The organism is Streptomyces sp. NPDC048182 (assembly GCF_043202555.1).
Classification (GTDB): domain Bacteria; phylum Actinomycetota; class Actinomycetes; order Streptomycetales; family Streptomycetaceae; genus Streptomyces.
Window position 1 is genome coordinate 253,054 of sequence record NZ_JBIDAQ010000004.1, and the last position, 57,671, is coordinate 310,724.

A 57,671-nucleotide genomic window follows, 5' to 3' on the forward strand; every position below is an offset into this window, starting at 1 on the left:
AGGCGGAGACGGCGAGCGAGCACTGCCTGGTGTAGACGTCCGTGACCTGGGCGGGATCGCCCTTCAGCCGCCCGTAGCTGCCCAGCAGCCGGGCGATGGACTCGTTGCGCTGGTTGGCCGCGGCCTCCGAGGCGTAGACCCGCTGGTCCAGTTCCAGTTCGCGTCCGGCGAAGCGGGACAGGCCGTGGCGGACGAAGTCCCACTGCGCCTCGGCGTCCCGGCCCGGCACCTGGGCGGTGGTGGCCAGGGCGCCGGCGTTGACCATCGGGTTCATCGGACTGCCCCGGTTCAGCTCGACGGCCAGGATCGAGTCGAAGGGCAGGCCCGTGTTGTTCACCCCCACGCTGCGGCGCACCGTGTCGTGGCCGAGCGCCTGGTCCACCAGGGCGAAGACGAACGCCTTGGACACCGACTGGATGGAGAACCGGTGCTCGGCGTCGCCGCTCCGGTACACCGTCCCGTGGACGTCGGCGGTGGCGAGGCCGAAGAGCGCGGGGTCCTCGGTGGCCAGGGCCGGGATGTAGTCGGCGACCTCGCCGGAGTCGTCCTCCCGGTACCGCTCCCACGCGGCGGCGAGCGCGGCCTCGACGTCGCCGGTGCCGGGCAGGTGCCCGGTCGACACGGCCGCGTCGACCGTGCCGGGCGGGGCGGCGTCACCGCTGTCGTGGATCACCCGCTCCCCGCTCATCGCGCGGGGCCGTCGGACACTCGACTCCTCGCCGGCCCGTGAGGCCGCCCAGATCCCGGGCCCAAGGCGACCACCCCTCTCCACGCCGCGGCTCCGCGGACGACCGACGTCACACCCGTAAGTCTCCGGGACCCGCCCACCGGAGGCACGCCGGGTTCCGGCGATGAGGTGACGCGGGCGGCACACCTCCGCCCACGCGGTCACGGCGTGGGCGGTCCGCCCCGCCCCCGCCGTCGGCGCCCCGCCCACACGCCGACGGCCAGCGTGAGGAAGATCGCGAGCGCACCGCCCAGCGCGGTCATCTCCAGTCGCTGGAGGGCGAGCTCGGTCGTCACCGGTGCCCTGCCGGAGGAGAAGAGCAGCAGGACCGTGGCGGTGAGGAAGGCGGCGTACAGAAGGTCGTCCGGCATGAGGGCGTAGGCGACGGTGAGCACAGCGGCCACCGCTGCCAGGACGAGACAGACCGGGACGGGAGCGGCGGCCGCCACGGCGACGGCGACCGCCGCGCCGGCCGCGGTGCCCAGCCCGCGCCAGAGGACGAGCGTGCGGGTCTGCCCGGCGGCGGGCACGAAGACCAGGCACAGCGTGAGGACCGCCCACGTCCCGCGGGGCAGGCCGAAGGCGTGGGTGGCCAGGACGAGCAGCACACACCCGCACGCCAGGGCGGCGGCGTGCGCCACGGCGTCCTCGTCCGGCGCGGGCTCCGGCGGTACGCGCAGGCGCACGACGGCCGCCAAGGCGATGACGACGGCCGCCCCGAGCCAGGTGGCCAGGGCCACGTGCCACCACTCACCGGGGGCGGTGACCGAGTAGAGCACGAGGTTGGAGGGGAGCAGCGCGGCCACTCCGACGCTGCGCCGGTTGAACGCCCACTGGGCGGCGCAGGCCACGACCACCGCGGCCAGCAGCCCCGGCAGGCTGACGGAGACGAGGGTGCCCGCCGCCGCGGCGGCGCCGGCCGCCAGGCCGACCCAGCACTGCTCGGCCACGGACAGGCGGCGGACAGCGACCGTCATGAAGACCATGCCGAGATAGACCGACTGGGCGGCCCCGCTCCCCGCCAGCCACCACGCGACGCCGACCGGCACGACGGCGGCAGACACAGCGGCGACCGAGGTACCGAACAGTTTCGGCGGCGGCAGGTGCCGGGACAGAGGCATGGGCGTGCGACCGCTCCTCTCACCAACACCAAAAGTGTGCGATTCAACGCTTTTGGGGTGATCCTAAGGCCACACGACCCACCGAGGAGCGTCACAGTGCCCCAGCCCTTCGCCCTCACCGGCGCCACCGTCGTCACCGGCGACACGCAAGGGACCTTGCTCCCCGGACGCACCGTGGTCGTGGGGCCCGACGGGCGGATCGAGGCCGTGGGCGCCGCCGCCGACACGCACGTCCCGCCGGGCTACCGGCAGCTGGACGTCACGGGGCACTACGTCACACCGGGACTGATCAACGCGCACGCCCATCTCTTCGCCGACGGACTGCCGCTCCCACCGCTGCTGGTCAACGAGCGGACGAGCAATCTGGTCGCCGCCGCCGGCCGGAGCGCGCTGGGCCAACTGATCTTCAGGAAGCGTGCGAAGGACAACGCGCTCACCCAGCTGCACTCCGGAGTGACGACCCTGCGCAGTGTCGGTGATGTCGCCTACGAGGTGGTGAGGGTCGCCGGGGAGATCGATCGCGGCAAGTACCACGGGCCCCGCATCCTCGCCTCCGGCCCCCTGCTCGCCGTGACCGGCGGTCACGGTGCCCCGCAGGTCGCGCTGGTCAGCGACTCCCCCTGGGACGCGCGGCGCAATACCCGCATCAACCTGCGGCGTGGCGTGAAGGCCATCAAGATCGCGGCGACCGCCGGGGTCACCGACGCCCGCGCGATCGGGTACGCGGGACGCCCGGAGATGACCGAGGAGGAGATGACCGCGATCTGCGAGGAGGCGCACACCGCGGGCATCCGGGTCGCCGCCCACGCGCAGAGCACGGCCGGCATCCTCGCGTCCCTGCGGGCGGGGGTCGACACCATCGAGCACGGCGCCCGACTCACCCCGGAGGTCGTCGAGCTGTTCCACCACAACCCCCGCTCCCTGACCGGCTCCTCCGCCCTCATCCCCACCATCCAGGCATGTCTGCCGCTGGCCAGGCTCCCGCAGAGCGCGACCAAGGCCGACGACATCGTCAGGGCCAACGCGGAGCTCGTGCTGGAAGGGATGCTGCAAGGCATCCGGGACGCGCGGGAGGGCGGCGTCACCCTCGGCATGGGGACCGACTCGGCCGTCACCTACGCCACCCACTACAACGTCTGGCGCGAACTCGACATGCTGGTGCGCTACGGCGGCCTCACCCCCGCCGAGGCCCTCGCCGCCGCCACCGGCACGAACGCGGCGATCCTCGGTCTCGACGCCGAGACCGGTTCCGTCGAGGTGGGCAGGTCCGCCGACCTCGTCGTGCTGGACGGCAACCCGCTGGACGGCTTCCGCGCCTTCGTCGACCCCGTCATGGTGATCGCCCGAGGCACGGTGATCGACCACCCGACCGTCGAGCGGCGTCCGGACCTCGACGCCCAGCTCGACTCGCTCTGAAAGAGGCGTGCGCCGAGGACGCGCACCACCCCCGGCGGTCGAAGGGGTGGACCGCCCGGCCGTCGGCGACCCATCGCTCGCAGCTCGGGGCCCGGGCCGTCCGCCGACGGCCCGGGCTCCTGCCCGCGTCCCCGTGCTCAGCTGGTCGGGAACGAGTCCGGTGTGCTGATCCGGCTCTTCATCAGCGCCCCCGACTCGGTCAGCACGGCGCTGCTGCTGTAGTCGGTGCCGCCGCACGTCCCCGGCTTGAAGGCGGCGCTGCCCTCATTGGCGTCGGAGTACGTCCAGTTGGCGTAGCTGATCTTCAGGCTGTCGAGCAGGTCCAGCCAGGCCTTGCTGCTCGCCTGGTCCACGGCACCGCCGCCGGTGTACGTCACGGTGCCGAACTCCGTGACGAACAGCGGCAGTTTGGTCGCCGCCCGGCTGACAGCCGCGCGGTACGTGTCCGTGTGGCTCGCCGCGTAGAAGTGGAACGTGTACATGATGTTGGTGGCGTTGACCGGATTGGCGACGATCTCGCTCTCGTTCGAGCCGTCCGACACCCCCAGCGAGGACCAGCCGCGCGTGCCGACCACGACCACCGCGTCCGGGTCGGCCGCCCGGATCACCGGGATGACCTGCTCGGCGTAGCTCTTGATGGTCGCCCAGCTCACGCCGTTGGGCTCGTTGGTGATCTCGTAGATCACGTTCTTCTTGGCGGCGTTGCGGGCCGCGACGGAGGCGAAGAACGTCTTGGCGCGGGCGAGGTTGTAGGTCGGGTCGCCCGGGGTGAGGGTGTGGAAGTCGATCAGCGCGTACATGCCGCGCGCGTCCGCCGCGTCGACCAGGCTGTTCACCTTGGCGGTGTACCCGGCCGGGTCGGTCTCGTAGCCGCCCTCCTGCACGTACATCGCGGTTCGCAGCAGGTCCGCCTTCCAGTCCTTGGCGAGGGCGTCGAGCGAGGCGGTGTTGTAGCAGGAGCTGAACCACTGCAGGCCGTGCGTGCTCATGCCGCGCAGCTGGATGGGGCGGTTGTACTGGTTGCACAGGTTGGTTCCGCACACGTGCAGTTGGCCGTTGACGCCGACGGGGGTGCCGGTCGCCGGCGGCGGGTCGGTGGGCGGCGGGTCCTCGCCGCCGACCGTGCCGGTGCAGGTGACACCGTTCAGGGTGAAGGCGGTGGGGGCGGGGTTGGACCCGCTGAAGGTGCCGGTGAGGCCGAGGTCGGCGCTCGCGCCGGTGGCCAGGGTGCTGTTCCAGTTGACGGCGGCGGCACTGACCGCCGTGCCGGACTGCGACCAGGTCGCGTTCCAGCCCTGGGTGACTTTCTGGCTCGTGGTGGGCCAGGTGTACTTCAGGGTCCAGTTGGACACCGGTGAGCCGAGGTTGGTGACCTTCACCCCGGCCTGGAAGCCGTCCTGCCATTGGTTGGTGACGGTGTAAGAGACCCGGCACCCGGTCGCGGCCGATGCCGTGGTGGCGGTGAGCGCGGTGAACGCGGTGAGGCCCAGGAACAGGGCGCAGGCCGTCAGTAAGGCCCAGAGGCGTTTCAAAGTGTTCCTCCTCGTCCCGAAGCGGAAGACCATGAGTGGGGGGCGTCCCCGGGGGGTGCGTCCCCGCGGGGGTGGCGCGGCAACGGCGTGTGGGAGCGCTCCCAACCCGTTGGCCCGTGACCGTACACCGGTACCGGGAGGGGCGTACAGACGTACGGCCGGACGGGGACCGGGCAGCGCGGGAGAACGGTGCTCAGCCGGCGGTGCAGGCGAGGGTCGGGGCCTGGTTGGGTCCGCGGTAGCTGCCCTGGAACCCGAAGGACGTCGTGCCCGCGGCCGGGAGGCTCCCGTTGTGGCCCGCGTTCGTCGCGGTCACCGCGGCTCCCGACTGCCTGGCCGTCGCGTTCCAGGAGTTGGTGACCTTCTGGTCGCCCGCGAACCTCCACGTCACCTTCCAGCCGGTGAGAGCGCTGGATCCCGCCTTGACGGTGACGTCGGCGGTGAAGCCGCTGCCCCAGTCGTTGGTGACGCGGTAGGCCGCGGTGCAGGCGCCGGCTCCGCCGCCGGTGCCGTGCTTGAAGTCGCCGAGTTCGTCGAGGGTGATGACGTACGGATCGGCGTAGACCCGCTTGAGGAAGTCGAGCGAGTTGGCGGCCGCGTCCTGCTCGTAGCCGGCCCAGGTCACGAAGTAGGACCAGTCGGCGCGGTAGGCGCGCAGCAGGTCCGGGTCGGGCACGGTGCCGACCTCGGAGAGGGCGGCCGGCTTGGTGTCGCCGGTCAGGGCCAGTTCCTTGTCGTACGTCAGCGCGACCGGCCCGTGGTCGCCGGCCGGCGGGTAGGAGTCGGCGGTGACCATGTCGACCACGTCGTCACCCGGGTACCAGGCGGGGTCGACCGAGTTCCACTGCCAGATCAGGTTGTGGATGCCGTCCACCTCGGTGAGCCGGTCGTGCACCAGCCGGTACAGGGCCTTGGCCGGGCCCGGGCCCTTGGCGCCCCACCAGAACCAGCCGCCCTCGGCCTCGTGCAGCGGTCGCCACAGCACCGGGATCCCGGCGTCCTGCAGGCGCCTCAGCTGGACGGCGATGGCGTCGATGTCGCGCAGCAGCAGCTTGTGGTCGGCGGACGCCGGGTCGGCCAGCGCCGCCTGGACGTCGAAGGTGGTGGCGTCGGTGTAGAAGCCGCGCCACCACTCCTTGCCGGGCTGGTCGATCAGGCCCGCGGGGGCGTTCCAGTGCCAGACGAAGGCGGTGATGCCGCCACGCCTGTCCCACGCGATGGCGTTGTCGGTGTCCGTTCCCACGGTTCCGCGTTCCACCCGGCTGGGGGAGTAGTCCATCATGTCCAGGCCCTCGACCGCCGGGGCCTTGCCGACCTTGCCCTCCAGCCACTGCTCGTGCGCGGCGTCCTGCTGGCCGCTGAGGATGTCCTTGCCGTAGTGCGCCGTCAGGTACTTCATCAGCGACTTGGCCTCCGGCGTGGCCCGCGGGTCCGTCAGCTCGCCGGTCACCTTGTGCGGGGGCCGGGCCGGTGCCGGGGTGAGCGAGATCGAGTCGATCAGGTACCAGCCCCAGTCGTTGCTGATGGTCACGGTGTTGCCGCCGGCCTTCAGCAGCACTTTGCCGACGGCGGCGTCCGACCAGGTGGTGGTGGCGGGGAGCGAGACCTCGCCGACGCCGTCGCCGTTGACCAGTACGTTCGCCTTCTTGTCGCCGTACGGGCCGGCGTAGTGGACGGACAGGCTGTACAGGCCGCCGGGGCTGTCCGGGACGGTGATCGTCAGGCTGTCGCCGGGGTCGTCGAAGCCTTCGACATAGCCGGCGCCCTGGTATCCGGAGACGGAGGTGCCGACGGACACGCCGTCGAGCGTGCCGTTCTCGGCCTGGTACACGGTGGCCGTCGGGGCGTCGGCCTGCGCGGTTCCCAGCGGGAGCGCCACGGCCGCCGGGAGGGCGAGCAGGCCGGCGGCCAGCAGTCGCAGGAGTCTGCGGGGGTGGGGGGCGTGGGGTGCCAAGGTCGTCTCCTCGGGTGTGGGGGAGGGGGACGGGCGGAGAAGTGGGAGCGCTCCCAAGGATCCGGATGTGGCCCGTGCCGTCAATGGGTGGAGCGCAAACTGCGACCGACTCCCGGCAGATGCGGCGGGTCCGGTTGACTCTCCCGTCGTGGGAGAGCGGAGGGTCGGGTCGTCGGCCGGTGAGCGGCCGGCCCGCAGGAGAAGCCCTCGGAGCAAGGAGAAACCGTGGCTGTGAAGCTGCGCGCGATCACGTTCGACTGCGCGCGAGGCCGACCCGTTCGCGGGTGCCGACCGGCATGAGGGCTGAGAGGCGGCGCGCCGGGACTCGGGCAGAGGGGAGGCGTCCGGCTCCGTGGCGTCGGAGGGCGGGTCAGGACGAGGGCGCGGCGGACCGCCCGGGGGAGCGGAGCACCAGCAGGGTGATCTCGCTGGGGGCGAAGACGCGGAAGGGCGGGCCCCAGAAGCCGGTGCCGCGGCTCGTGTAGAGGAGGGTTCGGGAGCCGTGCCGGCTCAGGCCGGCGAGGGCCGGCTGGTCGAGGCGGACCAAGTGGTGGAAGGGCCAGATCTGGCCGCCGTGGGTGTGGCCGGAGAGCTGGAGGTCGACGCCGTGGGCCGCCGCGCGGTCGACGAACGCGGGCTGGTGGGCGAGGAGGAGCACGGGGAGGCCGGGATCGGCGCCGTCGAGGGCTCCGGGGAGGTGGGCGCCGTGGCCCGCCACGCCGGAGGACTCGGCGGTGACGTCGTCGACGCCGGCGACCACCAGGGTGTCACCGCCGCGCTCGAGCAGCAGGTGGCGGTTGCGCAGCGGCTCCCAGCCCAGCTCGTCCATCAGGTCGACCCAGCCCTGGGCCTCGCTGTAGTACTCGTGGTTGCCGGTGACGTAGACCCGGGCCCGGGTCGCCCGCACGGTGCTCAGTGGAGCTGCCTGGGCGCGCCGGCGTTCGGCCGTGCCGTCCGCGATGTCACCGGTGTGGCACACCAGGTCGGCCTCCAGGGTGTTCACCGTCTCGCAGACCCGCTCCGACCAGCGGGCGCGGTCGAGCGGACCGTAGTGGGTGTCCGTGATCAGGACGACCCGGGTGCCGTCCAGGCCGGCTCCCAGCCGCGGGAGTTCGACGTCGAGCCGGCGCACGCGCGGCACGCGTCGGGCCTCGGCGTACCCCCAGGCGAGCAGCACGGCGGCCACGCCGACGACGGCCCAGGTGACGATGCGCGCCCGGCTCTGTCCGTCACCGACGCCGGCGGCGGTCAGGCCGAGCCGCAGCAGGGTGCCGAGCAGAACCGACCAGGTGAACAGCACCCAGACGCCACCCAGCAGCGTGTCGCCGACGATCGCCGCCCGGTCCTGCTGACGCCGGCCGTGGCCGCGCGCCATCGCGAGCGGCATGCCGATCAGGCCGAGGGCGAAGAGCGCGGTGCCGGTCAGGGTGACGGGGAGCGGCCAGTGCTGACCGGTGTGCAGGAGGATCCAGCACGGCACGGCCCACAGCAGTACGGGGGCGATCAGGGGGAGATGGCGCATGAGGCGTTGCACTCGGCTGCGCGGCGCCCCCTGCGCGTCACCGGCGGCGGATCGGGTGTCGCTGGTCTCGGTCACGGTTCCCCTCCTGAGGTGCTGTCCGCTCCTGAGGTTACGTCGGGCGGATCGGGCGGTGGGGACTCCGCCGTATCGCGTGCGGCAGTCGCGTGCAGGCGGCTTCCGGCCGTCGGCGACGAGGCGGCGGCGGCCCGGCGGGACCGGGGCGCGGCGGCGGTGGGGCGTGTTCCGGGGTCCGGTGATGGCCGGAGGGCACCGCTTTCTTTGCCTCGAGGTTGCCTGCCAGGCGGGGCGCATACCCGGCGCACGGGAGCGCGGTGCGCCGGGAGGGGGGAGCACGGGGTCCGGGGCAGGCGTATCTGACGGGTAGCCGGAATAGGTTGGGTAATACGGCGGCAAAAGGGATCAAAGCAGGCTTTTGCTGGCTTGATCTATGTCGTTCCTGACTGCCCGCATATGACAGTGGCTGTTTCCAAGGCTTCCGCTCAATGAACTACTGACGAGTAATGGAATGGTCGGCATCCTTGGCCGAGGTGATTCCCCTAAGGTGTGGGGCATGAGTGCGGCTGCGGGATCACATTCCGGCCGAGGGGGCACTCGAAGTGCCGGCCGTCCCGCTCGCGTAGAAACCGGAACAGGTATTCGAGAACGGGGTGGGAGCATGACCAATCCTTTCGATGACGAATCGGGTCGCTTCGTCGTGCTGGTGAATGGCGAGGGCCAGTACTCGCTTTGGCCGGCGCAGCTCGACGTCCCGGGCGGCTGGGACCGCGAGGGCGCCGAAGGGTCGCGTCAGGAGTGTCTGGAGCGCGTCGAAGCCGTCTGGACCGACATGCGTCCGGCCGGCCTCGTGGCGGCCATGAAGGCCGACTCCGGCTGACACGCGGCCGAATCGCGGGAGGTCACGCGCAGATGAGTGTTGCCTCCCGTGTCCGCCGAGCCGGTGACGATCATGCGGTGACCGCTTTTGTTCGATTGTCATCTTCGGTTGATCGGTTCATGACCAGTTCGTGATCGCGTCTGCTCGGAACTCCCCGACAGGGCGCCGCTGACGCGCCCAGTGCCCTCTCCGCCGTCTCCCCATTGGCGCCTCGAAAATCCTCAACGAAGGTGTTGTCGGCATGCCCGAAAATCGCTCCTTTCCGTCAGATGAGCCGCTCTCGGAACTGTTCGAACTGACCACGGCGCAGCAGGGCGTGTGGTACGGCCAATTGGTCGATCCGGGCAGCCAGAAATACAACATCGGAGAGTGCCTGGAGATTCGCGGCGAGCTGGACGAGAACTTATTCGCCGCCGTTCTGAACCGCGTGGTGCATCTCTGCGACAGCCTCAACACCTCGTTCGTGGTCGAGGACGGCTCCGTCCGCCAGCGCGTGACCCGTCCGGTGACCGAGCGCGACCGGCTGCACCGGGTCGACCTCACCGGCGCCGACGATCCGCTCGCGGCGGCGGAGCGGTACCTGGCCGACGACATGGCCACCGTCGACCGCCTCGAAGCGCCGACCCACCACTTCGCGCTGCTGCGGCTCGGGCCCCGGCTGCACCACTGGTACATCCGCTACCACCACATCGCGGTGGACGGCCTCGGCGGCGCCGTCGTCGCCCGTGCGGTGGCCGACCTCTACACGCGCGCGGCGCGCGGTGAGGACCTCGCGGCGGCCGAGCCGTCCACCGGCTCCCTGCGCGCCCTCGTGGCCGACGAGGCCTCCTACCGCGCCGACGGCGGGCTCGACGCGGACCGCGCCTACTGGACCGGCCGGTTCGCCGACCGCGCCATCGGCGACGGCGACGCGGGCGGCATCCCCCTCCTCCCCAGGCGCAGCGACCGGCGCACCGACCGGCGCACCGACCGCCCCGCCCAGGACGCCTCCCCGGCCCCCGCCGCCCTGCACACCGGCGAGACCCTGCCGCTCCCCGTGCTCGACGGCCTCCGGCGGCTCGCCGCCGGCAACCGCACCACCTGGAGCGCCGTCCTCGTCGCGGCGGTCGCCGCCTACGCCGCCCGGGCCACCGGACGTCGCGAGGTCTGCGTGGGCCTCGCCTCCCACGGCCGGCACGGCGCGCTGCGGCACGTGGTCGGCATGACCTCCACCGTGCTGCCCCTTCGGCTGGCCCTCGCCCCGGACCTGACCGTCGGGGACCTCGTACGGAGCGTCGCCGCCGAGATGCGCGGCGCCCTGCGCCACCGCCGCTTCTCCCGTGAGCAGCTCGCCCGCGAACTCAACCTGGCCGACGGCGCGTCCCGCCTGACCGACCTCGTCGTCAACGTCATGGGCTACGACTACGACCTGGACTTCGCGGGCAGCCCCGCCGCCTCCCGGCTGCTGTCCATCGGCCCCGTCGACGACGTCTCCCTGTTCGTCTCCGAACGGGCCGAGGGCACCGGCCCGCTGATCGGCTTCGACACCAACCCGGCGCTGTACCACCCCGACGACGTCCGGCTGCACCAGCAGGCCGTGATCGGCTTCCTCACCGCGCTGGCCGGCGCCGAGGCCGGCACCCTCGTGCGCGACCTCCCGTTCCTCGACGAGCGGGCCGCCGCGGCACTCCTCGGCCAAGGGCGCGGCACCGCGCTGCCGGCCGGAGCCACCGCGACGAACCTGCCGGAGGCGTTCGCCCAGCGCGTCCTGGCCCATCCCGACGCGCCCGCCGTGGTGGACGGCCCGGCCACGCTCTCCTACGGGGAACTGGAGCGGACGGCCGCGGACCTGACCGGCGCGCTGACCGGCTGGGGCCTCGCCGCCGAGGACGGCGTCGGCGTGCTCGTGGGCCGCTCGGCCGCCGTCGTGACGGCCTCGCTCGCCGCGGTGGGCGCCGGCACCGCGTACGTGCCGATGGACGCGGCCTGGCCGGCGGAGCGCCTCGACCGCGTCGCGTCGGTCGCCCGGGTCCGGGCGCTGGTCGTCGACGAGGAGGCGGCCGGCCGGGACTGGGTGAAGGCGGCCACCACCAGCCTTCCGGTGCTCGTGGTCGACGCCCGCGGCACCGTCCTGCGCGGCGGCCCGGAGCGTCCGGGACCGCCGGCCGGCCCGATCCGCGCGGACCGGCTCGCGTACGTCATGTTCACCTCCGGCTCCACCGGCCTGCCCAAGGGCGTCGGCGTCAGCCACGCCGACGTCCTCGCGCTGGCCGCCGACTCCGCCTGGACCGGCGGCGCCTGCGACGCGGTGCTGATGCACTCGGCGTACGTCTTCGACGCCTCCACCTTCGAGATCTGGACCCCGCTCCTCCAGGGCGGCCGGGTGGTCGTCGCCCCCGCCGGCCTGCTGGACGCGCGGCGGCTCCGGGAGGCGGTCGCCCGCGACGGCGTGACGGCCCTCTTCCTGACCACCGCGCTGTGCAACGTCATCGCCGAGGCGGACCCGGCGGCGTTCGCCGGACTGCGCGTGGTCACCGCGGGCGGCGAGGCCGCCGCCCCCGAGCTGATGCGGCGGATGGCCGAGGCGGCGCCCGGGACCGAGGTCCTGAACGTGTACGGGCCCACCGAGACCACCACCTTCGCCTCCCGCCACCCGGTACGGGCCGACGCGTACGGCGTTCCGCCCATCGGCCGCCCCCTGGACGGCACCCGCCTGTACGTGCTGGACGCGTCCCTGCGGCTCGTACCGCCCGGCGTGACGGGCGAGTTGTACGTGAGCGGCGCCGGCGTCGCCCGCGGCTACCTGGAGCGCCCCGGCCTCACCGCGACCCGCTTCGTCCCCGACCCGTACACCGCGGACGGCACCCGGATGTACCGCACCGGCGACCTGGCGCGCTGGACGGCGCACGGGGACGTCGAGTACGTGGGGCGCGGCGACGCGCAGGTCAAGCTGCGCGGCTTCCGCATCGAACCGGCCGAGATCGAGAACGCCCTGCTCGCCCGCACCGACGTCAGCGGCGCGCGCGTGCTGGTGCGCGAGGACGCGCCGGGCGACCGCCGGCTCGTCGGCTACGTCGTGCCGGCCCCCGGGGCGGACCTGAGCGGCCCCGAACTCGCCCACGGCCTCTCCCGCGTCCTGCCCTCCTACATGGTGCCCGCGGCCTTCGTGCTCCTCGACGCGTTGCCGCTGAACGCCAACGGCAAGGTGGACCGGCGCGCCCTGCCCGCGCCGCAGGTCACCACCGCCGAGGGGGCCGCCCCGCGCACCCCGCACGAGGAGGTCCTCGCCGGCCTGTTCGCCGACGTCCTCGGCGTGCCGGCGGTCGGCGTCGACGACAACTTCTTCTCCCTGGGCGGCCATTCGCTGCTCGCCACCCGCCTCGTCGCCCGCACCCGGGCCGCGACCGGCGTGGAGCTGGAACTGCGGGATCTCTTCGAGCACCCCACGGTCGCCGCCCTCGCCGCCACCCTGGACACCGCCGGGGCGGCCAGACCGGCCGTCGCCCCGGGACCCAGGCCCGACCCGCTCCCGCTCTCCTTCGCGCAGCGCCGGCTCTGGTTCCTCAACCGCGTCGAGGACTCCGGGGACACCTACAACGTGCCGCTCGTCCTCACCCTGGACGGGCCGCTGGACCCGGCGGCCCTGCGCGGCGCGCTCGCCGACGTGGTCACCCGGCACGAGAGCCTGCGGACCGTCCTCGCCGAGCGGGACGGCGTGCCCCACCAGGCCGTCCTCGACGCGCAGGCCGCGGTCGAGCTGGTCCCCCTCGCCGTCGACGCGCCCCCGGCGGGCGAACCGGCCGACGACTGGGCCGAGGCCGCCGTGCGGCGGCTCACCTCGGAGCCCTTCGACCTCACCACCGACCTCCCGGTCCGGGCCCGCCTGCTCGCCACCGGACCCGACCGGCACGTCCTGGTGCTCGTCCTCCACCACGTCGGCGCCGACGGCTGGTCGCTGGCCCCGCTCTGCCGGGACCTGGGCGCCGCCTACCGTGCCCGGACGACGGGCGGGGCACCCGACTGGCCCGAACTGCGGGCCCAGTACGCCGACTACACCCTGTGGCAGCGCGGGCTGCTCGGCGACGACGCCGATCCGGAGAGCCTGGCCGCGCGGCAGCTCGGCTTCTGGCGCGACGCCCTGCGCGGCGCCCCCGACCTGCTGGAACTGCCCGTGGACCGGCCCCGCCCCGCAGTGCCCACCCACCGGGGCGACGCGGTGCCGTTCGCGCTGCCCGCGGACGCCTACGCGCGGCTCACCGGGCTCGCCCGGGAGGCCGGCTGCACGCCGTTCATGGTCCTCCAGGCGGCCCTCGCGGTGACGCTCCGCGCGCACGGCGCGGGCACCGACGTGCCCCTGGGCACCGCGCTGGCCGGCCGCACCGACGAGGCCCTGGACGAGCTGGTCGGCTTCTTCGTCAACACCGTCGTACTGCGCACCGACCTCTCGGGCGACCCGACCTTCCGCGAACTGCTGCGCCGGGTGGCCGCCTTCGACCTCGCCGCCTTCGGCCACGCCGATCTGCCGTTCGAGCGTCTGGTGGAGGAGCTGAACCCGGACCGCTCCAGCGGCCACCACCCGCTCTTCCAGACCATGCTGGTGCTCCAGAACCAGCGGCGGGCGGAGCTGGACCTGCCGGGCGTCACGGTGCGGGACCGGTCCCGGCACACCGGGATCAGCAAGTTCGACCTGACGTTCTCGCTGGCCGAGGTGACGGAGGCCGCGGAAACCCCGGGAACCCCCCAGGCCACCCACGGCCCCCGGGACACCGAGACCGTCCGCCTCGGCGGCCACCTCGAATACGCCACCGACCTCTTCGACCGCGCCACCGCCCACGCCCTCGCCGACCGCTTCGCCCGCGTCCTCACCCTCGCCGTGGCCGACCCCGACCGCGCCGTCGGGGACCTCGACCCGCTCGCGCCGCAGGAACGCGCGGCGCTCCTGGAGCGGGGGCGCGGGGAGCGCCGCCCCCTGCCGTCCCGTACCGCGCCCGAGGCCGTGGGGGAGTGGGCCGCCCGCACCCCGGACGCGCCCGCCGTGCGCGACGCGCACACCCGCCTGACCTACGCCGAACTGCACACCAGGGCCGACACCCTCGCCCGCGTCCTGCGCGAGCACGGCGCCGGGCGCGGCACGCTGGTGGCGCTCGCCGTGCCGGCGTCGGTGGACACCGTGGTCGCGATGCTGGCCGTACTGCGTGCCGGGGCCGCCTACGTGCCCGTCGACCCCGAGTACCCGCACGCCCGCATCCGGCAGATGCTGGACGACGCGCGTCCCGTACTGCTGCTCACCGGCGCCGGCGTGCCCGCCGACCTGCCGGCGGACGGCATACCCAGGCTCGCCCTCGACGACCCGGCCCTGCGCCCCGCCGACCCCGCCGCGCCCCTCCCGGCCGCCCCGCTGCCGGACGACGCCGCCTACGTCATCTACACCTCCGGTTCGACCGGCCGCCCCAAGGGCGTGGTCGTCCCGCACGTGGCGCTCGCGAACCACATGGCCTGGATGGCCCGCCACCTGGAACTGACCCCGGACGACCGGGTCCTCGCCCGCACCTCCACCAGTTTCGACGCCTCCGTGTGGGAGCTGTGGCTGCCGCTCACCCAGGGCGCCGAGGTCTGCGTTGCGCCGCCCGGCGCCAACCGGGAGCCGCGCGAACTCCTGGCCTGGATGCGCCGGTTCGACGTCACGATCGCCCAGTTCGTGCCGTCCCACCTCGCCCTGGTCCTCACCGAGGAGCCCGTCGGCGACCCCGCGGAGGAGACGGCCACCGCACCGCCGGCCGGCCTGCGCGCCGTCCTGTGCGGCGGCGAGCCCCTCCCGCGCGCCCTCGCCGACACCGTCGCCGCCCGCTGGCACGCCGAGGCGCACAACCTGTACGGGCCGACCGAGGCGACCATCGACGCCACCGCCCACCGGGTGGCGGACGCGCACACCACCCCCGGCACGCCCGCCGAGACCGTGCCCATCGGCCGCCCCGTCGACACGATGCGCGCCTACGTCCTCGACGAGCGGCTGCGCCCCGTGCCGCCGGGCGTCACCGGAGAGCTGTACCTGTCGGGACCCAACCTCGCCCTCGGCTACCTCGACCGCCCCGGGCTCACCGCCACCCGCTTCGTCGCCGACCCGTTCGACGCCCCCGGCGCCCGCATGTACCGCACCGGCGACCTGGTGCGCTGGAACACCGGCGGACTCCTCGAGTACGTCGCCCGCGCCGACGACCAGGTCAAGCTGCGCGGCTTCCGCGTTGAACCCGGCGAGGTGGCCGCGACCCTGCTCACCCTGCCCGGCGTCACGTCCGCCGGCGCCGTGGTCCGCGAGGACGCCCCGGGCCGGCCCCGGCTCGTCGCGTACGCCGTCACCACCGCCGAGGCGCCGGGCGCCACCGCCCTGCGGGACGCGCTCGCCGAGATCCTGCCGCACCACCTGGTGCCCGAGGCCGTCGTCGTGCTCGACGCGCTGCCGCTGCTGCCCAACGGCAAGGTCGACCGCGCCGCCCTGCCCGCGCCCGACGACGCCCCGGCGCCGGTCGGCCCGAGCCCGCGCACCCTGCGGGAGGACCTGGTCGCGGGGATCTTCGCGGACGTCCTGGAGCGTCCGGCCGTCGGACCGCACGACAGCTTCTTCGACCTGGGCGGGCACTCGCTGCTCGCGATGCGCGTCGTCAGCCGGGTCCGCAGCGTGCTCGGCGCCGACCTCGCGGTGCGCACCCTCTTCGAGCACCCGACGGCCGCCGCCCTCGCCCGCGCCCTGGACCCGGCGGCACCGGACCGCCCGGCGGTGGTCCCCGCCCGGCGCCCCGACCCGCTGCCCCTGTCCTTCGCGCAGAGCCGGCTGTGGTTCCTCAACCGGCTCGACGGACCCGGCTCCCACTACAACGTGCCCCTGGTCCTGGAACTGCGCGGCACCCTGGACGCGGAGGCCCTGCGCGCCGCCCTGCTCGACGTCGTGGAGCGCCACGAGTCCCTGCGCACGGTCTTCCCCGAGCGGGACGGCGTGCCCCACCAGGTCGTGCTGCCCGCCGCCGGCGCCGCGCCCCGGCCGCCGGTCGAGAGCACCGCCCCGGCCGACCTGGAGGCGGCCGTCCTCGACGCCGTGCGCGAGCCGTTCGACGTGCTCACCGACCCGCCGCTGCGCGCCCGGCTGCTGCGCGCCGCCCCGGAGCACCACGTCCTGGTCCTGGTCCTGCACCACATCGCCGGCGACGGCTGGTCCCTGGGCCCGCTCACCCGCGACCTGGGCGACGCCTACCGGGCCCGGCTGGCCGGCACCGGCACCGACACACCGGATGCGCCGACCACCACCGCCGCACCGGATGCGCCGACCACCACCGCCGCCCCGCCGCTCCAGTACGCCGACTACACCCTCTGGCAGCACGACCTGCTGCGCGAGGACGGCGAGGTGCTGCGCCGCCAGCTCGACCACTGGCGCACCGCGCTGGCCGGCCTGCCCGAGCTGATCGAGCTGCCGGTGGACCGGCCCCGCCCGCCCGTCACCGACCCGCGCGGCGCCGTGGTCGCCTTCGACGTGCCGCCGGCCCTGCACACCGCGCTCCTGGACCTGGCCCGCGCCTCGGGCAGCACCCTCTTCATGGTGCTCCAGGCGGCCGTGGCCGCCCTGCTGCACCGGCACGGAGCGGGCGAGGACGTCCCGCTCGGCTCGCCGGTGGCCGGCCGCACGGACGAGGCCCTGGAGGACCTGGTCGGCTTCTTCGTCAACACCCTGGTGCTGCGCACCGACCTGTCCGGCGACCCGTCCTTCCGTGAACTCCTCCAGCGGGTAAGGGAGTTCGACCTCGCCGCGTACGCGCACCAGGACGTGCCGTTCGAGCGGCTCGTGGAGAGCCTCAACCCCGGCCGCGCCCGCGACCACCACCCGCTCTTCCAGACCATGCTGGTCCTGCAGAACCAGCGGGCCGTCCGCCCCGACCTGCCCGGCCTCGCCGTCGAGCACCGCCTCGTGCACAACGGCCTGAGCAAGTTCGACCTCACCTTCTCCTTCGGCGAGGACGGGCCCGAGGAAGGGGACGGGGCCGGCCTGTCCGCCGGCATCGAGTACGCCACCGCGCTCTTCGACCGCGCCACCGTCGAGGCGCTCGCCGACCGGCTGGTCCGGCTGCTCGAAGCCGTGGCCGCCGCCCCGGACCTGCGCCTGTCCGGACACGACCTGCTCACCCCGGACGAGCACCTCCGCGTCACCCGCTGGGGCACCGGCCGTGCGCTGCCCGCCGACACCGGCACCCTGCCCGAGCTGTTCGCCCGCCAGGCCCACCGCACCCCCCACGCGGTGGCCGTCGCCGACGGCGCCACCACCCTCTCCTACGGCGACCTCGACCGGATCTCCGCCGACCTGGCCGGAGTCCTCGCCGGCCTCGGCGCGGGCCCCGAGGACCGTGTCGGCGTGCTCCTGGGCCGGTCGCCCGCCGTGGTCGCCGTCTCCCTCGGCACCGTCCGCGCGGCTGCCGCCTACGTGCCGCTGGACGCGCGCTGGCCCGGCGAGCGGCTCGACCAGGTCGCCGAGGTGGCACGCCCGCGCCTCCTGGTCGTCGACGAGGACGCCGCCGCCTCGCCGTGGGTCACCGCACGCGCGGCGGCCGGCCTGCCGGTCGTCGTCGTGGACCGGTTCGGGCGGGTCCTTCGCGGCGCCCCGGACCGGCCGGCCGGCCCGGCGGCCGTGCCCTCCCCGGACGCCCTCGCCTACGTCATGTTCACCTCCGGCTCCACCGGCCTGCCCAAGGGCGTCGGCGTCGCCCACGCCGACGTCGCCGCCCTCGCGCACGACGCGGCCTGGGCGGACGGCGCCGTGGACGCGGTCCTGATGCACTCCGCGTACGTCTTCGACGCCTCCACCTTCGAGATCTGGGCCCCGCTCCTGCGGGGCGGCCGGGTCGTCGTGGCGCCGGAGGGGCTCCTGGAGGCCCGCTCCCTGGACGTCGCCGTGCACGAGCACGGGGTGACGGCGGTCTTCCTGACCACCGCCCTGTTCAACGTGATCGCCGAGACCGACCCGGGCGTCTTCGCCGGCCTGCGCGTGGTCTGCGCGGGCGGCGAACTGGCCTCCCCCGACGCCATGCAGCGGGTCGCCGCCACCGCCCCCGACACCCAGGTCCTGCACGTCTACGGGCCCACCGAGACCACCACCTTCGCCACCCGGTACCCCGTCGCCGCCGACCTCCCGCCGGGCCCGCCGCCCATCGGCCGCCCGCTGGACGGCATGCGGCTGTACGTCCTCGACCGGGCCCTCAACCCGGTCCCGCCGGGCGTCGTGGGCGAGCTGTACCTGGCGGGGCGCGGGGTGGCCCGCGGCTACACGGGCCGTCCCGGACCGACCGCCACCCGCTTCGTCCCCGACCCCTTCGCCGCCGACGGCGCCCGCATGTACCGCACCGGCGACCTGGTGCGCTGGACGCCCGACGGGCACATCGCCTACGTCACCCGCGCCGACGGCCAGGTCAAGCTGCGCGGCTACCGCGTCGAACTCGGCGAGATCGAGGGCGTGCTGGCCGGTCACCCGCAGGTGGCCGACGCCTTCGTGCTGGTCCGCGAGGACGTGCCCGGCGACCGCCGGCTCGTCGCCTACGTCGTCCCCGTCGCCGGTGAGGCCCCCGACCCCGGCGCGCTGGCCCGCGAGGTCGGCCGGGTCCTGCCCGGCTACATGGTGCCGGCCGCGATCGTCCCGCTGGCGTCCCTGCCGCTGAACCCCAACGGCAAGGTGGACCGCGCCGCCCTGCCGGTGCCCGAGCACGACGCGCCCGCCCGGGGCCGCGCGCCGCGCACCGTCCGCGAGGAGGTCGTCTGCGGGATCGTCGCCGACCTGCTCGGCCTGCGTTCCGTCGGCGCCGACGACGACTTCTTCGCCCTCGGCGGCCACTCCCTGCTCGCCACCCGCCTCGCCGCCCGGCTGCGCGCGGTGCTGGACGTGGAGATCCAGGTCAGGACCGTCTTCGAGCACCCGACGCCGGCCGAGCTGGCCGCCGTCCTGGACGGCGGGGACGCGGCCAGGGCCCGCCTGGAGCGGGCCGTCCACCGCCCCGACCCGATGCCGCTGTCGTACGCGCAGCAGCGCCTGTGGTTCCTGCACCGCTTCGAGGGCCTCAGCGCCACCTACAACGTGCCGCTGGTCCTGCGCCTGGACGGCCCGCTGGACACCGACGCGCTGACCCGCGCCCTCACCGACGTGGTCGGGCGCCACGAGAGCCTGCGCACCGTCTTCCCCGACATCGGGGGCGTGCCGAGCCAGCTGGTGCTCGACGCGGCGGGCGCCGACCTCGACCTGACGCCCCGCGACGTCGACCCGGACCTGCTGGACGCGGTGCTGAGCGCCGAGACCGCGTACGCCTTCGACGTCGCCGCCGAACGCCCGGTGCGGGCACGGATGCTGCGCCTTGGCGCCGACTCCCATGTCCTGGTGCTGCTCGTCCACCACATAGCCGGGGACGGCTGGTCCCTCGCGCCGCTCGCCCGCGACCTGGGCACCGCCTACCGCGCCCGCGCGGCGGGCGAGGAGCCGGCCTGGGGTGAACTGGCCGTCCAGTACGCCGACTACACGCTGTGGCAGCGCGAGCTGCTCGGCGACGAGGAGGACCCGGCCGGTGCGGCGGGCCGGCAGCTCGCCTTCTGGCGGGACGCCCTCGCGGACCTGCCCGACCTGCTCGACCTGCCCCTCGACCGGCCCCGTCCGCCCGTCGCCACCCACCGCGGCGACGCGTTCGCCTTCCCGGTGGACGCCGCCACGCACCAGGCCCTCGACGCCGTCGCCCGCTCCCACGGGTGCAGCCTCTTCATGGTGCTCCAGGCCGCCCTCGCGGTGCTGCTCCGCGCGCACGGCGCCGGCGACGACATCCCGCTCGGCACGCCCGTCGCCGGACGCACCGACGAGGCCCTGGACGACCTGGTCGGCTTCTTCGTCAACACCCTGGTCCTGCGCACCGACCTGTCCGGTGACCCGACCTTCGCGCAGGTCCTCGACCGGGTGAAGGAGTTCGACCTCGCGGCCTACGCCCACCAGGACGTGCCCTTCGAGCGGCTGGTGGACGCGCTGGACCCGGAGCGCGCCCAGAACCGGCACCCGCTGTTCCAGACCATGCTGACGCTCCAGAACCAGGCCGGCGCCGAGGTGGAGCTGCCGGGCCTCGCGGTGGCGGCGCAGCCCGTCCGCACCGGCATCAGCAAGTTCGACCTCACCTTCACCTTCACCGAGCGCCGGGACGACCAGGGCCGCCCCGCCGGGCTCGACGGGCACCTGGAGTTCGCCACCGACCTCTTCGCCCACCCCACCGCGCACGCCCTCGCCGCCCGCCTGGTCCGGCTCCTCGGCTCGCTCGCCGCAGCCCCGGGACAGCACGTCCACGCGGTGGACGTCCTGGCGCCGGACGAGCGGGCCGCGCTGGTCCGCGCCGGCCACGGGCCGGCCCGGCGGGTGGAGGCGCAGACCGTGCCCGAGGCGTTCCGCGCCCAGCGCGACCGCACGCCCGAGGCGGTCGCCGTGCGCGACGGCGTCCGGAACCTGACCTTCGCCGAACTCGACGCCCGCTCGGACGGCCTGGTGCGGCTGCTGCGCGGTCGCGGCGTCCGCCGCGGGGACGTGGTGGCGCTCGCCCTGCCCGGCACGGCCCACCAGGTGGTGGCGATGCTGGCGGTCGCCAAGGCCGGCGCCGCGTGGCTGCCGGTCGACCCGGAGTACCCCGCCGCCCGGCTCGGCTTCGTGATCGACGACGCCCGCCCGGTCCTCCTGGTGACCTCGGCGGAGACCCTGAAGCGGCTGCCGGACCTGCCGGTGCCCGTGCTCGCGGTCGACGGTGCGCACGACGCCGCGGAGCCCGGGCCGGCGGACGTCCGGACGGAGGCCCCCGGGCCGCTGGACGCCGCCTACGTCATCCACACCTCCGGCTCGACCGGGCGTCCCAAGGGCGTTATCGTCACCCACGCCGCGCTCACCAACCACATGGCCTGGATGGCGGACCACCTCTCCCTCACCGACGCCGACCGGGTGCTGGCCCGCACCTCGCCCAGCTTCGACGCCTCGGTGTGGGAGACCTGGCTGCCGCTGCTGCACGGCGGCGCCACCTGCCCGGTGCCGCCGGCCCTCAACCACGACCCGGCCGGCCTGCTGGCCCGGATGCGCGAGGAAGGGGTGACCGTCGCCCAGTTCGTGCCCTCGCTGCTCGCCCTGGTCCTCGGCGAGACCGAGCACGAGGAGCCGCCCGGGGCCCTGCGGGCCGTGCTGTGCGGCGGCGAGCCGCTGACCGCCGCCCTGGCCGAGCGCGCCGCCCGGGCCTGGGGCGCCGAGGCGCACAACCTGTACGGGCCGACCGAGGCCACCATCGACGCCACCGCCCACCGCCACCGGACCGCCACCGCCGACGGCACGCCCGACACCGGCACCGTGCCGCTGGGCCGCCCCGTCGACAACACCCGCGCGCACGTCCTGGACACCGGGCTCAACCCGGTCCCGCCGGGCGTCGTCGGCGAGCTGTACCTGGCCGGCGAGGGCCTGGCCCGCGGCTACCTCGGCCGCCCGGGGCTGACCGCCGCACGCTTCGTCGCCGACCCGTTCGGGCCCGCGGGGACGCGGATGTACCGCACCGGCGACCTGGTCCGCCGCGACGCCGACGGGCTCCTCACCTACGTCACCCGCGCCGACGACCAGGTCAAGCTGCACGGCCTGCGCATCGAGCCCGGCGAGATCGAGGCGGCCCTCACCGCGCTCGACGACGTCGGCGCCGCCAGTGTGCTGGTCCGCGAGGACCGGCCCGGCGAGCAGCGCCTGGTCGCCTACGTCGTCCCCGCGACCGACGGCGCCGGACTTGCGGACGACGCCGACCTGCGGTCCCGGCTGGCGTCCGCGCTGCCGCCGTACATGGTCCCCGCCGTCTTCGTGCGCCTCGACGCGCTGCCGCTGCTGCCCAACGGCAAGACGGACCGGCGCGCCCTGCCGGCCCCCGCCCGCCCCGAGGCCGATCCCGGACGCCGGGGCGGCGGGGAGCCGCGCACCGAGCGGGAGCGGGTCCTGTGCGAGGTGTTCGCGGCGGTACTGCGGGTGCCCGACGTCCGCGCCGACGACGACTTCTTCGCCCTCGGCGGCGACAGCATCCTCTCCATCCAACTGGTCAGCCGGGCCCGCGAGGCCCGCCTCGGCATCACGCCCCGGGACGTCTTCCTGCACCGCACGCCCGAGGCCGTCGCGGCGGTCGCCGGGGAACTGGACGAGCGGGTCGAGGCCCCGGCCGACGACGGTGTGGGCACCATGCCGGCCACGCCCATCGCGGCCTGGTTCCTGGAGCGGCCGGGTCCCACCGACGGCTACAACCAGTCCGCGGTGCTGCGCACCCCCGCCGGCGCCGACGAGGAGCGCCTGGCCGCCGCGCTGCAACTCCTCGTCGACCACCACGACATGCTGCGCGTCCGCGTCACCCGGACCGCCGGCGGCGACGCCGCCCTGGAGACCCTGCCGCGGGGGACCGTACGCGCCGCCCGCCGCCTCACCCGGGTCGACGTAGCCGGGCTGAGCGCCGAGGAGGTGCGCGAGGCCCTGGCCGAGGCGGGGGAGCGGGCCCGAGGCCGGCTGCGGCCCGCGCAGGGCGAGGTGTTCGAGGCGGTGTGGTGCGACGCCGGGCCTACGGCGCGCGGACGGCTGCTGCTCGTCGTGCACCACCTGGCGGTCGACGCCGTGTCCTGGCGGGTGCTCGGCGAGGACCTGGTCACCGCCTGGCGAGCCGTGTCCGACGGCGCCGCCGACCCGGGCCTGCCGCCCGTCGCCACCTCCTACCGCGCCTGGGCCCGCCTCCTCGCCACCCAGGCCCGCGAGGGCGCGCGGGCGGGCGAGCTGCGGCTGTGGGAGACGGCGGCACGGGCCTGCGACCCGCCGCTCGGCACCCGGCCGCTCGACCCCGCCGAGGACACCGCGGCCCGCACCCGCACCCTCACCACCCGCCCGGCGGCCTCCCGCACCCAGGCCCTGCTCACCACCGCCCCCGCCGCCTTCCACGCCGGCGTGGACGACGTCCTGCTCACGGCGCTCGCCCTCGCCGTCCGCTCCTGGCGCACCCGGCGCCCGGGCGACCGGCCGGGCCCCGAGGACACCGGTGTGCTGATCGACCTGGAGAGCCACGGCCGCGAGCAGATCGCCGACCACCTCGACCTGTCCCGCACGGTCGGCTGGTTCACCAGCCTCTATCCGGTCCTCCTCGACCCCGGCCCGCTCGACCCGCGCGATCCGGGGCGCTTCGACGCCGGCCTGGTGGACCGGGCCGTCAAACGCGTCAAGGAGCAGCTGCGGGCCGTCCCCGACCACGGCATCGGCCACGGCGTGCTGCGCCTCGACCCCGCGACGCGGGCCCGGCTCGACGGGGCGACCGCGCCGCAGATCGGCTTCAACTACCTGGGCCGGTACGCGGCCGGGGACCCGGCGCCCGGCGCGGGCGCCGACTGGGAGGTGCTGCTCGACGGCGGCGGCCCGGCCGCCCAGGACCCGGACATGCCGGTCCACCACGTCCTGGACATCAACGCCCACACCGAGGACCGGCCCGAGGGGCCGCGCCTGGTGACGCGCTGGACGTGGGCGCCGGGCCTGCTCGACGAGGCGGACGTGACGGCGCTGGCCGACGCCTTCGACCGGGCCCTCGTCGCCGTCGCCGAACACGCCGAGCAGCCCGACGCGGGCGGCTGGACACCGTCCGACCTTCCCCTGGTCGCGCTCGACCAGACCCAGCTCGACCGACTGCAGACCAAGTGGGGTGGCCGCAAGTGACCGGGTTCCAGCTAGAGGACGTCCTGCCGCTGACGCCGTTGCAGGCGGGCATGCTCTTCCACGCGCTGTACGACTCCGACGCCGTGGACGTCTACACCGCGCAGTTCGTCTTCACACTCGAGGGCGAGGTCGACGTGGCCGCGCTGCGCGCCGCCGTCGGCACCCTGCTGCGCCGCCACGCCAACCTGCGGGTCGGCTTCCTGCACGAGGACCTGGACCAGCCGGTGCAGGCCGTGGCCGCCGAGGTGCCGGTGCCGTTGGAGGAGCACGACCTCACGCGGGCGGACGCGGGGGAGGGCACCCCCGAGGAGCGGGTGCACGCCTTCCTCGCCGCCGACCGCACCCGCCGCTTCGACCTCGACACCCCGCCCCTGATGCGGTTCTCCCTGCTGCGCACCGGGCCCGCCCGGCACCGCCTGGTGATGACGAGCCACCACATCCTGCTCGACGGCTGGTCGATGCCGCTCCTGGTGCGCGAGCTGTTCGAGCTGTACGCGCACCGGGGCGACGACGCCACGCTGCCCCGCGTCACCCCATACCGCGCCTACCTCGCCTGGCTGGCCGGCCAGGACCGCCAGGGCGCCCTGGACACCTGGCGCACCGCCCTGGCCGGCGTCGAGGCGCCGACGCTGCTCGCCGGGCGCGGCGCGGCGGAGGCGGCCCGCGCGGGCGAGCTGCCCGAGACGCTGGTCCTCGAACTCGACGCGGCGACCAGCGAGCGGCTGCGCACCACCGCCCGCGCCCACCGGCTGACCCTCAACACCCTCGTCCAGGGCGCCTGGGGCCTGCTGCTCGCGCGGCTCACCGGCCGCGACGACGTCCTCTTCGGCACCACCGTGTCCGGGCGCCCGCCCGAGCTGCCCGGCGTGGAGTCGATGATCGGCCTGTTCATCAACACCGTGCCGGTCCGGCTGACCCTGCGCCCCGGCGAGAGCCTCGCCGAGCTGCTCACCCGGCTCCAGGACGAGCAGGGCCGGCTCCTCGGCAGCCAGTTCACGGGGCTGACCGAGATACGCGAGACCACCGGCCTGGACACCCTCTTCGACACCCTGGCCGTCTTCGAGAACTACCCGCTGGACGACGAGTCCCTGCGCACCGCCCAACAGGGGCTGCCCGGGTTGAGGGTCACCGGTGTCGAGGGCACGGACGCCGCGCACTACCCGCTCACCCTCACCATCGCCCCCGGCAGCACCCTGCGGATCACCTTCGGCTTCCGCCCCACCGCCCTGGACCGCGACGAGATCGCCCGCGCGGTCGCCCGGCTGCGCAACCTGCTGACCACGTTCGCCGACGGCCTCGACCGCCGGGCCGACGCCGTGTCCGTCCTGCTCGACGGGGAGCGCGAGACGCTGCTCGCCAAGGGCGAGGGCGCCGCGCTCCCGGCCGCCGTGGCCACCGCGAGCGTCCCGGACGCCGTCGCCCGGCACGCCGCCGCCCACCCGGACGCGGTGGCGGTCACGGGTGCGGGGGAACGGCTGACGTACGGGGAGCTGTGCGCCCTCGCCGACACGCTGGCCGGCACCCTGACCGGGCTCGGCGCCGCCCCCGAGGAGGGCGTCGGCATCCTGCTGGGCCGCTCCGCCGCCCAGGTCACCGCCTCGCTCGGCGTCCTGCGGGCCGGCGCCGCCTACGTGCCCCTCGACCCGCGCTGGCCGGCGGAGCGGCTCTCCCGGGTGGCCGGGGTCGCCGCCCCGCGCCTGCTGGTCGTCGACGCCGGCACCGCCGGCCACCCGTGGGTGCGCGGGCTCGACGCCTCGGTGCGGGTGGTGACCGTGGACGCCGCCGGCCGCGTGATCGCCGGCGCGTCCGCCGCCCCGGGCCCGCTGCCCGCCCGTACCGGCGGCGCCCGGCTCGCGTACGTCATGTTCACCTCGGGCTCCACCGGCCTGCCCAAGGCGGTCGGCGTCACCCACGCCGACATCGCCGCCCTCGCGGCCGAGCGGACCTGGGACGGGGGGACCGTCGACGCGGTGCTGATGCACTCGGCCTACGTCTTCGACGCCTCCACCTTCGAGATCTGGGTGCCGCTGCTGCGCGGCGGCCGGGTCGTGGTGGCTTCCGACGGCGTGCTCCAGCCCGCCGGGCTGCGCGAGGCCGTCGCCCGCGACGGCGTGACCGCCGCGTTCCTCACCACCGCCCTGTTCAACGTGTTCGCCGAGACCGACCCCGGCGCCCTCGGCCTGCTCCGCCTCGCCGCCGCCGGCGGGGAGGCCGCCGCCCCGGGCGTCCTCCAGCGGCTCGCCGCCGACCACCCCGGCACCCGCGTCCACAACGTCTACGGCCCCACCGAGGCGACCACCTTCGCCCTCCTGCACCACGTCGCCCCCGCCGACACCCCCGGCGGCGCGCCGCCCATCGGAAGGCCGCTGGACGGGACGCGCGCCCTCGTCCTGGACGCCTCGCTGCGGCCCGTGCCGGACGGCGCCGAGGGCGAGCTGTACCTGGCCGGCCCGGGCGTGGCCCGCGGCTACCTCGGGCAACCCGGCCTCACGGCCTGCCGGTTCGTCGCCGACCCGACCGGCCCGGCCGGCGCGCGCATGTACCGCACCGGTGACCTCGTGCGCCGCGTCCCGGAGGGGCAGCTCGTCTACGCGGGCCGCGCCGACCAGCAGATCAAGCTGCGCGGCCACCGCATCGAGCCCGGCGAGATCGAGGCCGCGCTCCTCGCCCACCCGTCGGTGCGGGCCGCCTGCGTCGTCGTGCGCGAGGACCTGCCCGGCGACCGCGCCCTGACCGCGTACGTCGTCCCGGCCCCCGGCCGCGCCCCCGACCCGGCCGCCCTCGCCGCCCACCTGGGCACCCGGCTGCCCGCCTACCTGGTGCCCTCGGTCGTACAGCCCCTCGACGCGCTGCCGCTGACGCCCAACGGCAAGCTGGACCGGGCCGCCCTGCCCGCGCCCGCCGCCTCGGCCACCACCGGCCGGGCCCCGCGCGGCGCCCGCGAGGAGATCCTCGCCGGGCTCTTCGCCGACGTGCTCGGCGTGGAGCGGGTCACCGCCGACGACAACTTCTTCGCCCTCGGCGGCCACTCGCTCCTCGCCACCCTCCTGGTGGGCCGGATCCGCACCGCCCTGGACGCCGAGGCCAAGATCCGCACCCTCTTCGAGCACCCCACCGTCGCCTCGCTCGCCGCAGCCCTGGAGGACGCCGGCCGCCCGGACCGCCCCGCCCTGGCCGCACGGCCGCTGCCCGAGGCGCTTCCCCTGTCGTACGCCCAGCGGCGGCTGTGGTTCCTGCACCGCCTCGACGGCCCATCCGCCACCTACAACATCCCCTTCGCCGTACGCCTGGACGGCCGCCTCGACGTGGACGCCCTGCGCCGCGCCCTGCACGACGTCGTCGCCCGCCACGCCTCCCTGCGCACCGTCTTCCCGGCACCCGAGGGCGGCGCGCCGGTGCAGCGCGTCCTCGCCGCCGGGGACGTACGGCTGCCGCTCGTCCCCGAACCCGTGGACGCGGACAAGTGCGCGGACCGGGTCGGCGCGGCGGTGGCCGAGCCCATCGACGTGGAGCACGAACTCCCGCTGCGGGCCACCCTGTTGCGGCTGGCGGACGACTCCCACGTCCTGGTCCTCGTCATCCACCACATCGCCGCCGACGGCTCCTCCCTCGCCCCCCTCGTCCGCGACCTGGGCACCGCCTACCGCGACCGGCTCGGGGGAGCGGCCCCGGCGTGGACCCCGCCACCCGTCACCTACGCCGACTACACGCTCTGGCAGCGCGATCTCCTCGGCGACGAGGCGGACCCCGACAGCCCGGTCTCCCGGCAACTCGCCTTCTGGCGGGGCGCCCTGGCCGGACTGCCCGAACTGGTGGAGCTGCCCTGGGACCGCCCGCGTCCCCCCGCGCCCCGGCACGAGGGCGCCACCCACCACTTCGCCGTGGACGACGCCACGGCCCGGGGGATCGCCGCACTCGCCCGTACGAGCGGATGCAGCGTCTTCATGGTGCTCCAGGCCGCCCTGGCCCTCCTGCTCTCCCGGCACGGCGCCGGCGAGGACGTCCCGCTCGGCACGGCGGTGGCCGGACGCACCGACGAGGCGGCCACCGACCTGGTCGGCTTCTTCGTCAACACCCTCGTGCTGCGCACCGACCTGAGCGGCGACCCGACCTTCGGCGAACTCCTGCACCGGGTCAAGGAGTACGACCTGGCCGCCTACGCGCACCAGGACGTCCCCTTCGAGCGGCTCGTGGAACTGCTCAACCCGGCCCGCGCCCCGCACCATCCGCTGTTCCAGACGATGCTGGTGCTCCAGAACCACGCCTCCGCCGCCCCCGTCGGTCTCCCCGGCATCGACGTCCACCCGCTGCCGGTCGACCTCGGCGTCAGCAAGTTCGACCTGTCCTTCACCTTCGTGGAGACCGGCGACGAGGGTACGTCCGGCGGCCTGCGGGCCTCCGTCGACTACGCCACCGAGTTGTTCGACGCCGGCACGGTGCGCGGCCTCGCCGACCGGCTGCTGCGACTGCTGCGCGCGGTCACCGAGGACCCGACGCTGCCCCTGCACGCCTACGACGCGCTCGGCGACGCCGAACACGCCCGGCTCGCGGAGTGGGGCACCGGCCCGGTGCGCGACGTGCCGCCGGAGACCTTCCCCGGCCTCTTCGCGCACCGGGTGCGGCAGGCCCCCGACGCCCCGGCGATCCGCGACGCGCACACCACCCTGACCTACCGCGAGCTGGACACCCGCGCCGAGGCCCTCGCCCGGCGGCTCGCCGCGCGGGGCGTCGGCCCGGAGGACCGCGTCGCCGTGGCCCTGCCGCGCGACCACGGCCTGGTGGTGGCGCTCCTCGCCGTCCTCAAGGCCGGTGCCGCCTATCTCCCGCTCGACACGGACTACCCGGCCGCCCGCCTCGCGTACATGCTCCAGGACGCGGCCCCCCGCCTGCTGCTCACCACCGCCGATCTGCACGGCGGCCTGCCGCCCACGGACGTCCCGCACCTCGACCCGGCGGACGACGCGCCCCCTTCCGCGGACACCCCCGCGCCCCTCCGGGACCCGGACCCGGCGCACCCGGCGTACGTCATCTACACCTCGGGCTCCACCGGCCGCCCCAAGGGCGTGGTCGTCACCCACCGCGGCGTCGGCGCGATGGCCGCCACCCAGCGGGAGCGGCTGCGCCTCACGCCGGACAGCCGGGTGCTGCACCTGGCGTCGGTCAGCTTCGACGCCGCCTTCTGGGAGCTGTGCATGGGCCTGCTTTCCGGGGCCTGTCTGGAGATCGACGCCCGCGAGGCCCTGCTGCCCGGCCCCGCCCTCGCCGAGCGTGTCCGCGACCACGGCGTCACCCACCTCACGCTCCCGCCGGCCGCGCTCGCGGTGCTGCCGCCGGACTCCCTGCCCGCCGGGACCACGATCGTCCTGGCCGGCGAAGCCTGCCCGCCCGCCCTCGCCCGCGCCTGGTCGCGTGGGCGGCACCTCGTCAACGCGTACGGCCCCACCGAGACCACCGTCTGCGCCACCATGAGCGGCTTCCAGCACGCGGACGGCCCGCTCGCCCCGGACCGCACGGTGTCGATCGGCGTGCCCGTGGACGGCACCCGGGTCCGCGTCCTCGACGGCTGCCTCGCCCCGGTGCCGCCCGGTGTGGTCGGCGACCTGTACGTGTCCGGCGAGGGCCTCGCCCGGGGCTACCACGACCGGCCCGGGCTCACCGCGACCCGGTTCGTGGCCGACCCCTTCGACCGGGCGGGCGGGCGCATGTACCGCACCGGCGACCTGGCCCGGTGGAACCACGACGGGCAGCTCGAGTACGTCGGCCGGGTGGACGACCAGGTCAAGCTGCGCGGCTTCCGCGTAGAGCTGGGCGAGGTCGAGGCGGCGCTCACCGCGCTGCCAGGCGTCGCCGCGGCCTGCGCCGTCGTCCGCGAGGACCGGCCCGGCGACCGCCGCCTGGTCGCGTACACCGTGCCCGCCGAGGGAGCCGCGGGCCCGGACGGCACGGAGGTGCGGGCCCGTCTCGCCGCCCTCCTGCCGGACCACATGGTGCCCTCCGCGCACGTGCGGCTCGCCGCCCTGCCCGTCACGCCCAACGGCAAGACCGACCGCCGGGCCCTGCCCGCGCCGGAGGACCCCCGGGCCGGCGGGCGCGGGCCGCGCACGGCCCGGGAGCGGGTGCTGTGCGAGGTGTTCGCCGAGACGCTCGGGGTGCCCGAGGTGGGCGCCACGGACGACTTCTTCGCGCTGGGCGGGCACTCCCTGCTCGCGGTGACGCTGGCCCAGCGGATCGAGGAGCGGTGCGGCCGGCGCCCCTCGCTGCGGGCCCTGTTCGCCGCCCCGACCGTCGAGGGCGTCGACCGCCTGCTGGGCGGCGCGGCGGGCGCCGGCGGCGGGGCGGTGGACTGGGCGGCCGAGGTGCGGCTCGCGGAGGACATCACCGGCGCGCGGCGGACGCGGGCGACGGTGCCGCCGTCCCGCACGGCGGCCGGCGCCCCCTCCCGCCCCGCGCCGAGGCCCTTCCTGACCGGAGCCTCCGGCTTCCTCGGCGCGTTCCTGCTGCGCGACCTGATCGAGACGACCGGCGGCCCGGTCGACTGCCTGGTCCGCGCCGGGGACGAGACGGAGGGCGCCCACCGCCTGCGCGAGAACCTGCGGCGCTACGGCCTGTGGCACGACCGGTACCAGGACCTGATCCACCCCGTGCCCGGCGACCTCGCCGCCCCGGGGCTCGGCCTGGCGCCGGAGGTGCGGGCCGCGCTGGTGCGCCGGCTCGGCCCGGTGCTGCACAATGGGGCGCGGGTCAACTTCGCGGCCGGCTACGCCGACCTGCGCGCCGCCAACGTCGCCGGCACCGAGGAGCTGCTGCGGCTGCTGGCCGACTCGGACTCGCCGGGCCTGCACCACGTGTCGACCACCGGCGTCCACGCCCCGGCGGACGGCCCGGTGACGATCACCGAGACGACACCGGCCGGGCCGCCCGACGCGCTGCCCGACGGCTACGCGCAGAGCAAGTGGGTGGCGGAGGGCCTGGTCGGCCTCGCGCGCGAGCGGGGCCTGCCGGTCACCGTCTACCGGCCGGGCCGCATCAGCGGCGACACCGGCACCGGTGCCTGCCAGGACCGCGACCTGCTGTGGCAGCTCATCAAGGGCTGCCTGCAGACCGGTGCGGTGCCCGACCTGCCGCCCGGGTCGACCGGGTGGGTGCCCGTGGACTACGTCAGCGCGGCGGTGGTGGCGCTCGCGTCCGCTGAGCGCGACGGCACGGAGACGTTCCAGCTGACCCATCCGGACCCGCCCGGCCTGGACCGGGTCCTCGCCGCCGCCGAGTCCCTGGGGTATCCGCTGCGCCGGGTCCCCGCCGAGCGCTGGCGGTCCCTCGTCGTGGCCCAGCACGACAACGCCGCCCAGCTGTTCCTGGGCGAGGACGGCCACCAGGGCGAGGAGGCGCGGGGAGCGACGGACGGGCGCCGCTTCGACTCGCGCCGCACGGCCGAGGCAGTGGCGGCGCTGGGCGTGCGTCCCGCGGCGCTGACCGAGGACGTCCTCGTGCGCTACCTCGCCTGGTTCCGGGACACCGGCTTCCTGCCCGCTCCGCGCGGTGACGCCACCGACCCGTTGAGTGAGGCCGCCGCTTCCGCAGGGTGACGGGGCACGGCCGCCGGGTGACCGGTCCTGTGAGGGCGCGCACAGGGCCCACGTCACATAGGGCCGGGGTTAGTAGACGTCCGGCGGCCGACGCGCGCCCCGGCGCCCGGGCGGCGCCGGCCGTCGCGCGACGTGCCTGCTAAGGGGCGTAGTAGGTCACACACTTGTCGCGGCGGCCAGGCGTTCCGCAGGGTGTTGGACGTACCGGGGAGCCGAGCGCCGGACCGGACGGGAAGAGCTCGTCCGCAATCCAGACACCGGCCCTGATGACGCGAAGCCGCGTCGAGCGCGGACACCGCGTCGCCGACCCCCCAGTCGGCCTCCCCATGACGTCCCGAATGGAGAGGTACACCCATGCACGCCATCACCCGTCGCCTCAGTATCCGCAAGTCCGCCGTGGCTTCTCTCGCCGCCGCGGGCGCCGCAGCCGTCACCCTGACCCTCGCCCCGAGCCCGGCGCACGCCGCCGAGCCGGCCAAGGCCTCCACCGCGCAGACCCAGGCCCAGACCGACAAGATCGAGGCCATCGTCAAGGCCGGCGAGAAGAAGTACGGCGACAACCTGGACGGCTGGATCCGCACCGCCCTGGACGTCATGCACGCCAAGAAGATCCCGGGCAGCTACGACAGCCTGCACCGCAACATCATCCGCGAGTCGGCCGGCAACCCGAAGGCGCAGAACAACTGGGACGTCAACGCCCAGAACGGCGTCCCGTCCAAGGGCCTGCTGCAGACCATCCAGCCCACCTTCGACGCCTACCACGTCAAGGGCACGAAGGACTCCATCACCGACCCGGTCGCCAACATCGTCGCCGCCTGCAACTACGCGGCCGACAAGTACGGCTCCATGGACCAGGTCGACTCCGCCTACTGAGCGGACCCACAGACCGCCTGAGCCCCGGGGACAGCCGGTCCCGCGCGGAGGCCGGCGGGGCCCAGGCAGCACGGCGGGGGCCGGAGGGACGACACGTCCCGGCCGGCCCCCGCCTGCGTCGCACTCCGTGCAAGGGGCCTCAGGCCGGCTTGCGCCACACCGAGACGTGTTTCCCGCTGTCGTCGGTGAACGGCGACCCGTCCCAGTCCGCGACCCGCCGCTCCAGCGTCAGGCCGGCGATCCGGGCCATCAGGTCCAGCTCGGCCGGCCACGCGTACCGGTGCCGCGACGCGTCGCGCCGGTAGCGGCCGTCCGCGCCGTCCCGGGTCAGATGGTGCGAGACCAGCACCTGCTCGGCCAGGTGGAAGGTGTCGAAGCCGAGGTGGTGCTCGGAGACGTCGAACGGCACCGCGACCTGGCCGGGCGGCAGGAACCGGAGCGGCGGCACGCCCAGTTCGATCACGAAGCGGCCGCCGGGCGCCAGATGGCGGGCCGCGTTGCGGAAGCACTCCACCTGCTCGTCCTGCGTGAGCAGGTTGGAGATCGTGTTGTAGACCAGGTACACCACGGCGAACTCGCCGGGCACGGTGGCCGTGGCCATGTCCCCGAGGACGACCGGGAGCGTCTCCTCGCCGACCTTGCGCCGCAGCACCTCCGCCATGTGCGGCGAGTACTCGACACCCGCGACCGGCACCCCCCGCTCGCTGAGCGGCACGCCCACGCGGCCGGTGCCGATCGCGAACTCCAGGGCCCGGCCGTCGCCGGCCAGCGCGGCGAGGAAGTCCAGTACCGGACCCAGGACTTCGGGGGAGGAGTTCTCCTCCTCCTCGGCGTCGTAGCGTTCGGCGTTCTCCCGGCTCCACAGCTCACTGCTCGTCACGGCCGACCACCCTGCCCGACCCGGCGGCGCGCCGTCGACCGGATTTCCCGGCGGCACCCGGCACAGTGGACGGCATGGACATCAGTGGCGGCAACATCCTCGCCCGGGGTCGCGTGGCGACCCGGCTGCCGGCCCAGGACCTGGAGCGGGCCCGGCGCTTCTACGCCGAGCGGCTCGGCCTTGAGCCGGTCGACGAGCGGCCCGGCGGGCTGCTCTACCGCTGCTCGGACACCGAGTTCGCGCTGTTCACCTCCACGGGCTCCTCGCCCGGCACCTTCTCCCAGATGGGCTGGCAGGTGGACGACCTCGACGGCGTCGTCGCCGAACTGCGCAGCAAGGGAGTGGAGTTCGAGGAGGTCGACGTCCCCGGGTTCCGCACCGTGGACGGCATCGCCCACGTCGAGGGCCACTACCCGAGCAAGCACGCCCGCGGCGAGCGCGCCGCCTGGTTCCGCGACAGCGAGGGGAACCTGCTCGGCATCGGCGAACCGGTGGTCTGACGCCGCGTGATCACCGGCCCGGCGCCCCCGCCCGCAGGCCGTCCATGACGAGGTCCAGGAGTCGCGTGACCCGCGGCTGCCAGTCCTCGGCGGGGTCGACCTGCCAGAGCCCGGCGATGGCGAGGAAGAAGTCGTCGGCGCTCACGCCGGGCCGGACGGTGCCGGCCTCCTGCCCCGCCCGCAGCAGCAGCCCGACGGCGTCGAGGACCGGTGTCGGGCCCGGCTTGGCCGGTCCGCCGGGCGCGCTGGTGACCAGCCGGACGGCGTCGGCGAGGCCGGCCTTGGCCATCGCGAAGGCGGCCAGCCGGTCCATCCACTCGCGCAGCGCCCGGTCGGGACCGAGGGCGGCGAGCAGCCGGGGCGCCGCGTCGGCCACCTGCTGCATCTCGTGGCGGTAGACCTCCAGGACCAGCGCCTCGCGGTGCGGGAAGTTGCGGTAGAAGGTGCCCTGTCCGACGCCCGCCTTCCGGGCGATCAGGCTGAGCGGGACGTCGGCACAGCGGGTCAGTTCGGCCACGGCCACCTCCAGGATGCGCTCGCGGTTGCGCTGCGCGTCCGAGCGCAGGGGAATGTCCTTCCTCGGCTGGGGCACTTGTCTCTCCCTCCGTACCCGGGTCGGTGACCGGATCCCGACGCTTGCTGAGCGGACAGCTGTCCGTTACGTTTTCGGTAGAGCGGACAGTTGTCCGGTTGCCCGGCCAGCTTAGCCGCGCAGGTCAACCGGCACGAAGCGTGACGACACGAAGAAGGCTGACCATGGTCTCAGCACCCCCGTCGACGTCCAGCGCCATCACCCTGCACATCAACGGCGAGAAGCACCACCTGACCGTCGACCACCGCACCACCCTGCTCGACGCCCTGCGCGAGCGCCTCGATCTGACCGGCACCAAGAAGGGCTGCGACCAGGGGCAGTGCGGCGCCTGCACGGTCCTGGTCGACGGACGCCGCGCCGTCTCCTGCCTGAACCTCGCCGTCGCGGCCGAGGGCCGTGAGATCACCACCATCGAGGGCATGGCCGAGGGCGACGCGCTGCACCCCGTGCAGCAGGCGTTCCTCGACCTCGACGGCTACCAGTGCGGCTACTGCACGCCCGGGCAGATCTGCTCGGCCGTCGCCGTCATCGAGGAGCACGCGGCCGGCTGGCCCAGCGCGGTCACCGACGACGTGCGCCCCGACGCGGGGCCGCCACCGCTGACCCCGGAGGAGATCCGCGAGCGCATGAGCGGCAACCTGTGCCGCTGCGGCGCCTACGTCTCCATCGTCCGCGCGGTCGCCCGCGCCGCCGAGGACCACGAGCGGGCCCGGGAACGGCAGGCGGCCCCGAACGCCGAGGAGGCGGCGGCATGAGGGAGTTCGACTACCGCCGCGCCCAGGACGTCCCCGGCGCCGTGGCACTGCTCACCGACGATCCCGAGGCCCGCTTCCTGGGCGGCGGCACCAACCTGCTCGACCTGATGAAGGCCGGCGTCGAACGGCCCGCCCGGCTGGTCGACGTCCGCGAACTCCCGCTCGGCTCCGTCCAGTCGACGCCCGGCGCCGGCCTGCGCGTCGGCGCGACCGTCACCAACAGCGACCTCGCCGCCCACCCCGACGTCCGGCGCCGCTACCCGGCGCTCACCCAGGCGGTGCTGGCCGGCGCCTCGGGCCAGCTGCGCAACATGGCGACCGTCGGCGGCAACCTGCTCCAGCGGGTGCGCTGCGGCTACTTCACCGATGTGAGCCGGCCCTGCAACCGGCGGGTCCCCGGCAGCGGCTGCCCCGCCGTCACCGGCGAGCACCACAACCACGCCGTGCTCGGCGCCTCGGAGCACTGCGTCGCCGTGCACCCCTCGGACATGGCCGTGGCCCTCACCGCGTTCGACGCCGTCGTCTCCTACGAGAGCGCGGACGGCCCCGGCGAGCTGCCGCTCACCGACCTCTACCCGCCCGTCGGCGACACCCCGCACCGCGAGACCGCGCTGCCGCCCGGCGCCCTGATCACCGCCGTCACCCTGCCCCCGGCGCCGGTCGCCGCGCACTCCCGCTACCGCAAGGTGCGCGAGCGCGCCTCGTACGCCTTCGCGCTCGGCTCCGTCGCCGCCGCGCTGGACATCGAGGACGGCGTGGTGCGCGAGGCCCGGCTCGCCCTCGGCGCGGTCGCCTCCCGGCCCTGGCGGGCCCGCGCCGCGGAGGCCGTGCTGACCGGCGCGCCCGCCGACGGCGCCACATTCGCCGCCGCCGCGGACGCCGAACTGGCCGCCGCCCGGCCGCTGCCGGACAACGCCTACAAGGTGACCCTGATGCGCAACCTCGTGGTGGCCGTGCTCACCGAACTCGCGGAAGGGGCCACCCGATGACCACGACCACCACCGGCCGGTCCGCGGTCCGGGGAGCCGTCGGCACCCCGCACACCCGAATCGAGGGCCGCGACAAGGTCACCGGCGCCGCCCGCTACTCGGGGGAGGTCCCCTTCGCCGAGCTGGCCCACGGCTGGCTGGCGCTGTCCACCGTGGCCCGGGGCCGCGTCCGGTCCGTCGCCACCGAGCCCGTCCTCGCCATGCCCGGCGTCCTCGCGGTCCTGCACCACGGCAACGCCCCGCGCCTGCACACCGACTACGTCGGGATGCTGGGCACGCCGCCCGACCCGACCGCCACCGTCTTCCAGCACGACCGGGTCCCGCACGCGGGCTGGCCGGTGGCGCTGGTCGTCGCCGAGACGCCCGAGCAGGCCCGGGAGGCCGCCGAGGCGCTGGAGGTGACGTACGACGAGGAACCCCACGACACCGTGCTGCGCGCCGACGGCCCCGGCGAGGGCGACGCGGCCGACACCGAGGAGAAGGGCGACCTCGCGGCCCGGCTCGCCGACTCCGCGACCGTCGTGGACGAGGTGTACACCACCCCCGAAGAGCACCACTCCATGATGGAACCGCACGCCGCGACCGCCCGCTGGGACGGCGGACGCCTCGACGTCACCGACTCCAACCAGGGCGTCGGCTGGGTCCGGGGCGAACTGGCGACGCTGTTCTCGCTGGACGAGTCCGCCGTGCGGGTCCGCTCCGAGCACATCGGCGGAGGCTTCGGCAGCAAGGGCCTGCGCGCCCACCAGGTGGCCGCCGTGATGGCGGCGACCCAGCTGCACCGCCCGGTGCGCGTGGTCATGACCCGGCGCCAGATGTTCTCCCTGGCCGGCTACCGCAGCCCCACCACCCAGCGGGTCCGGCTCGGCGCCGGCCCCGACGGGCGGCTGCTCGCCCTGGAGCACCGCTCGCTGAGCCAGACGGCCACCGGCTACGAGTTCACCGAGGCGTGCGCCGCCTTCGCCCGCGTCATGTACGACGCCGACGCCCACCGCACCGCCAACGCCTGCGTCCCGCTCGACGTGCCGTCACCGACCTGGATGCGCGCGCCCGGCGAGGCCCCCGGCTCCTTCGCCCTGGAGTCGGCCCTCGACGAACTCGCCGAGCGGACCGGGATCGACCCGGTCGAACTCCGGCTGCGCAACGACCCCGAGACCGGCCCGGTCTCCGGACTCCCCTTCAGCAGCCGCAACCTGGCCGCCTGCTTCCGCGAGGGCGCCCGGCGCTTCGGCTGGGCCGGCCGCGACCCGCGCCCCGGGGTGCGCCGCGAGGGCCGCTGGCTGCTGGGCACCGGCACGGCCGCCGCCTCCTACGGCGCCGGGGCCGGCCCGTCCACGGCGCTGGTCACCGCCGAGGCCGACGGCGCCTTCACCGTACGGATCGCCGCCGCCGACCTCGGCACCGGCGCCCGCACCGCGCTCACCCTGGTCGCCGCCGACGCGCTGGAGGTGCCGACCGAGCGGGTCCGGGTGCGGATCGGTGACAGCGACTTCGGGCCCGCCTGGATCGCCGGCGGCTCCATGGGCACCCGCTCCTGGGCCTGGGCGATCAACGCGGCCGCCGCCGAACTGCGGGAACGCCTCGCCCTCGGCACCACCGTCCCGCCGGAGGGCATCACCGTGCGCTCCGACACCACCGAGGCGCTGGCCGCGCTCGCGAAGAAGGAACGGCACGCCTTCGGGGCGCAGTTCGCCGAGGTCGCCGTGGACACCGCCACGGGCGAGGTACGGGTGCGGCGGATGCTCGGCATCTTCGCGGCCGGCCGGATCGTCAACCCGCTCACCGCCCGCAACCAGCTGGTCGGCGGCATGACCTGGGGCCTCTCCATGGCCCTGCACGAGGAAGCCGTCCGCGACCACGCGAGCGGTGGCCACTACGGCCCCGACCTGGCCGGCTACCACGTCGCCACGCACGCCGACGTGCCCGACGTCGAGGCGGACTGGGTGGCCGACCCCGACCCCGACGACCCGGTCGGCATCAAGGGCGTGGGCGAGATCGGCATCGTCGGCGCCGCCGCGGCCGTCGCCAACGCCGTCTGGCACGCGACCGGGGTCCGCCAGCGCCACCTGCCCATCCGGCCCGACCGGGTGCTCACGGCGGGGACGGGCCCCGCGGTCCGGGGTGCGGCGGATGCTTGACCTCGCGCGGGAGCTGCACGGCTGGCTGGCCGAGGGCCGGGAGTTCGCCGTCGCCACCGTCGTCTCCGTCGGCGGCAGCGCGCCGCGCGGACCCGGCGCCGCGCTCGCCGTCGACGCCGAGGGCACGGTGCTCGGCTCGGTCTCCGGCGGCTGCGTGGAGGGCGCGGTGTACGAGCTGTGCGCGGCGGCGCTGCGCGACGGGCGGACGGTGCGCGAACGGTTCGGCTACAGCGACGACGACGCCTTCGCGGTCGGCCTGACCTGCGGCGGCGTCATCGACGTCGTGGTCACGCCGGTGCGCGGGCCCTCGCGCGAGGTGTTCGGGGCGGCCCTCGCCGAGGCCGCCGGGGGCGGGGCGGCGGCGCTCGCCCGGGTGGTCGACGGACCCGAGGCGCTGCTCGGGCGGGCCCTGCTGGTCCGGCCCGACGGGTCCCGCGCGGGCGGCCTCGGCGGCCACCCCGAGCTGGACCGCACGGCCGCCGCCGAAGCCCTTGCCCTGCTGGACGCCGGCCGCACGGGCACGGTCGCGCTCTCGGAGGACGGCTCCCACTGCCCCGGCGGCCTCACCCTGCTGGTCGAGGCCACACTGCCGCCACCGCGCATGATCGTCTTCGGGGCGGTGGACTTCGCGGCGGCGCTGGTGCGGGCCGGCAAGTTCCTCGGCCACCACGTCACCGTCTGCGACGCCCGCCCGGTCTTCGCCACGCCGGCCCGCTTCCCGGAGGCCGACGAGGTCGTCGTCGACTGGCCGCACCGCTACCTGCGGCGCACCGCGACCGACGCGCGCACCGTGCTGTGCGTGCTCACCCACGACGCCAAGTTCGACGTGCCGCTGCTGACGGAGGCCCTGCGGATGCCGGTCGCCTTCGTCGGCGCCATGGGCTCCCGCCGCACCCACGAGGACCGCACCCGGCGGCTGCGCGAGGCCGGCCTCGGCGAGAGCGAACTGGCCCGCCTGCGCTCACCCATCGGCCTGGACCTCGGCGCCCGCACCCCCGAGGAGACGGCCCTGTCCATCGCGGCGGAGATCGTCGCGACCCGCCACGGCGGCACGGGGACGCCGCTCACCGGGGGAGCGGCCCCCATCCATCCGGAGGCGGCGGCTTGAGCCCCGAGGCTGCCCTCCGGAGGGATCAGGTCGGTCTGGCGGTCCTCGCGGCCCGGCTTCGCCCGGGGGCGTCGGTGGCCGGTCCGGTGCTCCCCGCCGGTAGCGCGCCGGCACCCCACCCGACCCCGGCCGGGCCCGTGCCGGGCACCCCGTGCTCCCCGAGCGGCCCCACCGTGAGGCCCCGTTCCCGGCAGTCGGCCACCACGGCCGGGAGCGCGGCCAGGGTGGTGCGCCAGCTGTCCGGGGCCGAGGCGTGGTCGGTGTCGTGCAGGAGGATGGTGCCGCCGGGCCCCGTCGCCGACGCGATGTCGGCCCGTACCGACGCCGGCGTGGCGTCGGCCCGCCAGTCCCGGCCCCACGTCGTCCACAGCACCGGCCGGAGCCCCATGCGCCGGGCGGCGAGCCAGCGGCCGGAGGTGAGGATGCCGTAGGGCGGGCGGTACCAGTACGGGGCGGTCCCGGTGACCTCGCGCACCGTCCGCGCGGCCCGGCGCAGCTCGCGGACGTCCCGGGCCGGCGACGGCAGCCAGGGGCGGTCGTGCGCCCAGCCGTGCAGCGCGACCTCGTGCCCCCGGCGGGCCAGCTCGCGGGCCGTCTCGGGATGGCGCGCGACGCTCTCGCCCAGCACGAAGAAGGTGGCCCGCACACCGAGTCCGTCCAGCGCGTCGAGGAAGCGCGGGGTGGCGGCCGGGTCGGGTCCGTCGTCGAAGGTCAGCGCGATGTGCCCGGGGTGGCCGAGGCCGGCCAGCGCCGGGAGGCAGCGCCGGCGCAGTCCGGGCAGCCAGGTCGCGGCCGGCCCGATGTGCGCCAGCGCGGCGACGGCCGGGAGGGCGGCGTACGCCACCCGTCGCCCGGCCCGGGAACCCTCACTCATCCGTCGCTCCTCCCGAGACCCCGTCCCGACTCCTGTCCCCGCCCCTCACCCGCCACCACCCCCGGCCCGTCCCGCGCGTCCGGCCCCTCCCGCGCCCCCGGCGCGGTGTCCCAGGCCCCGTGCACCGAGGGCGCGCGGGCCAGCCCCACGCTGCCCAGGCCGATCAGCGCCACCCCGGCCAGCTCGGGCAGCACCCGCACCCCGAGGGCGATCTCCTCGTCGAACAGCGCCCAGCCCAGGGCGACGCTGGTCAGCGCGTCCCCGAGGGTGAGCGCCGGCTGGGAGGCCGCCAGGGTGCCGGCCCGCAGGGCGCTCTGGAGGAGCAGGAAGCTGGTCCCGCCGACCACCGCCGTGGCGTACGGCGGCCACTGCGCCAGCACCGCGCCCACCCCCTGGGGCAGCCGCCCGGTGACCTCCTTGAGCAGCGCCGCCGTCCCGCCGAACCCGACCGCGGACGCCGAGCCGAACAGCGCCGCGCGCGGCGCGCCCCGTACCGCGCGCCCGGCCGCCACCAGGCCCGCCATCAGGCAGACGAGGACCGCGCCCGCCCACCCCCAGCGACCCGCGGTCGCGATGTCCCGGCCCGGTGTGGGGGAGGCGGAGCCGAGGAACAGCGCGAGGCCCACCGCGAGGGCCGCGAACGCCAGCCAGGTCCGGGTGTCGGGGCGCCGGTGGAAGACCAGGCTGCCCACCACCAGCGTGAACAGCAGCTCGGTGGCCATCAGGGGCTGGACCACGGCCAGGCTGCCCACCGCGAGGGCGGCGGCCTGGAGCACCGTCGTCAGCGCGAGCAGCGCCGCCCCGCCCACCCAGTACCGGTCCCGCACCAACCGCAGCAGCGAGCGCACCGCCGTGTGCACCGCGCCCGGCCGGTCCTCGTCCTGGGCGGCGGCCCGGCGCTGCAGCACCGACGCCGCCGCGTTGGAGAACGCGGCGGCCAGGGCCAGCAGCACGGTGAGCGCGCTCACCGCGGCGCCGGCCCGCTCATCCGAACCGCGCGGCCAGCCACCGGTACAGCCCCGGCGCGGCCCCGCGGACCCGGCACGGCACCCGTAGCCAGCCGGGCACGTAGACCTCGTCCCGGCCCCGCAGTGCGGCCGTCCGCACGGCCTCGGCCACCCGTTCGGCCGGCACAGGGCGCGGGCGGGAGCGCCGGTAGGGCGTGCCACGGCGCTCGAAGAACGGCGTGTCCACCACCCCGGGCACCACATGCGTGACGCCCACGCCGGTGCCGAGCAGCTCGTAGCGGAGCGCGTCCGCGAAGGTGCCGAGGGCCGCCTTGGCCGCGGAGTACACCGCCTCGTCCCGCACCGCGACGCACCCGGCGAGCGAGCCGACCAGCACCACCCGCCCCGTGCCCGCCGCCACCATGCCCGGCAGGAGCAGCCGCACCAGGCGCAGGGTGGCGAGGACGTCGGTCTCGAAGACCTCCTCGATGGCGTGCGGCGGCATGTCCCGGAACTCCCCGGCCCAGCCCACCCCGGCACCGGCCACCAGCAGGTCCACCGACCCCACCGAGGCCAGCGTGAAGTCGGTGAGCTGCCGGTCGACGCCCGGCAGGGTCAGATCGGCGGCGTAGGCGGTGGCGGAGGTGTCCTCGGCCACCCGGCGCAGCCGGTCGGGGTCCCGCCCGCTGAGCACAAGCCGCCAGCCGCCCTCCGCGCCGAGGCGGCGTGCCACGGCGGCGCCGATCCCCGAGGACGCCCCGGTCACCAGCGCGGTGCGGACCCCCGCGCCCCGCTTCGCCGAGGGCTCGGCGCGAGGCCGGGCACGCGCCGCGTCGGGCGCGGCCACCTGCGGGCCGGCCGCCGGCCGGGGGCGGGAGAAGGCAGGGACCATGGGGACCACCTTGGCTCGGGGCGGACACCGGACCTGACACCGGCCGGGGCGGCCGGCCCCGGCATCCGACCGGACGGGCGCTCACGGAGTATCCCCCAGCCCTAGCCCGAAACGCCCCCTATGGGCGGTTTGAGGTGTGCGATGGCGGCAACCTGGACGGCCGTGCACCCACGCCCGAGCAGCAGAGCAGCCCCCCGGCCGGCCGCGCCGCCGGGGGAGGTCCCTCGCGGTCCCCGGCGGCTGCTGGTGGTCAGCGCCGGCATGGGCGCCGGGCACGACACCGTCGCCACCGAGCTGGCCCGCCGGGCCCGCGAGCGCGGCGACGAGGCCCTCGTCGTCGACGTGCTCACCCTGCTGCCCCGGGGCCTCGGCCGCGCGCTGCGGTGCTTCTACCGCGGCTCGGTCCGCCATGCCCCCTGGGTCTACGCCGCTCTGTACCGCCTGTTCCTGCGCCCCGGCGCCGGACGCCGCCCGAGCGGCACGCCCCTCGCGCAGCTGGCCGGCTCCCGGCTGCTCGCCCTGGCCGAGCGCACCGGCGCGGACGTGGTGGTGCCCGTCTTCCACCTCGGCGCCCAGCTGACCGGGCACCTGCGCGCGGCGGGGCTGCTCCGCGTGCCCGCCGTGGTCCTCGTCATCGACTTCGCCGTGCACCGGCAGTGGCTCCACCCGGGCAACGACCACACCCTGTGCCTCACCCCCGACGCCGCCCGCGAGGCGCGGCGGGCCACCGGCCGGCCGGCCGAGGCGTGCGGGCCGGTGGTGGCGCCGGAGTTCCTCCCGCCCGGGCCGGACGCCGCGACCTGGCGGCGCCTCTTCGACCGGCACGCCCCGGGCCGGGCCCCCGTCGTGCTGTCCGCCGGCGCCTGGGGCGTCGGCTCTGACCTGTGCCGCACCGTCCGGCTACTGGCCGGGCACGGGTTCCTGCCGGTCGTGCTGTGCGGGGACAACGGCCGGCTGCGCCGGGAGGCAGCCGCCGTCCCGGGCGCGCTCGCCCTGGGCTGGGTCAGTGACATGCCAGGGCTGCTGCACGCCGCCCGCGCCCTGGTCGACAACGCCGCCGGCCAGACCGCCGTCCAGGCGCTGGCCGCCGGGCTGCCCGTCGTGGGGTACCGCCCGATCCCCGGCCACGGCGCGGACGGCGTCCGGCGGATGGCCGCGCTCGGCCTCTCGGACCACGCCGAGGACGACGACGCGCTGCTCGGCGCCCTGCGCCGGCTCACCGCCGACGGGCCGGCCCGTCGGACGCGGATCGCCGCCGGGCGCGCGCTGTTCGCGGGCGACGCGCTGACCCGGGTGGTCGCACTGGCCGATACCGCCCGCCCGGGCGCCCCCTGAGTCAGCCCCGCTGGGCCCGCTCCGCGTGCAGCTTCTTCACCCGGGCCGTCTCCTCGCGGACGCCGGCCTGGACCGTGCGCTCCCGCTCCAGCCACTCGGGGCGTTCCTGCTTGAGCGCCTCGATCTGCTCGGTGGTGAGCGCCTCCGTCACGCCGCCCCGGTGCAGCCCGGCGATGGAGACGCCCAGCTTGGCCGCCACCACCGGCCGGGGGTGCGGGCCGTCGCGGCGCAGGTCGCGCAGCCACGCGGGCGGGTCGGTCTGGAGCGCGTTCAGCTCCGCCCGCGAGACGACGCCCTCCTGGAACTCGGCGGGTGTGGCCTCGAGGTACACACCCAGCTTCTTGGCCGCGGTCGCGGGCTTCATGGTCTGGGTGCTCTGGTGCTGCGTCATGCCGTCAAGGGTATCGAGCGTGTGCGGGGCCCCCGACCACGCCCGGTAACCTGGCCAGGTGACGGCCTCGGAAGAACCCCCCTCGTTCCGGCTCGCGTACGTCCCGGGGGTGACGCCCGACAAATGGGTGCGCGTCTGGAGGGAACGCCTGCCGGACGTCCCGCTGACCCTGGCCCAGGTGCCCGCCGCCGAGGCGGAGGCCGCCCTGCTCGGCGGTGCCGCCGACGCCGGCCTGGTGCGGCTTCCCGTCGACCGGACCCGGCTCAGCGCGATCCCGCTCTACACCGAGACGACGGTCGTGGTGGTGCCCAAGGACCACCTGGTCACCGCCGCCGACGAGGTCACCGCGGAGGACCTGGCCGACGAGATCGTGCTGCACCCCCTGGACGACGTCCTCGGCTGGGAGCGGCCGCCCGGCCGGCCCGCCCTGGAGCGCCCGGCCTCCACCGCGGACGCCGTCGAGCTGGTGGCGGCCGGCATCGGCGTCCTGGTCGTCCCGCTGTCCCTGGCCCGCCTGCACCACCGCAAGGACCTCACCCACCGGACCGTCACCGACGTCACCGGTTCCGGTGTGGCCCTGTCCTGGCCCGAGGACGCGCACACCGACCGCGTCGAGGACCTGATCGGCATCGTCCGCGGCCGGACCGTCAACAGCACCCGGGGCCGGCAGCCCGCGCCGGCCGAGCGCAAGGGCGAGCGGGCCGGGGCGGCGTCGGCGCGACGGGGCGGTTCGAGTGGCTCCGGTGGCGCGAAGGGCGCCAAGAACCCGAAGGGTGCCAGGGGTGCCAAGGGCGACGCCAAGGGGGCGAAGGGCGGCGCCTCCGGTGGCCGCCGAGGCCGGCCGGGCAAGCCCCGCCGCTGAGCCCCGGCCGCTGAGCCCCGACGGCGTCACCCCACGGTGGGCGCGGCTGCCGGCGGCGTGATCGTGACGCCGAGCCCGGGCGGCTCGCTCAGCACCCGCACCGGCTCACCCCCCTGCGGCGCCGGCGGCGTCAGCTGCGGCTTCGGCAGCCCCGGCGGGGCCGTCTGCTGGAGGTTGACCTGGTCGAAGTTGACCAGTCCGGTCTTCTCCAGCACCGAGATGTGGTCCAGGACGGTGTCGTTCGCCTGGTCGGCCAACTGCCGCACCAGGGAGTTCTTCGTGTTGGCGCGGATCTTGGCGACCACGGGGAAGATCTGGCCGTGCGTGACGCGCATGATGTTCACCGCCGTGGTGTCGAACTGCCGGCCCGTGGTGCCGTCCACGGTCGCCACGAACTGCTGCTGCTGCGGGGAGGCCAGGTTGGGCAGGGTGATGCCCAGTTCCGGCGCGATCCGGCGGCAGGTCGCGTCGAGCCGGGCGTGCCCCGCGACCAGGTGCCGGCCGGCCTCCCGCAGCTCCGGGGTGGTGCCCCGCTCCATGGCCAGCAGCCCCAGCGGGTGCTCCCACAGCCCGGCGGCCCGCACCTTCACCACGAAGTCCCGGTCGGCCTCGGTGAGCGGTCCGTACCGCGTCTCGGCGACGACCCGGTCCTGCCGGGCCGCCGTGTTCCGCATGCCGAGCATCGTCGGGTAGACCAGCGCGGTGAGGGTGAGGACCAGGGCACCGGCCACGAGGGCGGTCCCTGCCGTGGCGCGCCTGACGCGCATCGTGCCTCCAGGGGCGAGAACGGGCTCGGACACCTGGAGATACGGACGCGGGCCCCGGATCGATCAGTCCGTACGCCGATCCGCCCGCGCCGTCCGCCCGATCGACTCCACCAGCGGCAGCATCCGGTGCGGGACGCGCTCGCGCAGCGCCACCTCGCTGCGGGTGCGCACCACCCCCGGCACGCTGATCAGCTTCTGCACCACGTCCTCCAGATGCGCGTTGTCGCGGGCCACCACCCGGGTCAGCAGATCCCCGCCGCCGGTGATGGAGAACGCCTCGACGATCTCCGGCACGGCCGCGAGCGCCTCGCCCACCTCGTCCAGGTGCCCCTGGGTGACCTCGATGTGCACGAAGGCGAGCACCGGGTGGCCCAGCGCGGCGGGGGAGAGGGCGGGCGCGGTGCCGGTGATCACCCCGTCCCGCTCCAGCCGGTCGAGACGGGCCTGGAGCGTCCCGCGGGCCACCCCGAGCAGCCGGGCGTACTCGCGCACGCTGGTGCGCGGCTGCTCCAGGAGCAACCGCAGGATGCGGGTGTCGAGTTCGTCCACGGCCATCGCGTATCGCCTCTCGTCGGCCATTGGCTCTCCGATGGCCGGGTGGATCCGGCGCCTACTGTACCAATGGCTCACTCTGCGAGGTTGCAGTTGAGCCAGTGGCAGGTGGGATGGTCATATGGGGGAGTCGATGGCGCTGCGGACCCCCGCGGCGCCTTTTGCATGCCGGTGACCGACGACCCGGTGACCGACGACGAAGACACGACAGAGGCAAGGGGGCGGTAGCAGGTGCTCAAGAAGGTGTTCACGGCCCCGGACCCGGGCCGCGTGCGGCTGCGCTTCGCCGCGCGGGCCGTCCTCGGCATCGCCCTGGCCGTGGCCGGCTGCGGTCTGGCCGGCGCCTCCCTGCCCGGCGCCGTCGTCGGCGGGCTCGCCGCGCTGCTCGCGCTGTTCACCGTCACGGACCCCACCGTGCGCGGCCAGGCGCTGACCACCGCGCTGCTGCCGGCGGTCGGGCTGCCGGTGCTGGCCGCCGCCGCCGCGCTGCACGACCTGCCGGTCGCCCGGGACCTCGCCTTCGCCGCCGTGGTCGGGGCGGGCGTCTACGCCAGGCGCTGGGGGCCGCGCGGCCACAGCCTCGGCGTGTTCGGCTTCATGACCTTCTTCGTCGCCCAGTTCCTGCACGCCACCCCGGCCCGGCTGCCGGAGATGTACGGCGCCGTGCTCCTCTCGCTGGCCGCCGCAGCGGCCGTCCGTTTCGGCGCCTGGTGCTACGAGCACCGGCTGCCGCCGACGCCGGTGCCCACCCCGCCGGCCGGCGCCGGCCTCGCGCGCGTCACGACCCGGCAGGCGGTGCAGGCCACCGCGGGCGCCGGTTTCGCGCTGGTCGTGGGCCACCTGGTCTCCGGCGACCGCTGGTACTGGGCCGTCGGCGCCACCTGGTGGGTCTTCGTGAACACCGTCTCGCGTGGCGAGACCCTGGTCCGCGGCTTCCGCCGGGTCCTCGGCACGGTCCTCGGCATCGGCCTCGGCCTGCTGGTCGCCGTCCCCGTGTCCGGCTCCCCGCTGCCCACGGCCGTCCTCGTCGCCGCCTGCGTCTTCGGCATCTTCTACACCGCAGCCGTGTCCTACACCTGGATGATGCTGTGCGTGACGCTCCTCGCCGAGCTGCTCTACGGCCTGCTCGGCGTCCTCAGCCCCGGCCTGCTCGCGCTGCGCCTGACCGAGACCGGCGTGGGGGCGCTCGGCGCGGCGCTCGCGGTGCTGCTCGTGCTGCCCGTCACCACGCACGCGGTCACCGACGGCTGGATCCAGCGCGCCCTGCGCTGTGTGCACGCCTGCACCGCCGAGGCCGCCGCCCGGCTGGCCGGCACCGAGGGCGCCGACCCGGCGCCCCGGGTGGCCGAGCTGGAGCAGCTGCTCGGCCGGGTGCGCCTGTCGGTGGCCCCGCTGGTGCACCCGCTGCACCCGATGCGGGGCCGCAAGGAGCGGGCCCGCACGGTGCTCGCGCTGCTCGACGACTGCGCCCGGGAGGTGCGCGGCCTGGTGGCCGTCGCCGCCGACCCCGAGGCCTCGCACGACGCCCGGCTCACCGCCGCCTGCCAGCGGGTCGAGGCCGCGGTGGAGGCGCTCACCGGCGGCGGGGCCGTCCCCGCCCGCGCGGAGGGGCCGCACGCGGTCGAGGGCGCCCTGGCTCACCTGCACGAGCTGGAGCGAGCCCTGGCCGACCTGGCCACGCCGCTCGGCGCGCCGTCGCGCTCACGGCTGGTCGGCGCCTGACGCGAACGGGCGTCCCCGGCGTCCCTTTGGTCTAGACCGCAGTTGATCGACTGCTACCGTCACCCCGGGTGCCGACCGGCGCGGCACCCGCGACAGCAGGCGGCACGAGAGGGGACAGCGGTGGCGGACGGCGGCAGGCGGCAGCGGCGGGCGTTCATCGGATCGTTCACGGCGGCCGGGGGCCCCGGGATCGTGACGGCGGCCCTCGCGCCGGACAGTGGCGCGCTCACGCCGCTGAGCAGCGTGAACGGCGTACCCGACCCCTCGTACCTGGCCCTCGCCCCCGACGGGGACACGCTCTACGCCGTCAGCGAGACCTCACCGGGCGCGGTGGCCGCCTACCGCGTGACCGGCGACGTCCCCGAGCCCGCAGGCCGCCCGGTGCCGGTCGACGGCGACGGGCCGACCCATCTCAGCCTGCACGCCGGGCACGTCCTGACCGCCAACTACGGCTCCGGCAGCGTCACGGCCGTGCCGCTGCGCCCCGACGGCACCCTCGCCCGGGCCGCATCCGGTGTCCTCGCGCACACCGGCTCGGGACCGCACGCCCAGCGCCAGCAGGCGCCCCACGCCCACCAGGTGCAGCCCGACCCGAGCGGCCGGTGGGCGGTCAGCGTCGACCTCGGCACCGACTCGGTGCGCGTCTGCGCCCTGACCGACGGCGGCGACCTCACCCTGCACCGGGAGATCGCGCTGCGCCCCGGCTCGGGACCCCGGCACCTCGCCTTCCACCCGACCGGCACCCACGCCTACGTCGTCGGCGAACTGGTGCCGCTCGTCACCGTCTGCCGCTGGGACGCCGCCGAGGGAGTGCTGCGCCCGGTCGCCGAGGTGCCGGTGCTGCCGACGGTGCCCACGGGCGACGCGTACCCGTCGGGCATCGTCGTCTCGCCCGACGGCCGCTTCGTGTGGACCGCGACGCGCGGCGAGGACGTGCTGTCCGCGTTCGCCGTCGAGGGCGACACCCTGCGCCCGCTGGGCACGGTCCCCTGCGGCGGCCACTGGCCGCGGGCGCTCGCCGAGTCGGGCGGCTTCCTGTACGTCGCCAACGAGCGCTCGGGCGACGTCACCTGGTTCGCCGTCGACCCCCGCACCGGCCTGCCCGGCCGGGCAGGCGCCATCGCCGTGCCGGCGGCGTCCTGCGTGGTCTTCGACTGACCCGCCCGGTACGACCGTGTGGGTACGGCGAAGGGCCCGCCCCCGGTGCCGGGACGGGCCCCTCGCCCTTGTCGGTACGCGGCTCAGTGCGCCGGCGTGCCCTGCGGCTGCTGCGGCGAGATGCCGAGCGCCGTCGTGTACTTGGCGAGCGCCAGCTTGCCGATCGCCGGGTAGGGGCCGAGCGGCTCCGCGACGGCGCAGCCCGCCTCCTCGGCCGCCTGCGCCAGCAGCCCCGCGTCGATCTCCGGGCCGATCAGATACGGGGCGAGCGCCAGGTTCTGCGAGCCCGAGGAGCGCAATTGCTCGGCCACGGACGCGATCGAGCCCTCCTGGTCCAGGGCCGCCGCCATCACCGGCACGGCCAGCCGCGCCGCGAGGAGCATGCCGGTGATCCCGGCCGCCTGCACGGCCTCGTCACCGCCCACCGACGCCAGCACGATGCCGTCGGCCGCCGTCGCCACGGTGAACAGCCTCGCCCGGTCGGCGCGGGCCAGGCCGGCCTCGGAGAGCCGCACGTGCAGCGCCTCGGCGAGCAGCGGGTGCGGGCCGAGCACGTCGGTCAGCTCGGCCGCGATCCGGCTGTCCATGACGGCCTGGCGGATCCGGCGCAGCAGCGCGGCGTCCGGGCCGGCGAGCAGCGGCACGACCACCGCGACCGGGCCCTCGGGCTCGGCGACGTCAAGACCGGCGGCGACCGCCTGCTCGTAGCGGGCGGCGCGCTCCTCCGCGGCCCGCGCGAGCACGGCCGGCAGCGTCGGGAACTCCGTGTCGTCCCCGTCCAGGTGTCCGATCCGCACGTCCAGGCCGGGCAGCTCGGAACGGGCGATGCTCACCACCTCGTCGGCGAGTGAACGGACGGCACCGCTGGGGGTGCCCGGCACCGCGAGCACGAGGGCGGGCGCGCCCTCGGGAGCCACCAGGGGCTCGGGGCGGCGGTGCCGCCCCGGCTGGCGGGGGCGCGGCATTCGTACGGGCAGGCCGGACGCGGGACCGGTGGAGGAGCTCATGGCGCCGCATGTTACTGGCTTGCCGGGCTCCCCTGTTCGGGGAGGGTGCAGGTGAGCGGTATCCGTCCGGTTTTGTCTGATGAGCGGTCTACGGACCGGACGACACCGGCACGATTCACCCCCGCCGGGGACCGGTATCGGCCACCCTCCGCACAGGTCGCTAGAGTTCCCGTCGTGGCACCACGACCTCTGCACGAACTCGTCGAAGCGGGCTGGGCGAAGGCCCTCGAACCGGTGGCCGGCCGCGTCGCGGCCATGGGTGACTTCCTGCGCGCGGAGATAGCGGCCGGACGCCGCTACCTGCCCGCCGGGGAGCACGTCCTGCGGGCGTTCCAGCAGCCCTTCGACGACGTCCGCGTCCTGATCGTCGGACAGGACCCCTACCCGACGCCCGGCATGCCGATCGGGCTGAGCTTCGCGGTGGCGCCCGAGGTGCGCCGGCTGCCGCCGAGCCTGATCAACATCTTCCAGGAGCTGGGCACCGACCTCGGCGCGCCCGCCCCCGCGAACGGGGACCTCTCGCCCTGGACCGGCCAGGGCGTGCTGCTGCTGAACCGGGCGCTGACCACCCGGCCGGGATCGCCGGGTTCGCACCGGGGCAAGGGGTGGGAGGAGGTCACCGAGCAGGCCATCCGCGCGCTCGCCGAACGGGACAAGCCGCTGGTGTCGATCCTGTGGGGCCAGGACGCCCGCAGCCTCAAGCCCTTCCTGAACCGCTACCCGGTCATCGAGTCCACCCACCCCTCGCCGCGCTCCGCCGACCGCGGCTTCTTCGGCTCCCGCCCCTTCAGCCGGGCCAACGACTTCCTCACCCAGCAGGGAGCCGCCCCGGTCGACTGGCACCTGCCCGCCCAGCGCCAGGCGCCGCCCGGCGAGTAGCGGGGCGTTCACCCGACGACGGCGGCCCGCACGCACAGCACGTCCGGCAGATGGGCGGCCAACTGCCGCCAGCTGTCGCCGTCGTCGTCGGAGGCGAACAGCTCGCCGTTGCGGTTGCCGAAGTACACCCCGGCCCGCTCCCCGGCGTCGTCGGTGCACAGCGCGTCGCGCAGCACGGTGCCGTAGTGGTCCTCGGCCGGCAGGCCCGCGGTGAGCGGCTCCCAGGTCTCGCCCGCGTCGGTCGTACGGAACACCCGGCACCGGTGTCCGGCCGGCACCCGGTCCGCGTCGGCGTTGATCGGGAAGACGTACGCCGTGCCGCCGCGGGCCGGATGGGCGGCCACCGCGAAGCCGAAGGTGGAGGGCAGGCCGGCGCCGATGTCCGTCCAGTGCCCGCCGGCGTCGTCGCTGCGGTACACCCCCCAGTGGTTCTGGAGGTAGAGCCGATCGGGGTCCGCCGCGTCGCGGGCGACCTTGTGCACGCACTGGCCGAACTCCGGGTCGGGCTCCGGCAGGAAGACCGCGGACACCCCGGAGTTGGCCGGCTCCCAGCTCGCCCCGCCGTCCCGCGTGCGGAAGACGCCCGCCGTGGAGACGGCCACCGTCACCGCGTCCGGGTCGCGCGCGTCGGTGAGGACGGTGTGCAGCCCCTCCCCGCCGCCGCCCGGCACCCAGCGGTCCCGGGTCGGGTGCTCCCACAGCGGCCGGACCAGCTCGAAGCTCGCCCCGCGGTCCTCCGAGCGGTAGAGCGCCGCCGGTTCCGTCCCCGCGTACACCACGTCCGGCTCCGCGGCGGACGGGTGCAGCTGCCAGACCCGCTCGAGGGAGGCGCCGGTGTCCCGGGGGAAGCGGACGGCCGGTGCGGGCGGCTCGGTCCAGGTGCGGCCCAGGTCGTCGGAGTGGAACACCGACGGACCCCAGTGCGCGCTGTCGCCGCCGGCCAGCAGCCGCGGGGTGCCCGCACGGGTGTCGACCGCGACCGAGTAGACCGCCTGGGCGTTGAAGTACGGGCGCTCGTCGAACTCCCAGGCGCCGCCCCGTCGGCGCCCGATGAACAGCCCCTTACGGGTGCCGACGGCCAGCAGTACCTCGGTCATGCCGATCACCTCCGTGCTGCCCGGGACGCCTTCGTCCCCGACACCGGCCAGTCTGCACCCCGGCACTGACAGTCACCTCTCAGCCCGGCCGCGCCGCAGGTGGGAGGCGCTTCCTAGCTCGGCAGCGCCCGGGTCAGCACGCCGTCGAGGTCGGTCCCGTCGGGCAGGGTGCCGAAGGAGTGCCCCCAGTCGCCGCCGAGCCGGCTGGCGCAGAAGGCGTCGGCGACCGCCGGCGGGGCGTACCGGACCAGCAGGGAGCCCTGGAGGACGAGGGCCATCTGCTCGACCAGCCGCCGGGCGCCGGCCTCGGTCGCCGCGGCCAGCCGGGTCTCCAGGCTGGCCACGGCCGCGTCGAGGCGGGCGTCCGCCCCGCGCGCCAGGGCCAGTTCGGCGAAGAGGGCGTGCGCGGTGGCGGGGGAGCGGCGCAGCGCGCGCAGCACGTCGAGCGCGTTGACGTTGCCCGAGCCCTCCCAGATCGACAGCAGCGGCGCCTCCCGGTAGTGCCGGGGCATGCCCGAGTCCTCCACGTAGCCGTTGCCGCCCAGGCACTCCAGGGCCTCCGCCGTGAACGCCGGGCCGCGCTTGGTCACCCAGTACTTGCCGACGGCGGTGGCGATCCGCCGGAAGGCCGCCTCCCCGGCGTCCCCGCGCGCCGCGCGGTCGGCGGCCCCGGCCAGCCGCAGGGTCAGTGTCGTCGCCGCCTCGGACTCCACGGCCAGGTCGGCGAGGACATTGCGCATCAGCGGCTGGTCCCGCAGCCGCGCCCCGAAGGCGGTGCGGTGCGTCACGTGGTGGCCGGCCTCCACCAGCGTCTTGCGCATCAGGGCCGCCGAGGACATCACGCAGTCCAGGCGGGTGCAGTTGACCATCTCGATGATGGTCTTCACGCCCTGCCCCTCGGGCCCCACCAGCCAGGCCACCGTCCCGTCGAACTCCGGCTCGGAGGAGGCGTTGGACCGGTTGCCGAGCTTGTCCTTCAGGCGCTGGATGCGGAAGGTGTTGCGGCTGCCGTCGGGCAGCACCCGCGGCAGCAGGAAGCAGGACAGGCCGCCGGGCGCCTGGGCCAGCACCAGGAAGAGGTCGGACATCGGCGCCGAGGTGAACCACTTGTGCCCGCGCAGCGTGTACAGGCCCGGCTCGCCGGTCGGCGTGGCCGTGGTGGCGTTGGTCCGCACGTCCGAGCCGCCCTGCTTCTCGGTCATCCCCATGCCGGCCAGCAGGCCACGCTTGGTCGTCGGCACCTCCAGGCCCGGCTGGTACTCCCGGCTGGTCAGCAGCGGCTCGTACACCGCGGCCAGCTCCGGCTGGGCGCGCAGCGCGGGCACGGCCGCGTAGGTCATCGAGGTGGGGCAGCCGTGGCCGGCCTCGGTGTGCCCCCACACCAGCGCGCCGGCGATCCGCGCGACATGGGCGCCGGCCCGCCCGTCCGCCCAGGGCGCGGCGGCCAGGCCCTCGCCGACCGCGACCCGCATCAGGTGGTGCCAGCTCGGGTGGTACTCCACCTCGTCCACGCGGGTGCCGTACCGGTCGTGGGTGCGCAGCACCGGCTCGTGCCGGTTGGCCAGGTCGCCCCACTCCTGCGCCTGGACGCTGCCGGCCCGGAGGCCGAGCCGCCGCACGTCCTCCTCGGCCCAGCCGGCGCCCTCCCGGCGCAGCCCCTCCAGGAGAGCGGGGTCGGCGGCGGCGTCGTACGGGGCCAGGGGAGGGGGCTGGTTGGTGACCTCGTGCGTGGCGTACCCGGCCGGGTGGTCCGCGCTTCCGGTCCGGTCGTGCTCGTACGGCTGCTGCGCGAGAGTGGTCATGGCAGGAGTGTTGCACCGATCCTGCGGTCGCAGCAATCGTGCAACACGGATCGGGCGGCGGGGAGCGGAGGGAATCGAGCCACGTAAGGTACGTCCCCATGCGAACGGACGACTCGGTGCCGCCGGACGATCTCGCGCCGCGCCCGTTGTCCGCGCGGTCGGTCGTCCTCAGCCTGCTGCTCGGCACGCACCCCGCCGAGCTGCCCGCCCGGGAGCTGGTGCGGCTGGTGGAGCGCTTCGGCGTGGGCGGGTCCACGGTGCGCGCGGCCCTCAGCCGCATGGTGGGCGCCGGGGACCTGTGGCGCACGGAGTCCGGATACCGGCTGAGCGAACGGCTCCTGGAGCGCCAGCGCCGCCAGGACGAGGCCGTGCGCCCGCGCGCGCACGCGTGGCGCGGGGACTGGGAGCTGGTGGTGGTCACCGCGACGGGCCGCGAGCCCGCCGAGCGCGCCGACCTGCGGACCCGGCTGACCGCCCTGCGCCTGGCCGAGCTGCGCGAGGGCGTCTGGCTGCGCCCGGCCAACCTGAGCCGGCCGCTGCCCGCCGCGCTCGGCCGGGTGGCCGAGCTGGGCACGGCGCGGCCGGCCCGGCCGGGTCCCGAGCTGGCCGCGGAGCTGTGGCCGCTCACCGCGTGGGCGGCGACCGCCCGCTCGCTGCTCGCCCACGTCGCCCGGGCCGCGCACCCGGCCGAGCGCCTCGCCGCGTTCGCGGCCGTCGTACGCCACCTGCTCGCCGACCCCGTGCTGCCGCCGGAGCTCCTGCCGGCCGACTGGCCGGGCGCGGAGCTGCGCGACGCCTACACGGGCTACCAGCGCGAGCAGGCCGCCGGGGTGGGCGCCGGCTGACGGGTCACACCGAGCGGTGGTACTGGTCCGGGACGTGGACCTCGGCGCCCAGCTCCCGCGCCGCGTGCCGGGCCCAGGACGGGTTGCGCAGCAGCTCGCGGCCGAGCAGGACCGCGTCGGCCTCCCCGTTGGCGAGGATCTTCTCCGCCTGCTCGGCGCCGGTGATCAGCCCGACCGCCGCTACCGGCAGGGTGGTGGCCGCCTTCACCCGCGCCGCGAAGGGCACCTGGTAGCCGGGGCCGACCGGGATAGGCGCCTTGACGTTGCCGCCGGAGGAGACGTCGAGGAGGTCCACGCCGTGCGCCTGGAGGTCGCCGGCCAGGCGGACCGTCTCCTCGGGCGTCCAGCCGCCCTCGTCCAGCCAGTCGGTGGCCGAGACGCGGAAGAACACCGGCTTGTCCTCGGGCCACACCGCGCGCACCGCGTCGACCACCTCCAGGGCGAGGCGGACGCGGTTCTCGTACGAGCCGCCGTAGGCGTCGGTGCGGTGGTTGGAGTGCGGGGAGAGGAACTCGTGGATCAGGTAGCCGTGCGCGCCGTGCACCTCCGCGACCTCGAAGCCCGCGGCCAGCGCGCGCTCGGCGGTGGCCGCGAACTGGCCGACGATCTCCGCGATCCCCTCGGTGGTCAGCTCCGTCGGCACCGGGTGTCGTTCGTCGAAGGCGAGCGGGCTCGGGCCGACCGGCTGCCAGCCGTGCGCCTCGGGGCCGACCGGCTCCCCGCCCTTCCAGGGGCGGTCGGTCGACGCCTTGCGCCCGCCGTGCGCCAGCTGGATGCCCGGCACGGTGCCCTGCCCGGCCAGGAAGCGGGTGATCCGGCCGAACGCCTCGGTCTGGGCGTCGTTCCACAGGCCCAGGTCGTAGGGCGAGATCCGGCCCTCGGGGGAGACCGCGGTGGCCTCGGTGAGGATCAGGCCGGTGCCGCCGGCCGCGCGTGCCGCGTAGTGCGCGAAGTGCCAGTCGTGCGGGGCCCCGGCCGCCGGGCCGGCCGGCTCCGCGGAGTACTGGCACATCGGCGCCATCCACGCCCGGTTGGGGACGGTGACGCCGCGCAGGCGGAGGGGCTCGAAGAGGGCGCTCACGGGTGCTCCTTGGTCGGGATACCGGGACACGACTCGTACGATAGCCGTCGTAGTACGGTGAATGTCAAACTACTAGCGTTCTCGTACAATGGGGGGCGCCCCCGCGCTGCACGCCCGCACGCGTCGCATGTCCCTCGAACCGGAGCCCACCGTGACCCTCGCCCCCACCGGCAGCCGCGAACTCCCGCACCCCGACCGGGCGGAGATCAGGCTGGAAGGCGTGCTGCACGCGCTCGCCGACCCGCTGCGCCTGCGGATCGTGCGGGAACTGGCCGACGACGGCGGCGCGCTCGCCTGCTCGGATTTCGAGGTGCCGGTGGCCAAGTCGACCACGACGCACCACTTCCGGGTGCTGCGCGAGAGCGGTGTGATCCGGCAGGTCTACCAGGGCACGGCGAAGATGAACGGCCTGCGCCGGGAGGACCTGGACGACCTGTTCCCGGGCCTCCTCGACAGCCTGCTCGCCGCCGCGGCCCGCCAGGCCGACCGCCTCGGGGACTGAACCACCGCCCCCGGAGCCGGGTCAGAGCATCCCGCGCATCCGGCTGATCTCGCTGGTCTGCTGGGCGACCACGTCGTCGGCCATCTCCTCGATCCGCACGTTGTTGCCCTGCGCCTTGACGTCCGTGGCCATCGCCATGGCGCCCTCGTGGTGAGTGATCATCAGGGTGAGGAAGAGCTGGTCGAACGCCTCGCCCTCGGCGGCGCGCAGCTTCGCCAGTTGCGCCTCGGTCGCCATGCCGGGCATCGCGCCGTGCTCGTGACCGCCCTCCTCCCGCTGCCCGTTGGTCTTCAGCCAGCCCCGCATGGCCTCGATCTCCGGCCCCTGCGCGGCGGCGATCCGCTCGGCCAGGCGCTTGACCTGCCCCGAGGCGGCCCGGTCGGGCACCAGGGCCGTCATGGTGAGGGCCTGGGAGTGGTGCAGGATCATCATCCGGGCGTAGGCCACGTCCGCCGCGTTCGGTGTGTCGTCGTCGGCGCGCTGCCGCTCGGCGTCCTCGGCGGAGAGTGTCCGGTTGTCCTCGCCCGGCCTGCCCGGCGCGAGCACCGAGGGGCCCGACGCCGTCGGCCGGTCGTCGGAACCGGAATCGCACGCCCCGAGCCCGAGCACGGCGAGGGCGGCGGCAGAGGCCGCCAAGAGGGTCGGCCTCATTACGTGTTTGTTGCCCTCTGTTGGTATGTGCATGATGAAGACGATACTGCCGTGGTGTCCACCGCCCCACCGGGGACGGAACCAGGGAGGAACAGTGATCCTGTCGAACCACCCGCGAACGCGGCGCCGCAGAATGGGAGTTGCGGCCGCCGCCGCCGGTCTCCTGTCCGCGCTGCTCACCGCAGGACCGGCCGCCGCGACCCCCGACCCGGGGGACGGTCCGGCCGGCGCCAAGGAGGTGTCCCGGAGCGCCCGGGCCGACGTGCGCGACGCCCTCGCCGCCGGGGAGATACCCGGTCAGGACGAGGTCGTCCACTCCGACAACATCGAACACCTCGTCAACATCCCCAAGGACGCACTGCCGGGCTTCAACACGGACCTGGCCTTCCAGGGGAAGTACGCCTTCGCCGGCAACTACGACGGCTTCCGCATCTTCGACATCGGCAACCCCAAGCGGCCGAGGACCGTCGCGCAGGTGCTGTGTCCCGGCTCGCAGAACGACGTCTCGGTCTCCGGAAACCTGCTGTTCCTGTCGACCGACTCCTCGCGCAGCGACAGCAGTTGCAACAGCACCACACAGCCCGCGACCGAGAAGTCCTCCTGGGAGGGCATGAAGGTCTTCGACATCAGCGACAAGCGGAACCCGAAGTACGTCGCCGCCGTCGAGACCGCCTGCGGCTCGCACACCCACACGCTGGTGCCCGAGAAGCGGGACGTCTACCTCTACGTCTCCTCGTACTCGCCCAGCGCCACCTACCCCGACTGCCGGCCCCCGCACGACGGCATCTCGGTCATCAAGGTCCCGCGCAAGGCCCCCGAGAAGGCCGCGGTCGTGAACTTCCCCGTCCTGTTCCCGGGTGAGGGCCCGGACGGCGGCGGCAACCCGGGCGGCCCCACCAACCCGGGCGTCTCCAAGACCACCGGCTGCCACGACATCACCGTGCTGCCCTCCCAGGACCTGGCGGCGGGCGCCTGCATGGGCGACGGCATCCTGTTC

Annotated in this window: 36 protein-coding genes (2 of these 36 only partly in view); 18 read left to right on the forward strand and 18 right to left on the reverse strand. The window is 75.5% G+C overall.

Translation table 11 applies throughout. The features are described from left to right. Together glsA and ACGFZL_RS09960 are read right to left on the reverse strand one after the other, a co-directional pair. Positions 1 to 688, reverse strand: partial view of a glutaminase A gene (glsA, locus tag ACGFZL_RS09955; protein WP_393690378.1) — the 5' portion only. The gene continues 350 nt to the left of window position 1, outside the view; only the first 688 of its 1,038 coding nucleotides appear in the window; it begins with the start codon at positions 686 to 688; its stop codon lies off the left edge, out of view. Positions 689 to 888: 200 nt separating this feature from the next. Continuing rightward, entirely contained in the window at positions 889 to 1,848 is a 960-nt protein-coding gene (locus ACGFZL_RS09960; RefSeq protein WP_393690379.1) for an FUSC family protein, read from the reverse strand. A 96-nt stretch (positions 1,849 to 1,944) separates the two neighbouring features. Here ACGFZL_RS09960 and ACGFZL_RS09965 point away from each other — a divergent pair, with 96 nt between their 5' ends. Beyond that, positions 1,945 to 3,264 carry an amidohydrolase family protein gene (locus tag ACGFZL_RS09965; RefSeq protein WP_393690380.1) on the forward strand — a complete coding sequence of 440 codons (1,320 nt, stop codon included), beginning with the start codon at positions 1,945 to 1,947 and terminating at the stop codon, positions 3,262 to 3,264. Positions 3,265 to 3,401: 137 nt separating this feature from the next. On the opposite strand, the gene ACGFZL_RS09970 is transcribed toward ACGFZL_RS09965, so the two are convergent. The 3 genes from ACGFZL_RS09970 to ACGFZL_RS09980 form a co-directional block, all read right to left on the reverse strand. After that, entirely contained in the window at positions 3,402 to 4,796 is a 1,395-nt protein-coding gene (locus ACGFZL_RS09970) for a cellulase family glycosylhydrolase (protein ID WP_393690381.1), read from the reverse strand. 193 nt (positions 4,797 to 4,989) lie between these two features. Beyond that, complete coding sequence (locus ACGFZL_RS09975) at positions 4,990 to 6,750, reverse strand: glycosyl hydrolase (RefSeq protein ID WP_393690382.1); 1,761 nt, start codon at positions 6,748 to 6,750, stop codon at positions 4,990 to 4,992. A 370-nt stretch (positions 6,751 to 7,120) separates the two neighbouring features. After that, positions 7,121 to 8,347, reverse strand: coding sequence for a metallophosphoesterase (locus ACGFZL_RS09980; RefSeq protein ID WP_393690383.1), 1,227 nt, complete (start codon positions 8,345 to 8,347; stop codon positions 7,121 to 7,123). 601 nt (positions 8,348 to 8,948) lie between these two features. Here ACGFZL_RS09980 and ACGFZL_RS09985 point away from each other — a divergent pair. From ACGFZL_RS09985 to ACGFZL_RS10000, 4 genes are all read left to right on the forward strand, one after another. After that, a complete protein-coding gene (locus ACGFZL_RS09985) occupies positions 8,949 to 9,167 on the forward strand; it encodes an MbtH family protein (protein WP_393690384.1) in 219 nt (72 codons plus the stop codon). A gap of 241 nt (positions 9,168 to 9,408) precedes the next feature. Continuing rightward, entirely contained in the window at positions 9,409 to 23,889 is a 14,481-nt protein-coding gene (locus tag ACGFZL_RS09990; protein ID WP_393690385.1) for an amino acid adenylation domain-containing protein, read from the forward strand. Beyond that, positions 23,886 to 31,475: an amino acid adenylation domain-containing protein gene (locus ACGFZL_RS09995; RefSeq protein WP_393690386.1), complete on the forward strand. Its 7,590-nt coding sequence runs from the start codon at positions 23,886 to 23,888 to the stop codon at positions 31,473 to 31,475. Before ACGFZL_RS09990 ends, ACGFZL_RS09995 begins: the two co-directional genes overlap by 4 nt. Before the next feature lie 354 nt (positions 31,476 to 31,829). Further along, positions 31,830 to 32,348 (forward strand): transglycosylase SLT domain-containing protein, encoded by a 519-nt coding sequence (locus tag ACGFZL_RS10000; RefSeq protein ID WP_355169179.1) that lies wholly within the window; start codon positions 31,830 to 31,832, stop codon positions 32,346 to 32,348. A gap of 139 nt (positions 32,349 to 32,487) precedes the next feature. Here ACGFZL_RS10000 and ACGFZL_RS10005 read toward each other — a convergent pair whose 3' ends face one another. Continuing rightward, complete coding sequence (locus ACGFZL_RS10005; RefSeq protein WP_393690387.1) at positions 32,488 to 33,228, reverse strand: class I SAM-dependent DNA methyltransferase; 741 nt, start codon at positions 33,226 to 33,228, stop codon at positions 32,488 to 32,490. A gap of 74 nt (positions 33,229 to 33,302) precedes the next feature. Between ACGFZL_RS10005 and ACGFZL_RS10010 the strand changes: the two genes are divergently transcribed. Further along, a complete protein-coding gene (locus ACGFZL_RS10010) occupies positions 33,303 to 33,728 on the forward strand; it encodes a VOC family protein (RefSeq protein ID WP_393690388.1) in 426 nt (141 codons plus the stop codon). 10 nt (positions 33,729 to 33,738) lie between these two features. Here ACGFZL_RS10010 and ACGFZL_RS10015 read toward each other — a convergent pair whose 3' ends face one another. Further along, positions 33,739 to 34,320 carry a TetR/AcrR family transcriptional regulator gene (locus ACGFZL_RS10015; protein WP_393690389.1) on the reverse strand — a complete coding sequence of 194 codons (582 nt, stop codon included), beginning with the start codon at positions 34,318 to 34,320 and terminating at the stop codon, positions 33,739 to 33,741. A gap of 164 nt (positions 34,321 to 34,484) precedes the next feature. Between ACGFZL_RS10015 and ACGFZL_RS10020 the strand changes: the two genes are divergently transcribed. Genes ACGFZL_RS10020 through ACGFZL_RS10035 form a run of 4 tightly spaced genes read left to right on the forward strand, consistent with a single transcriptional unit; the run spans position 34,485 to position 39,310 of the window. Further along, positions 34,485 to 35,075, forward strand: a complete 591-nt coding sequence (locus ACGFZL_RS10020; RefSeq protein WP_393690390.1) for a (2Fe-2S)-binding protein — start codon at positions 34,485 to 34,487, stop codon at positions 35,073 to 35,075. Beyond that, positions 35,072 to 36,064 carry an FAD binding domain-containing protein gene (locus ACGFZL_RS10025; protein WP_393690391.1) on the forward strand — a complete coding sequence of 331 codons (993 nt, stop codon included), beginning with the start codon at positions 35,072 to 35,074 and terminating at the stop codon, positions 36,062 to 36,064. The genes ACGFZL_RS10020 and ACGFZL_RS10025 overlap by 4 nt, the downstream gene beginning before the upstream one ends. Continuing rightward, positions 36,061 to 38,202: a xanthine dehydrogenase family protein molybdopterin-binding subunit gene (locus ACGFZL_RS10030; protein WP_393690392.1), complete on the forward strand. Its 2,142-nt coding sequence runs from the start codon at positions 36,061 to 36,063 to the stop codon at positions 38,200 to 38,202. The genes ACGFZL_RS10025 and ACGFZL_RS10030 overlap by 4 nt, the downstream gene beginning before the upstream one ends. Then, a complete protein-coding gene (locus ACGFZL_RS10035) occupies positions 38,195 to 39,310 on the forward strand; it encodes an XdhC family protein (RefSeq protein ID WP_393690393.1) in 1,116 nt (371 codons plus the stop codon). Before ACGFZL_RS10030 ends, ACGFZL_RS10035 begins: the two co-directional genes overlap by 8 nt. Positions 39,311 to 39,335: 25 nt before the next feature. Here the strand turns inward: ACGFZL_RS10035 and ACGFZL_RS10040 are convergent, their stop codons facing one another. Genes ACGFZL_RS10040 through ACGFZL_RS10050 form a run of 3 tightly spaced genes read right to left on the reverse strand, consistent with a single transcriptional unit; the run spans position 39,336 to position 42,023 of the window. Then, on the reverse strand, positions 39,336 to 40,184 hold the full coding sequence (locus ACGFZL_RS10040; protein WP_393690394.1) for a polysaccharide deacetylase family protein: 849 nt from the start codon (positions 40,182 to 40,184) through the stop codon (positions 39,336 to 39,338). Next, positions 40,181 to 41,152: a DMT family transporter gene (locus ACGFZL_RS10045; protein ID WP_393690395.1), complete on the reverse strand. Its 972-nt coding sequence runs from the start codon at positions 41,150 to 41,152 to the stop codon at positions 40,181 to 40,183. The genes ACGFZL_RS10040 and ACGFZL_RS10045 overlap by 4 nt, the downstream gene beginning before the upstream one ends. 16 nt (positions 41,153 to 41,168) lie before the next feature. After that, positions 41,169 to 42,023: an SDR family NAD(P)-dependent oxidoreductase gene (locus ACGFZL_RS10050; protein ID WP_393690396.1), complete on the reverse strand. Its 855-nt coding sequence runs from the start codon at positions 42,021 to 42,023 to the stop codon at positions 41,169 to 41,171. 261 nt (positions 42,024 to 42,284) lie between these two features. Here ACGFZL_RS10050 and ACGFZL_RS10055 point away from each other — a divergent pair, with 261 nt between their 5' ends. After that, positions 42,285 to 43,358: an MGDG synthase family glycosyltransferase gene (locus ACGFZL_RS10055; RefSeq protein WP_393690397.1), complete on the forward strand. Its 1,074-nt coding sequence runs from the start codon at positions 42,285 to 42,287 to the stop codon at positions 43,356 to 43,358. A 1-nt stretch (position 43,359) separates the two neighbouring features. On the opposite strand, the gene ACGFZL_RS10060 is transcribed toward ACGFZL_RS10055, so the two are convergent. After that, on the reverse strand, positions 43,360 to 43,749 hold the full coding sequence (locus tag ACGFZL_RS10060; protein WP_393690398.1) for a DUF5997 family protein: 390 nt from the start codon (positions 43,747 to 43,749) through the stop codon (positions 43,360 to 43,362). Positions 43,750 to 43,807: 58 nt separating this feature from the next. Here ACGFZL_RS10060 and ACGFZL_RS10065 point away from each other — a divergent pair, with 58 nt between their 5' ends. Then, complete coding sequence (locus tag ACGFZL_RS10065) at positions 43,808 to 44,611, forward strand: LysR family transcriptional regulator substrate-binding protein (RefSeq protein ID WP_393690399.1); 804 nt, start codon at positions 43,808 to 43,810, stop codon at positions 44,609 to 44,611. 26 nt (positions 44,612 to 44,637) lie between these two features. Here the strand turns inward: ACGFZL_RS10065 and ACGFZL_RS10070 are convergent, their stop codons facing one another. Together ACGFZL_RS10070 and ACGFZL_RS10075 are read right to left on the reverse strand one after the other, a co-directional pair. After that, on the reverse strand, positions 44,638 to 45,378 hold the full coding sequence (locus tag ACGFZL_RS10070) for a DUF4142 domain-containing protein (protein WP_393690400.1): 741 nt from the start codon (positions 45,376 to 45,378) through the stop codon (positions 44,638 to 44,640). A 63-nt stretch (positions 45,379 to 45,441) separates the two neighbouring features. After that, positions 45,442 to 45,933, reverse strand: a complete 492-nt coding sequence (locus ACGFZL_RS10075; RefSeq protein WP_393690607.1) for an Lrp/AsnC family transcriptional regulator — start codon at positions 45,931 to 45,933, stop codon at positions 45,442 to 45,444. Positions 45,934 to 46,161: 228 nt separating this feature from the next. Here ACGFZL_RS10075 and ACGFZL_RS10080 point away from each other — a divergent pair, with 228 nt between their 5' ends. Further along, the gene (locus tag ACGFZL_RS10080; RefSeq protein WP_393690401.1) at positions 46,162 to 47,652 is read left to right on the forward strand and encodes an FUSC family protein; all 1,491 of its coding nucleotides are present in this window, start codon (positions 46,162 to 46,164) and stop codon (positions 47,650 to 47,652) included. Between the two features lie 120 nt (positions 47,653 to 47,772). Then, on the forward strand, positions 47,773 to 48,810 hold the full coding sequence (locus ACGFZL_RS10085; RefSeq protein WP_393690402.1) for a lactonase family protein: 1,038 nt from the start codon (positions 47,773 to 47,775) through the stop codon (positions 48,808 to 48,810). A gap of 83 nt (positions 48,811 to 48,893) precedes the next feature. On the opposite strand, the gene ACGFZL_RS10090 is transcribed toward ACGFZL_RS10085, so the two are convergent. Beyond that, positions 48,894 to 49,817 carry a sirohydrochlorin chelatase gene (locus tag ACGFZL_RS10090; RefSeq protein WP_393690403.1) on the reverse strand — a complete coding sequence of 308 codons (924 nt, stop codon included), beginning with the start codon at positions 49,815 to 49,817 and terminating at the stop codon, positions 48,894 to 48,896. Between the two features lie 174 nt (positions 49,818 to 49,991). On the opposite strand from ACGFZL_RS10090, the gene ACGFZL_RS10095 reads away from it, so the two are divergent. Continuing rightward, positions 49,992 to 50,696, forward strand: a complete 705-nt coding sequence (locus tag ACGFZL_RS10095) for a uracil-DNA glycosylase (RefSeq protein WP_355169145.1) — start codon at positions 49,992 to 49,994, stop codon at positions 50,694 to 50,696. Positions 50,697 to 50,704: 8 nt separating this feature from the next. Here the strand turns inward: ACGFZL_RS10095 and ACGFZL_RS10100 are convergent, their stop codons facing one another. Then, the gene (locus ACGFZL_RS10100; protein ID WP_393690404.1) at positions 50,705 to 51,859 is read right to left on the reverse strand and encodes a WD40/YVTN/BNR-like repeat-containing protein; all 1,155 of its coding nucleotides are present in this window, start codon (positions 51,857 to 51,859) and stop codon (positions 50,705 to 50,707) included. Positions 51,860 to 51,906: 47 nt separating this feature from the next. Continuing rightward, positions 51,907 to 53,595: an acyl-CoA dehydrogenase family protein gene (locus ACGFZL_RS10105; RefSeq protein WP_393690405.1), complete on the reverse strand. Its 1,689-nt coding sequence runs from the start codon at positions 53,593 to 53,595 to the stop codon at positions 51,907 to 51,909. Between the two features lie 98 nt (positions 53,596 to 53,693). Here ACGFZL_RS10105 and ACGFZL_RS10110 point away from each other — a divergent pair, with 98 nt between their 5' ends. Further along, positions 53,694 to 54,440, forward strand: a complete 747-nt coding sequence (locus ACGFZL_RS10110) for a PaaX family transcriptional regulator C-terminal domain-containing protein (RefSeq protein ID WP_393690406.1) — start codon at positions 53,694 to 53,696, stop codon at positions 54,438 to 54,440. 4 nt (positions 54,441 to 54,444) lie between these two features. Here ACGFZL_RS10110 and ACGFZL_RS10115 read toward each other — a convergent pair whose 3' ends face one another. Next, entirely contained in the window at positions 54,445 to 55,521 is a 1,077-nt protein-coding gene (locus ACGFZL_RS10115) for an NADH:flavin oxidoreductase/NADH oxidase (protein WP_393690407.1), read from the reverse strand. 127 nt (positions 55,522 to 55,648) lie between these two features. Between ACGFZL_RS10115 and ACGFZL_RS10120 the strand changes: the two genes are divergently transcribed. Next, positions 55,649 to 56,023, forward strand: a complete 375-nt coding sequence (locus ACGFZL_RS10120; protein WP_393690608.1) for an ArsR/SmtB family transcription factor — start codon at positions 55,649 to 55,651, stop codon at positions 56,021 to 56,023. Positions 56,024 to 56,044: 21 nt separating this feature from the next. On the opposite strand, the gene ACGFZL_RS10125 is transcribed toward ACGFZL_RS10120, so the two are convergent. Then, on the reverse strand, positions 56,045 to 56,674 hold the full coding sequence (locus tag ACGFZL_RS10125; protein WP_393690408.1) for a DUF305 domain-containing protein: 630 nt from the start codon (positions 56,672 to 56,674) through the stop codon (positions 56,045 to 56,047). Positions 56,675 to 56,807: 133 nt separating this feature from the next. On the opposite strand from ACGFZL_RS10125, the gene ACGFZL_RS10130 reads away from it, so the two are divergent. Then, positions 56,808 to 57,671 carry the 5' portion of an LVIVD repeat-containing protein gene (locus tag ACGFZL_RS10130; RefSeq protein ID WP_393690409.1) on the forward strand. 600 nt of this gene lie beyond the right edge of the window, so only the first 864 of its 1,464 coding nucleotides appear in the window; the start codon lies at positions 56,808 to 56,810; its stop codon lies off the right edge, out of view.

What these genes read in the sequence shown, in the direction of transcription:
- ACGFZL_RS09960 (WP_393690379.1), bottom strand. Translation starts at nt 1,848, where the DNA reads ATGCCTCTGTCCCGGCACCTGCCGCCGCCGAAACTGTTCGGTACCTCG.
- ACGFZL_RS09985 (WP_393690384.1), top strand. Translation starts at nt 8,949, where the DNA reads ATGACCAATCCTTTCGATGACGAATCGGGTCGCTTCGTCGTGCTGGTG.
- ACGFZL_RS09990 (WP_393690385.1), top strand. Translation starts at nt 9,409, where the DNA reads ATGCCCGAAAATCGCTCCTTTCCGTCAGATGAGCCGCTCTCGGAACTG.
- ACGFZL_RS10000 (WP_355169179.1), top strand. Translation starts at nt 31,830, where the DNA reads ATGCACGCCATCACCCGTCGCCTCAGTATCCGCAAGTCCGCCGTGGCT.
- ACGFZL_RS10010 (WP_393690388.1), top strand. Translation starts at nt 33,303, where the DNA reads ATGGACATCAGTGGCGGCAACATCCTCGCCCGGGGTCGCGTGGCGACC.
- ACGFZL_RS10020 (WP_393690390.1), top strand. Translation starts at nt 34,485, where the DNA reads ATGGTCTCAGCACCCCCGTCGACGTCCAGCGCCATCACCCTGCACATC.
- ACGFZL_RS10025 (WP_393690391.1), top strand. Translation starts at nt 35,072, where the DNA reads ATGAGGGAGTTCGACTACCGCCGCGCCCAGGACGTCCCCGGCGCCGTG.
- ACGFZL_RS10030 (WP_393690392.1), top strand. Translation starts at nt 36,061, where the DNA reads ATGACCACGACCACCACCGGCCGGTCCGCGGTCCGGGGAGCCGTCGGC.
- ACGFZL_RS10035 (WP_393690393.1), top strand. Translation starts at nt 38,195, where the DNA reads ATGCTTGACCTCGCGCGGGAGCTGCACGGCTGGCTGGCCGAGGGCCGG.
- ACGFZL_RS10040 (WP_393690394.1), bottom strand. Translation starts at nt 40,184, where the DNA reads ATGAGTGAGGGTTCCCGGGCCGGGCGACGGGTGGCGTACGCCGCCCTC.
- ACGFZL_RS10050 (WP_393690396.1), bottom strand. Translation starts at nt 42,023, where the DNA reads ATGGTCCCTGCCTTCTCCCGCCCCCGGCCGGCGGCCGGCCCGCAGGTG.
- ACGFZL_RS10055 (WP_393690397.1), top strand. Translation starts at nt 42,285, where the DNA reads ATGGGCGCCGGGCACGACACCGTCGCCACCGAGCTGGCCCGCCGGGCC.
- ACGFZL_RS10060 (WP_393690398.1), bottom strand. Translation starts at nt 43,749, where the DNA reads ATGACGCAGCACCAGAGCACCCAGACCATGAAGCCCGCGACCGCGGCC.
- ACGFZL_RS10070 (WP_393690400.1), bottom strand. Translation starts at nt 45,378, where the DNA reads ATGCGCGTCAGGCGCGCCACGGCAGGGACCGCCCTCGTGGCCGGTGCC.
- ACGFZL_RS10075 (WP_393690607.1), bottom strand. Translation starts at nt 45,933, where the DNA reads ATGGCCGTGGACGAACTCGACACCCGCATCCTGCGGTTGCTCCTGGAG.
- ACGFZL_RS10090 (WP_393690403.1), bottom strand. Translation starts at nt 49,817, where the DNA reads ATGAGCTCCTCCACCGGTCCCGCGTCCGGCCTGCCCGTACGAATGCCG.
- ACGFZL_RS10105 (WP_393690405.1), bottom strand. Translation starts at nt 53,595, where the DNA reads ATGACCACTCTCGCGCAGCAGCCGTACGAGCACGACCGGACCGGAAGC.
- ACGFZL_RS10110 (WP_393690406.1), top strand. Translation starts at nt 53,694, where the DNA reads ATGCGAACGGACGACTCGGTGCCGCCGGACGATCTCGCGCCGCGCCCG.
- ACGFZL_RS10120 (WP_393690608.1), top strand. Translation starts at nt 55,649, where the DNA reads ATGTCCCTCGAACCGGAGCCCACCGTGACCCTCGCCCCCACCGGCAGC.
- ACGFZL_RS10125 (WP_393690408.1), bottom strand. Translation starts at nt 56,674, where the DNA reads ATGAGGCCGACCCTCTTGGCGGCCTCTGCCGCCGCCCTCGCCGTGCTC.